This window comes from Sphingomonas jinjuensis, from assembly GCF_014197105.1.
Taxonomy (GTDB): domain Bacteria; phylum Pseudomonadota; class Alphaproteobacteria; order Sphingomonadales; family Sphingomonadaceae; genus Sphingomonas; species Sphingomonas jinjuensis.
In genome coordinates, this window is sequence record NZ_JACIEV010000007.1 from 56,565 (window position 1) to 111,891 (window position 55,327).

The following is a 55,327-nucleotide window of genomic DNA, read 5'->3' on the forward strand; positions in this document are numbered from 1 at the left end:
AGGGGTTCGAGGAAGCGGGCGTGCCCGATCCCACCCGGTACGCGACGCGGCCGTGAGCTACGCGGTCAAGGAAATCTTCCTGACGTTGCAGGGCGAAGGCGCCAATGCCGGCGCCCGCGCGGTGTTCCTGCGCTTTGCCGGCTGCAACCTGTGGTCGGGGCGCGAGCAGGATCGGGCCAGCGCGATCTGCCGCTTCTGCGATACCGATTTCGTCGGCACCGATGGGATCGGCGGCGGCAGATTTGCCGATGCCGATGCGCTGGCGAATGCAGTGGCCGGGCATTGGGGCGAGGGGGCGAGGGACCGGCTGGTCGTCGTCACCGGCGGCGAGCCGATGCTCCAGCTCGACGATGCGCTGGTCGATGCGTTGCACGCCCGGGGCTTTCGCATCGCGATGGAGAGTAACGGCACGCTACCCGCGCATCCCGGTGTCGACTGGCTGTGCGTCAGCCCCAAGGCCGGGAGCGAGGTGGTGCAGCGCACCGGGCACGAGCTGAAGCTGGTCTGGCCGCAGGCGGGGATCGATCTCGACGAGTTGGAGCGCTGGGACTTCGTGCACCGGCTGATCCAGCCGCTCGACGATGCCGCAGGTCAGGCGAACGTCGAGGCGGCGATCGACCTGGTCATGGCGCGGCCGGTGTGGCGGCTGTCGCTGCAGACGCACAAGCTGCTGGGCTTGCGGTAAAGAGTAGGCCCCTCCCTGCGAGGGAGGGGCCATGGACGATCAGCGCGATGCTACCGTCGCGGCGGTGGCGACCGTGGCGTTGGCGGCCGACAGCGGCGCCAGGCGTGGCCAGTTGGGGTCGCCGCACTTCTTGGTGACCCACTCGCCCTTCTTGTTCCAGCAGATCGCATCGAGCCGTGGCGTCGCGATGACCTGGTCGCGCTCGAGATAGCGGGCGAAGCGCTGCTCGCCATATGGGACCAGGCTGTTGCGCAACTCGCGGATGCGATTCATCGCCAGCGCCGAGAAGGTGCCGCGCGGCGCGAACAGCGCCTCGCGGCCGATGCCCGCGGCGGTCTGGCAGAAGTTGTACTGCGCGCCGACCGTCGAGAAATTCGAATAGAGCCGCGTGCCGAACTGGTCGAGCTGCTGCTGACCTTCCTTCTTGGTCTTCGCAGTGCGCGCGAAATATTTTGAGATGGTGTCGAACGAGCCCTTCAGCTCGGCATTGTGATCGCGCAGGATCGCGTTGTAATTGTCGACCGTCAGCAGCGTCGGTTCGAACTGGCACTGCAACGCCGCCACGTTGAGCGCGGCGCGCAGGTTCCACGCCATCGCCGCGCGCAACTCCTCAGGCGTCGCGCCGGGCAATACCTGGCCAAGTCCGGCCTCGTCACCGCGCACCGCCGTGCCGCTGAAGTCCTTGGACTTGAAATAGAATTGCGCGCTTGCGGGCGTCGTCCACGCCACGCAGGCCGCCATCGCAGCGCTCAACCCTAGCGCCGTACGCATCCGGGACATCGTCGTAAGCTCCCCAAAACCCTGTGCGAAGCGGAATCTACAGGATTTTCGACTCGCGCCCAAGGGGCAATGCCGTGGTTAATCGGCCACAACGGCCCGATTGCGTCGAACCGTTGGTCGCGGGCGGAACGACTTGCCCATTATTCCCCATGCACTCCGTCATCCCGGCCTTGCGCCGGGATCCATGCGGCGGCGAGCGGCTGGCCACCCAATCGGGGACAATCGCCCGCGGCACGCCCAATCCCGGCTCAAGGCCGGGATGACGAAGGAGGTCGGGGAGATGCGCCCCCCAAACGCAAAAGGGCCGCCCGGTTGCCCGGACGGCCCCTTCGTCATCAATCCCTTGGCGGGAAAGATTACATGTTGGTCGTGGTCGACATCGACTCGTTCGACATCATCGTGGTGTCGTTCGACATCATGCCGTCGTTGGCCATCATGCCACCGTTCATGCCACCGTCGACGGCGGTCATGTTGTCCGACATGGTGCCCATGTCAGTGGTGTTCATGTCGGTGACCATCGTGTTGTCGGTCGTGGTCTCGGTCTTCGGACCGCAAGCCGAAACGGCCAGCGCGGCGCCGGCGATGAGCGAGCCGGTCAGAACCTTGGAGATGATTGCACGCATGTTGGAAGCTCCCTTGAAAGGCGGATTTGGACGGCTTGACGGCCCTTTGTTAATACCCAAATCGACGTGGACATTAATCGCTATACGCTTGGCCCTCAAGCCTCGTTTTCTCGGCTGAAAGAAAGAGTTTCGAGGAAAGCCGTGGCCGTCAACGCCAGCGCCGCGTCAAAGGTTGCAAGCTCGTCGCCAACCCCCAGCATATCCAGGCTCGTAACCGGGTAATCGGGCAAGCCGCAGGGAACGATGCCGCCGAAGTGGCTGAGATCGGGGGCGACGTTGACCGCGAAGCCGTGCAGCGTGATCCAGCGTTTCACGCGCACGCCGATCGCACCGACCTTTGCCTCCGGGCCGCCCGCCGTCGTCCAGATGCCGACGCGGCCATCGACGCTGTACGCAGGAACGCCCAGTCGCGCGAGCGCGGCGATCACCCAATCCTCGACACCGTGGACGAAGGCCCGGACGTCGCGCCCGCGCTTGTTGAGGTCGAGCACCAGATACACCACCCGCTGGCCCGGCCCGTGATAGGTGTAACGGCCGCCGCGCCCCGCCGGCACCACGGGAAAGCGCGGGTCGATGAGTTCGGCGGGATCGGCGCTGGTCCCCGCGGTATAGACGGGGGGATGCTCCAGCAGCCAGATCAGCTCGCGCGCCTCGCCCCTCGAAACCGCGGCGGCGCGCGACTCCATCTCGGCCAGGGCATCGTCATAGGGGGTAAGCCCGGCGGATACTCGCCATTCGATGTCGGGCAGGTCGGGCAGCGGTGTCGTCACCCGCCGCGCCTACGCCCCTGCGCCCGCCGCTGGCAAGCGGTGGCCAAAGCCGGCGGCGTCGGCTAGCACCCTGGCGAAACAACGGGGCAGGACGGCGTCGCATGGTGAAGATGGGGACGATCTGGGAACGCACGACCGAGGTGCTGAGCGGCCGGGCGGGGATGCTGTTCGGCATCGCCGCGCTGACCCTGGTACTGCCGGCGGTCGTTCGGTTGCTGGTGGCGATGACGCTGCCGACGACGACGCCGCTCGGCGCGATCGTCGGCTTCGTCCTGGCGCTGGCGGTTGGCCTGATCTCGCTGTGGGGCCAGCTGACGATCATCGCCGCGTCGAGCGATCCGTCGATCGATGCCCCCGCCGGCTATCGCCTGGCCGCCGCGCGCCTGCCGACGGCGCTGGGGGTGACGATCCTGCTGTCGATCGCGGCGTTCGTCCTGATGATTCCGCTCATCGTCGCGCTGGTGGCGGCGCATGTCGATGTGACGACGCTGAACAATGCCACGCAGATCAGCAACGTGCCCCCCGGCATCGCCACTTTCGCCAGCCTCTACATCATCGTGCTGCTGATCGTCTTCCTGACCGCGGCGGCGCGGCTGACGGTGCTGAACCCGGTCGTGCTTCACGAGCGGCTGGGGCTCGGGGCGATCAAGCGCAGCTGGCAGCTGACGCGCGGGCTGATGTGGCGCATCCTGGGCGTGCTGGTGCTGTTCATCGTCGTCGCGGCGATCGCGGGCATGGCGCTGCAGCTGGTGGTCGGAACGCTGACGGCGCTCGCCTTCGGGCGCGACGCGGTGGCCACGGTATTGCTGGTGACGAGCATCGCCAGTTCGCTCCTGTCGGCGGTGTTCACCGTGATCGCGCTCGCCTTCACCGCGCAGCTCTACGTCGCGCTGGCGGGACCGCCCCAGCGGCGACCATGAGGATCGACTTCGCCGGCATCGTCCGCGACGCCTGGGCCATCGCGAAGGGCGACGGCGACCTGCTGCTGCGGGTCGCCGCGCCGTTCCTGTTCCTGCCCGCCTTCGCGCTGACGCTGCTGGTGCCGGCGATGCCGTTCCCCGATCCCGACATCGCCGATGCGCAGGCGCGCGCCGATGCGTGGATGACGGCGCTGCGCGGCTGGGTCGACGGCTATGGCATCGGTTTCGTCGCTGCCTATGCCACGGTCTATTTCGGGGTGGCGACGATCGTCGCGCTCTATTGCGATCCGCAGCGGCCGACGGTCGGCGGCGCGCTGGCGCGGGCGGCGCGGCTATATCCGCGCTTCCTGCTGGCGATGACGCTGATCGCGATCCCCGCGGGGGCGGGAATGTGGCTGTTCGTGATCCCCGGCCTGTACGTCGTGGGCCGCACGCTGGTGATCGGCCCGGTGCTACTCGCTGAGGCGCCGATCGGCGCGTGGCGCGGCATCCGCCGGTCGCTGGCGCTGACCCGCGGTAGCGGCGTGACGCTGCTCGGCCTTGCCGCCTTTGCCTATCTCGCCGGTTTCCTGGCCGGCCAGCCGTTCCTGCTCATCGACAGCTGGCTGCGCGCGCAGGAGGGCGGCGCCAATCCGATCGTCCTGGCCCTCGTCGATGCCGCCGCCGCGGTCGTCGCGATGGTGGCGCAGCTGATGCTGGCGCTGTTCAGCGTCGCGGCCTACCGCCGGCTGGCGAGATAGGGCCAGCCGCCGGTCAGGCGGCACCTCGCCGCGAGGCGAGATAGGGAATCTGCGGCGCCGTCTCGATCGGCAGCAACCCCAGCGCGCGCGGATCGGGAAAGGTCTCCACCGTCCGCCGGATCGCCACAAATCCCTGCGCCCGGTAGAAGCCGAGCGCGCGCGGATGATCGAGCGTACAGGTATCGACCACGACCCGCACCACGCCCGGCCGCCACACCCGCGCCATCGCCTCCGCCATCAGCCAGCGGCCATGGCCCTGACCGGCAAGCTCGGGCACCAGCCCGAAATAGGCGATCCGTGCGGTATCGCCGCCGCTCAGGTCGAGCTCGAGCATCCCCACCTCGATCCCGGCACGATCGACGACGGCATAGACCTCGACCCCCGAAAGGCCGATCGTCGCCGCCAGCGTCGCGTCGCTCATCGCCAGGCGCGAATACCACAGCCAGGGGGCGCCGACGCGCCGGAACAGCGCCCGATATCCGTCGACCGCGGGCGCCTGCCACCGCACCAGCCGCAGCGGCGACGTCGGCATCGGCCGGAGCGGCGGCCGCGCCGTCATCTCCAGCGTCGTCACCACCGTCGCCAGCTGGTCGGCGGGGACGGGAGTCAGGCTGCCGCTCTTCACGACCCAGCGCTCACGACCATGTCGCCACCGGCGGCAGGCTCATCAGGATCGCGTCGACGTTACCGCCGGTCTTCAGCCCGAACAGCGTCCCGCGGTCGTAGACCAGGTTGAATTCGGCATAGCGGCCGCGCCACTCGTTGCGCCGAGCGATGTCGGCTTCGGTGAAGGGCGCCTCCATCCGCCGCCGGACGATCGCTGGGTACACGTCGAGGAACGCCTCGCCGACGGCACGGGTGAAGGCGAAGCTCGCGTCGAAATCGCCCTCGACATGATCGTAGAAGATCCCGCCCACGCCGCGGTGGACGCCGCGATGCGGGATGTAGAAATAATCGTCCGCCCATTGCTTGAAGCGGGGATAGTCGCCGACGCCGGGATGGGCGTCGCAGGCGGCGGCGAGCGCGGCGTGGAAGTCGGCGGTGTCCTCGTCGACCGGGATCGGCGGGTTCAGGTCGGCGCCGCCGCCGAACCATTGTTTCGTCGTGCGCAGGAAGCGCGTGTTCATGTGGACCGCGGGCACATGCGGATTGGCCATGTGCGCGACCAGGCTGATCCCGGTGGCGAAGAAGCGCGGGTCCTCGCCGGCGCCGTGGATCGTCTTGCCGAATTCACTCTCGAACGTGCCGCCCACGGTCGAGACGTTGACGCCGACCTTTTCGAACACGCGCCCCTTCATCACCCCGCGCACGCCGCCGCCGCCGGGTTCGCCCGACGGGTCGGTGCGATCCCAGGCGATATAGTCGAAGCCGGCGTCGGAACCCGCCTCGCGCTCGATCGCCTCGAACGCGGCGCAGATGCGGGTGCGCAAGCCCTCGAACCAGGTGCGGGCGGCGGTCTGTTCGGCGTCGAGCGTCAGCATGTGCCGGCCTTAGCGGCAGGGCTGCGGCAAAGTCGAGGCAACTGGCGGCTCGTCTCGCGGGTTGAGAGCGATATCGAGGAGACGGACATGACCAAGCAGTCCAACAAGCCCGGCGGCGACTTTCGCGACGACGGCAAAGTGCGCGACGCCGGCGACGAGCAGGCGGTGAAGAATCAGGGCCAGGTGAAACCGGAGGACTATCCCGATCCCGCCAGCGGCGACCTGGTGACGGGCACGATGAAGGAATAAGATCTCAGCCAACAGCCGTCATGCCGAACTCGTTTCGGCATCTCGTCGTATCGAAGGTCCATCTTACGCGAAGATGCTGAAGCAAGTTCAGCATGACGGTTCGGGGCGGTGTTAGCCCGGCCACCCGCCCGTCTGCCGCAGCGCCTCCGCCGCGACGATTCCGGCCGACACCGACAGGTTCATCGACCGCACGCCCGGTGCCATCGGAATCACCACGCGCGCATCGGCGCGGGCGTGGACCTCCTCCGGCACCCCGGCGCTCTCGCGCCCGAACAGCAATACGTCGTCCGCGCCGAAGGCAAAGTCGTGCAGCGGCGTCGCCCCGCGGGTCGTCAGCAGGACGAGGCGCCCCGCCAGCCGGTCGACGAAGGCATCCCAGTCGCCATGCCGGGTCACCGCGACATGGTCGATATAGTCCATCGCCGCGCGCGCCACACGCTTGTCATCCCACTGGAAACCCATCGGCTCGATCAGGTCGAGGCCGATGCCGAGACATGCCGCGGTGCGCATCACCGCGCCGACATTGCCGGCGATATCGGGTTGGTAGAGCGCTATCCGCATCGCATTGCCTGGTCCTTGGGCAGCTTCGAGCCCAAAATGCTGTTGGCAAAGCGTGTCGCCAATGTCTATCAGGCCCAAGCCCGTACGTGGGGACGGACGGGGATGGTGGGGATGATCCGGCGCTTTGCGAAGCGGCGAACCCGCCAGTCTGAAGGGTTTAAGGGTTCTAGCGAATGGCGACTGTCGACGACATGGTTCCTCCCGGCGAAGATCCGGCGCCCTATCACGAGCATGTCGACGACCCCCGCCGTCGTGATTTCATCAATATCGCCGCGGTCTCGTTCGCCGGGGTCGGCGCGGTCGCGATCGTGCTGCCGCTGATCAACCAGATGAACCCGTCCGCCGACGTGCTCGCGGCGTCGACCACCGAGGTCGACGTGTCGAAGATCGCGTCGGGTCAGGCGATCAAGACCAGCTTCCGCAAGCAGCCGCTGTTCGTGCGCAACCTGACGCCGAAGGAGATCGCCGAGGCGAATGCCGTCGACGTCGGCTCGCTGCGCGACCCGCAGACGCTGGCCGAGCGGACCAAGCCCGGCAAGGAAAACTGGCTGATCACGCTCGGCGTGTGCACCCACCTGGGCTGCGTGCCGCTGGGCGCGGGCGAGGGCGAGAACAAGGGCCCGTTCGGCGGCTATTTCTGCCCGTGCCACGGCTCGGCGTACGACACCGCGGCGCGTATCCGCCAGGGGCCGGCACCGAAGAACCTGGTGGTGCCCGATTATAATTTCACGTCTGACACGACCGTCCTGGTCGGCTGAGGTAGCGACACGATGAGCTTTCCCTGGGCCAAGCACTATGAGCCTAAGCAGCCGCTGATGCGGTGGCTCGACGAGAAGCTGCCGCTGCCGCGCCTCGTCTACAACGCGGTCGGCGCCGGCTATCCGGTGCCGCGCAACCTCAACTATTTCTGGAACTTCGGCGTGCTCGCCGGGCTCGCGCTGGCGGTGCAGATCATCACCGGCGTCACGCTGGCGATGCACTATGCCGCCAACGCCGGGGTCGCGTTCAGCTCGGTCGAGAGCATCATGCGCGACGTCAACGCCGGCTGGTTCCTGCGCTATGCGCACGCCAACGGCGCGTCGATGTTCCTGCTCGTCGTCTATATCCACATCGGCCGTGGCCTCTATTACGGCTCGTACAAGGCGCCGCGCGAGATGGTGTGGCTGCTCGGCGTGGTCATTTTCCTGCTGATGATGGCGACGGCCTTCATGGGCTACGTGCTGCCGTGGGGGCAGATGAGCTTCTGGGGCGCGCAGGTCATCACCGGCTTCTTCTCGGCGATCCCGGTCGTCGGCGAGACGATCCGCGTCTGGCTGCTGGGCGGTTTTGCGCCGGATAACGCCGCGCTGAACCGCTTCTTCTCACTCCACTATCTGCTGCCGTTCGTGATCGCGGGCGTCATCATCCTCCACATCTGGGCGCTCCATATTCCCGGTTCGAACAACCCGACCGGCGTCGACGTGAAGGGTGAGCAGGACACGGTGCCGTTCCACCCCTATTACACCGCCAAGGACGGCGTCGGCGTCGGCGTGTTCATGCTGGTGTTCGCGGCGCTGATCTTCTTCTCGCCGAACCTGCTGGGCCACCCGGACAATTACATCGAGGCGAACCCGCTCTCGACGCCCGCGCACATCGTGCCCGAATGGTATTTCCTGCCGTTCTACGCGATCCTGAAGAGCTTCACCGCCGACTTCATCCTGCCGGCGAAGCTGTGGGGCGTGCTGGCGATGTTCGGCTCGATCCTGCTATTGTTCTTCCTGCCGTGGCTCGACTCGTCGCCGGTGCGCTCGGCCAACTATCGGCCCAAATATCGCCTGTTCCTGGGCGTTCTGCTGCTCGACGTGCTCGTGCTGGGCTATGTCGGCGGTGCGGAAGCGAACGCGCGCAACGTGATCCTGGGGCAGATCGCCTCGGCCTATTACTTCGCGCACTTCCTCATCATTCTGCCGTGGGTGGCCCGCTCCGAGCGACCGCGCCCGCTGCCCAATTCGATCACCGAGGCGGTTCTGGCCAAACATGGCGGCACCAGCCTCGCGCACAGCGCCGTGACGGCCTGACGGGGGACATAGAAGTCATATGGTTCGGGCAATCTCATCCCTCATCGGTGCGGCCTTCGTATTCGTCCTCGCGATCGCGCTGTTCGGCACGGTCAAGACGGCGGTCGAAGAGCCGGCGGCCGAAAGCGCGGAGCACGTCTTCCATCTCGGCCCGCGCGAGGCCGACCTGCCGTCGGCCGGGCTCGCCGGCAAGTTCGACAACCGCCAGGTCCAGCGCGGCTTCCAAGTTTACAAGGAAGTGTGCGCCGCCTGCCACTCGCTGAAGTACGTCCACTTCCGCGATCTCACCAAGATCGGCTATGCCGAGGCCGAGGTGAAGGCGATTGCCAACCAGTGGGTGATCGAGCAGCCGTCGATCAACCCGGAAACGGGCGAGGCGGCGACGCGCAAGAACGCGCCGTCGGATCCGTTCCCGTCGCCGTTCATCAACGAGATCGCGGCGCGTGCCGCCAACAACAATGCGCTGCCGCCTGACCTGTCGCTGATGACCAAGGCGCGTCACGACGGCCCGGATTATGTCTATTCGCTCATCACCGGCTACCAGAACCAGCCCGCCAGGCTGCTGAAGGAGTTCCCGGGCGCCAAGACGCCGGCCGGGCTGCACTACAATCCGTATTTCGCCAATCTCAACATCGCGATGCCGCCGCCGCTGACCGCGGACGGCCAGGTGACCTATGCGGACGGCACCAAGGCGACCAAGGACCAGATGGCGCGCGACGTCGCCGCCTTCCTGACCTGGACCGCGGAGCCGAACCTCGAGGCGCGCCACGCGGCGGGCCTTGCGGCGCTGATCTTCATCGGCATCTTCTGCTTCCTCGCCTGGGGCGCCTATCAGAACGTCTGGCGCGACGTGAAGCATTGAGGTTCGGCCCGACGGCCTGACTGAACAACAAAACGGGCGGGGAGCGATCCCCGCCCGTTTTGTTGTGGGGCTGCCTGCCGCATAAAGGCCGTCATGCTGAACGTGTTTCGCATCTCTTCGTGGCAAGGCCAGTCGCCGCCCCCGAGGAGACCCTGAAACGGGTTCAGGGTGACGGGGGCGGGGTGGGGGCGTGTCTAGCGTGACGTGACCTCGTCATTGCCCTCTCCTGCTCAATTCCCTCGCGGAACCCACTCCCGTCGCCCCACGTTCTCGAAGCGTTCGGCGCGTATCCGCCGTTCTTCCGGTACGGGAGAGAGTATATGTTCATCAGGAAACTAGCGATCGCCGGCCTGCTCGCCGGCTTCGGCCTCGGCACCGCGGGCTGCACCGATGGTTACGGCTACGGCGGCGCCTCGCTCGGCTATGGAAGCGGCTATTATGCCGATCCCTATTACGGTGGCGGACTCGGCTATGGCGGTGTCGGCTACGCGCCATCCTATTTCGGCTGGTACAACGACTTCTATTACCCCGGCACCGGCGTCTATGTATACGATCGCAACCGCCGTCCCTTCCGCTGGAACGACAGCCAGCGGCAGTATTGGGAGGGACGTCGCGGCTATGGCCTCGATCGCGGCGACCGGCGCGAGCTTCGCCAGAACTGGGCCGACTTCGCGCGCGACCGCCGTGGCGACAACCGCGATTTCTATCGCGAGCGGCGCGACGATCGCCAGGCGCTGCGCAACGGCACGATCAATCGCGACCAGTTCCGCGCCGAGCGCCGCGATGCCCGCCAGGACTATCGCCGCGAGTACCGCCAGGATCGTCGCAGCTTCCAGCGCGAAAACCGCCGCGACCTGCGCCGTCGCTGACGCAATGCCCGTCATTCCCGCGAGCGCGGGGATGACGGGATTGGCTATCCGGCGTCGCGCGTGCGGATAAGCCCGTTCGACACCATCGTCATCACCGCGACGTCGTCCTGATTGAACACGGTCAGCCGGCTCTTGAAGATGCCCATCTCCGGCCGGCTTTCGGACCGACGCTTTTCCAGCACCTCGCTTTCGCACCGCAACGTGTCGCCCGGATAGACTGGCTTCAGCCAGCGCAGCTGGTCGATCCCCGGCGAGCCCAGTCCCGCCTGGCGATGGGCCTTCAGATTTTCCACCAGCATCGCCATCGTCATCGCGCAGGTGTGCCAGCCGCTCGCCGACAGCCGCCCGAAATGGGTCGCCGCTGCCGCTTCGTCCGACAGGTGGAAGGGTTGCGGATCATATTTGGCGGCGAACTCGGTCACCTCGTCGCGCGTAACCTCGTACCGCCCGAACGAAGCGGTCGCGCCGACCGCGATATCCTCGAAATATTGAACACCATCGTCGCTCATCGCATCACCTTTCGAAACGGCGCGTCGGTCCCGTCCAGCCCATTGCCCGCCGGCAGGCCCAGCAGGTCGCGCATCAGCGGCGCGACGTCGACATTGTCGAAGACGGGAAGCTGCCGGCCGGGCTGAAAGGCGGGGCCGTTGGCGATGAACAGCGCGCGCATCGCCGGGTCGCTGGGATCGAAGCCATGATCGCCGCCCTCGCGCGGCGCGGGCGGCGGCGTCGGCGTGATCCGCCAGCCGGTGTCGGCAAGGCAGATGTACGGCGCGACGCGCGGATTGCGGCCATAATGGAAGCGCGCCGGTATCGCCTCGCGCCGCCAGCATTGCATGTGATCGTGCTTCTTCAGCAGCGCCGCTGCGACGATCGCGTCTTGCCCGGGCTGCGGATAGATCGCCCCGAGCGCACCGACCTCCGTCGTGCGAAAGGCCGCCTTCGGCATCAGCCCATCGAGCGGGATCGATCGCGACGAGCTGGTGGCGGCCATGCCGTGGTCCGACACGATGACCAGGTTCGCGCGTATTCCCAGGGTCCTCAGACCGTCGACCAGCGTGCCGATCGAGCGATCGATCGCGCCTACCGCCTGCGTTATCCGCGGATCGTTCGGCCCGACATCATGCCCCGCCATGTCGATGCTGTCGAAATAGAGCGTCACGAAGCGCGGCCGCGTCGCCGCCGGTCGGCGCATCCAGTCGAGCACCGTCTCGACACGCTGAGTGGCGGACAGATTGGCGTTGTACTGTTGCCAGTCCTGGGGGCGGATGCCGCCCATCCACAGGCCGTGGTCGCCCTTTTCGACGGTGCCCCAGGGCGCATTGCTGCCCGGCCACAACATCGATGCCGAGCGGATGCCGGCGCGTTCGGCGGTGGCCCACAGCGGCTCCGATTCGCTCCACCAGAACGGATCGTCCGATGCCTTGGCGAAGGGCTGACCGGGCCGGCGCGGGTCTTCGAAGGTGTTGCCGACCATGCCGCTGCGATCGGGACGAAGCCCGGTGACGAGCGTCCAGTGATTGGGGAAGGTCAGCGACGGAAACGACGGGCGCATCGCGGCACTGACGCCGCCGGACTTCAATGCACTCAGCCGCGGGGTGACGCCGCGGTCGAGATAATCGGGGCGGAAGCCATCGATCGACACCAGGATCGTCACCGGGGCATCGCTGGCCATGGTGGTCGTCGTCACGCGGGGATCGAGGTTGGGTCGCGGCGTCGTCGGCACCGGAAGCGCTGCGCCGGTCGCAGCGCCACTCGGCTGCGTGGCGGGCGCGAGCACGGGCGGGGTGAAGGAATAGGCGCAGCCGCTCAGCGATATGAGCAGCAGCGAGGCGAGCGTACGACGCATCAAAAATCCTCTTCCCGTCATGACTGACCTCACCCTTCCGGCGCTTCGCGCCTCCCTCCCTCTCCCGCTGAGAGAGGGAAAAGCCGCCGGGCGCGGCGAAGGGTGAGGTTAGTTCAGCCTTCGCCCTAATCGGCTAAGGCAGGAACCGAAAACATCAAAGTCCGATCCCCAGCTTGGCGAACAACGTCCAGCTGACCGGCGCCATGCCATAGGCGGCATCGAGCGCCTTGGGCTTGGCATAGGCCGCGACCGTCCCGCCCAGCGCGACGCCGAGCGATCCGCTGATCGGCAGGCGATAGGCATAGCCGGCCTCGGCCTTGGTCACGCGAAAGCGGCGGTCGTGGAGCGGATTGTCGTGGTCGGGGAAAAGCTCGTCGTTGACGACATTCTCGACCCGTCCGAACACCGCATGGCGCGGGGTAAGTTCCCACGTCGCCTCGGCCAGCCATGCCGGCAGCCTGTCGCCCGGCGAGCGGTCCTTCAGGCTGTAGGCGATCGTCGTCGTCACGCCGCCACGGGCATATTGGACGCTGGCGGTGGTGCGATGCTCGTTCTCGTCGGGATGCTGCTCCTCGGGCGTCTTCAGGAAGCCGTGGCTGACCTGCGCCGCGACGAAGGGCGATGGCGTCCAGGTCGCCCGCACGCTCCAGCTGTCGAGCCGGGGCGTCTCGATGTTCCAGCGACGCTCGTCCGGCTCGCGCCCGCGGAATGCCGATCCCTCCAGCTGTATCGTCGGCGCGGCATAGCCGGCGGTGACGACGCCGTAGGTGATGTGGGTCGAATCGAACCAGTGGTGGGTGATCGGCGACAGCGGCTGATAGCGCGCCGAGCCGCGATGCATGAAGGCGCTCGGCCCCAGCGCCGGTTCACCGACCGGGCCGCCATAGACGAACAGCGTGGCGTCGTTGCCCAGGCGATAGTCGAGTTTCGCCGCCAGCTCCATGAACAGGTCATGCGGATGCTGGCGGTCGACTAGCGGACGGCCGTTCGCCAGTTCGCCCGTCGCGAACAAGTTGGGATAGCCGCGTGCGCCCATCAGCGGTTCCAGGCTGTTCATCGTGCGCAGTTGGACATGCCAGCGATCGCCGAGATCGCGGTCGGCCATCAGCATCGCCATCGACTGGACGAACGCGCCGCTGTCGCCGCGCGGGCCGCCCTGGTCGGTAACGATGCCCCAGGCATAGCCATGCCCCATCAGCATCCAGTCGCCGACATGCGCCATCGCGCCGCGCATCGGCCCCTCGGCAGCGGGAAGGCGCGCGGTGCCGGAGCCCTGGCTCCACCAGCCGCCGCTGGTGCCCATCGCCATGCCCGCCATCGCGGCGCCGGCCGGTGCCTTGGCAAGCGCGGCGTCGGAAGCGTCGCGATAGGCGGCGGGGGCGGTGAAGCCCATGTCGTGGCTCATCATGCCGTGGTCCATGGCGCTATGGTCCATCGCGGCATGATCCATCGTGCCGGGGCTCATGGTGCCCTGGTCCATCTGTCGGTAATCCATCTGGTGGTGATCCATCGCCTGATGGTCGGCGGCCGGCTTGGTCGGCGTCGGCTTCGGTGTCGCCTTGGGCATCGGCATCGTCATGCCGTGATGCTGGGCTTGCGCGGTCGCCGCGACGGGCGACAGCGCGCCCGCGGCAACCGCCGCGAGCCAGAGAGAGCGGTTCATCATAGACTCCGGGAATGCGGGATAGCGGAGGCGCCATTCAGGGCGCCCGGCGATCACGCCTTCCTGGGCGGGGGCAAGGCGGGCGGTGCGCCGACACCGATCGCCAGCATGCGGACGCGCGGGCTGGGCGGCAGCGCCGCGATGAAGACCGGTCCGGCGACGCGGACGCCGAGCCAGTCGCCCGGCGGTATGCAGCCGATGCAGCCATGCTGGGCGGCCGGCGCCGGCGTGGGCTTGGAATCGTGCATCGGCGCCATCGTCTCGTGGCACGCCGCCACCGCCGGTGCCGCGCTGGCGCCGTGCGGCAGCGCGGTCAGCGCCAGGACCAGCACCATGATGAGGCGAGCGAGCATCGCGCGACCCCTTAGCCGATCAGCCCCGTCAGGTACAGCGCCACGCCCGCTGCAGCGTTGACCGCCAGCGTCGCGATCACGCCGGCGCGCAATTTGAGCACCGCCACCATCGCCCCTGCCGCCAGCAACGCCGCGGCCGGGTCGATGCTTGCCACCACCGGCGCGTGGAAGCGCAGCGGCCCCCAGCCGACCGCGATCGTGTCGCGAAACAGCGTGTGCAGCGCGAACCACAGCGCGAGGTTGAGGACGACGCCGACCACCGCCGCCGTCACCGCCGCCAGCGCTCCCGCGACGGCGACGTTGCCGCGCAGCCGCTCGATGAAGGGCGCGCCCATGAAGATCCACAGGAAGCACGGCACGAACGTTACCCAGGTCGCGAGCAAGCCGCCCAGCGTCCCCGCGAGCAGCGGCGGCAGCACCCCGGCGTCGCGATAGGCGCCCAGGAAGCCGACGAATTGCAACACCATGATCAGCGGCCCCGGCGTCGTTTCCGCCAGCCCAAGCCCGTCGAGCATCTCCTTCGGCCCCAGCCAGCCGTAATTTTCGACCGCCTGCTGCGCGACATAGGCGAGCACGGCATAGGCGCCGCCGAAGGTGACCATCGCCATCGTCGCGAAGAAGGTCGCGATCCGGCTGAACACATCGTCTGGGCCGAGCAACAGGACGAGCGCCGCGATCGGCGCCAGCCACAGCGCCAGCCAGACCGCGGCGGTGCGCAGCGTCTCGCGGCGCGTCGGGCTGGCGTGGGCGGGCAGCTCCTCACCGAGCAGCGTGTCGGCATCGGCGACACCGCCGCCCCTGCCGCCGCCATGGCCGCCCGCACGGAACGCGGTGCTGCCGCGCCGGCTGCTCCACCAACCGATCAGCCCCGCGCCGAGCACGACGAGGGGAAAGGGCGCGGCGAAGAAGAAGATCAGTACGAACGCCGCCGCCGCCAGCACGCGCGCGGGCATGCTGGAGAGCGACCGCCCGCCGATCCGCACCACCGCCTGGACGACCACGGCCAGCACCGCGGCCTTGAGCCCGAAGAACAGCGCCGCGACGATGCCGACACGGCCATAGAGGACGTAGATCCAGCTGAGCGCCATGATCGCGGCGGCCCCGGGTAGGACGAACAGCGTGCCCGCGACGATCCCGCCCTTCGTGCGGTGGAGCAGCCAGCCGATATAGGTCGCCAGCTGCTGCGCCTCCGGCCCCGGCAGCAGCATGCAGAAGTTGAGCGCGTGGAGGAAGCGCTGCTCGCCGATCCAGCGCTTCTCGTCGACGAGAATTCGATGCATCACCGCGATCTGCCCGGCGGGGCCGCCGAACGAGAGCAAGGCGATGCGCAGCCAGACCCAGAAAGCCTCGCGCAGGGTGACGGGGGCTGGGCGTTGCAGGCTGGCGGATGGCATGGCGTTCCCCTTGTCGCGGGGATGGTCGCAGAGCTTGCCGGGGGAGGAAAGCCGCGCCTGACTTGGTGCGGGCAAAGCTCGGCTATGCCGGCCTGCGCGTCAGTTGATCTCCGAGCTGGGATTCATGGTTCCACGCACGAAGGACACGAGGATTTAGCCGGGTCGGCTGCCGAAGGATGGATCCCGGCTCGCGGCCGGGATGACGAGTGGAGTGGGGGTGCCGGTGCGCATCACCCCTCCCATTCGACCCTGATCGGCGCCTCGATGCCGAGCGCCTGATGGACCGGGCAGGCGTTCGCCGCCGCCAGCAGCTTGCGCCGCAGCCGGTCGTCAACTGTGCCGGGGACGCGCACCGTCACCGCCAGCCGTGTGATGCGGCGGGGGGAGTCGGCCATGTCCTTCGTCACGCACGCGGTCGCGCCCGACAGGTCGAGGCCGTCCCTGGCGGTCGCCACCGCCATGATGCTGAGGATGCAGCCGCCGAGCGACACCGCCAGCAGGTCGCTCGGGCTGAAGCCGTCGCCCGACCCGCCCATCTCGACCGGGGCGTCGGCGACGATCACTGCGCCACTGTCGCCATGCACCGCGCGACAGCGCATCGCGCCGTCGTAGGTGACGAGCGTGTCGGCCATCAGACGTTGAAGCGGAACAGCATCACGTCGCCGTCCTGCACGACATATTCCTTGCCCTCCTGGCGCAGCTTGCCGGCGTCGCGGGCGCCCGCCTCGCCGCCGCACGCGACGTAGTCGGCATAGGCGATGGTCTCGGCGCGGATGAAGCCGCGCTCGAAGTCGGTGTGGATCTCGCCCGCCGCATTGGGCGCCTTGGCACCGCGATGGACGGTCCAGGCACGCGCCTCCTTCGGGCCGACGGTGAAGAAGGTGAGCAGGTCGAGCAGCGAATAGCCGGCGCGGATGACGCGGGCGAGGCCGGTTTCCTCCAGCCCCAATTCGGCCAGGAATTCGCCGCGATCCTCCGCCGGCATCGTCGCGATTTCCGCTTCGATCGCCGCCGAGACGACGACCGCCTCGGCGCCCTCCGCCTTGGCCTTCTCAAACACGCGCGCCGACAGCGCGTTGCCGTTCGCGGCGTCGCCCTCGTCGACATTGCAGACGTAGAGGACGGGCTTGGCGGTCAATAGCTGCGCCTGGTCAAATACGCGCTGCTCCTCGGCATCCTTAGGCTCGGTAACGCGCGCCGGCTTGCCCGCGCGCAGGTGCTCGAGTGCCTGGCCAAGCACGGCGGCGCCGATCTTCGCCTCCTTGTCACCCTGCTGGCCCTTCTTGATCAGGTTGGGGACACGCTTTTCCAGGCTCTCCAGATCCGACAGCATCAGCTCGGTCTCGACCGTCTCGGCGTCGGCGATCGGATCGACCTTGCCCTCGACATGGGTGACGTCGCCGTCCTCGAAGCAGCGCAGAACGTGGACGATCGCGTCGACCTCGCGGATGTTGCCGAGGAACTGGTTGCCGAGACCTTCGCCCTTGCTGGCGCCGCGGACGAGGCCGGCGATGTCGACGAAGGCGAGCTGCGTCTCGATGATCTTCGCCGAGCCGGCGATCCGCGCCAGCTCCTGCAACCGGGGGTCGGGAACGCCGACGTTACCGACGTTCGGCTCGATCGTGCAGAAGGGGTAGTTGGCCGCCTGCGCCGCCGCCGTTTGGGTGAGGGCGTTGAAGAGAGTGGACTTGCCGACGTTCGGCAGGCCCACGATGCCGCAGCGGAAACCCATGAATTTTAGTCCCAGAACTGGAGGCGGCGCCGCCGTCGCCGGCCGAGGCCGGGCAAGGGGGCATCGCGGATGATCCCGCTCCCTTAGCGACCCCGCGCGCGCACCTCAACTCGCCGCTCGGCGCACTTACTCCACAGCTTATCGTCCCGCGTCGGGATTAAGGCAGCTTTGTACTCTTTTGTGGCGCAAAACATTCGCTAGCGTCGAATTTCGGTGCGGGAGAGATGCTTCCGTGTCGTTATCTGCTTCGAGGGGGAAGGCGGATGCAGCGGACCGGGGTGGCGATGGCAGCAGTGGGGGCGGCGCTGGGCCTCGGCGCAGCGATGCCAGCATCGGCCCAGTCGATCCTCGACGTGCGCGACACCACAGCGCGCCAGGAGCAATTGCGTTCCACCGCGATCATCGGCGGCACCGTGAAAAGCGAGGCGCGGATTTCGCGCACCTTCCGCCTGCGCGTCGATACGCAGCTGACAACCGTGCCGGGCGCCGACGGACAGAACCGGATCCACCCGCGTCTCGCCCGCTCGATGGTCGATCTGTTTCCGATTCCCGACGAGGGATTTCGCCTGTCCGCGGGCAACCGCTTCGTCGCGCGGCGCGTCGCCGGGGACAGCCGCGGGCTGCTGTACACGCCGCGTGGCCCCGGCAACGGCGTGATGCGCACCGGGCTGCGCCGGTTCAATCCGGCGGTGACGGTTGGCTACCAGGGCGAAGTCGCGCCGAAGGTCAGCCTGGGTGTCGAGGTCGGTGCGCTCAAGGGTCATGCCTGGCAGCGGGTGCGGACCGATGGCGCCATGCCGCGCGGCATGCGCGAGCGTGACCGCAATCCGGTGGCATCGCTGGTCAACGTGGATGCGACGGTGAAGTTCTGATCGGGCGGCCGGTGCGCCGCGCCCGTCCTCACCCTTCCGGCGCTTCGCGCCTCCCTCCCTCTCCCGACGGGAGAGGGAAAATGCTGCCGAAGGCAGCGAAGGGTGAGGCTGACTATCCCTCTCGCTTGCCCTCGCGCCGCAACTCCCCCTACCACCCCTGCCGATGCTGCAACCCGCCGCCCTGCTGCCCGCCTTCGCGCCCTGGCTCGACGTCGCCGGGCTCGCCGTGTTCGCCGTCTCGGGCGCGTTGGCGGCGGCGAAGCGGCGGCAGACGATGGTGACGCTCTGCTTCTTTGCGGTCATCACCGGGGTCGGCGGCGGCACCGTTCGCGACCTCCTCATCGGGGCGCCGGTGTTCTGGGTCCACGACACGCGCGTCGCCGCGGTGTGCCTGGCGATGGCGGTGCTGGTCTGGATCACGCCGGTGCGCTGGTGGCGCGGCACCGCGCTCGACTGGTTCGACGCGGTCGGGCTGGCCGCTTACGCCGTCTATGGCGCGGCGAAGGCGCTCGGCTATGGCATTCCCCCGGTGCCCGCGGCGCTGATGGGGGTGGTGACCGCCTGCGTCGGCGGGATCATCCGCGACGTGCTGGCGGGCGAGCCGTCGATCCTGATGCGCCCCGAACTCTATGTCACTGCGGCGGCGCTCGCGGCGGGGAGCTATGTCGCGCTGACCGAGCTTGACGTGCCGCGCGCCATCGCCGCGGTCGTCGCCGGATTGGCCGGCTTCGCACTGCGGGCGGCGGCGATCCATTTCCGCCTCGCCCTGCCGGCCTATCCGCGCGGCGAATAGCCCGCGGCGTCGATCAGGTGCGCACCACGCCGACGTCGGCGAAGCGGCGCGGCTCGGCGGGCGGATTGTCCGGCTCGGCCAACTCGCACTGCCACAGGCCGACGTCGATCCAGCGCCCGTTCTTCCAGCCAATCTCGCGAAACACGCCGGCGCGGCGGAAACCGACCGCTTCATGCAATGCGATCGAGGGTTCGCTGGGCAGTGCGATACGCCCGATCGCCTGCGCGAAGCCCTGTGCGCGGAGCGTATCGACCAGCGCCTCGTACAGCAGCCGTCCGGCGCCCTGGCGCTGCGCCGCGTCGGCGACGTAGATTGTCGTCTCGACCGCCCAGCGATAGGCGTCGCGCTCGCTGAACCGCGTTGCATAGGCATAGCCGAGCACGCCGCCCGCCGCCTCGCCCTGCGTCGCGACCAGCCAGGGATAGAGCCCCTCGCTCGCCGCCATCCGCGTCCGCATCGTCCGCGCCTCAGGCGGCTGAGTCTCGAACGAGACGGTGCCCATCAGCACATGCGGGGCATAGATCGCCGCGATCGAACCCGCATCATCGGGCGTGGCGGCGCGGATCGCGATCATCTCAGCCCGCGATGCCGAGCTTGGCCAGGACGAGATCGAGCAGCCTGGCGTCGCTCGCCACCGCCCGGCTCGGCCCGATGCCGCCGCATTCCAGGCAGCGCGCCTGGATCGATCCGCCGCGCGCGATCCGCTGCGCATCGCCGAGCGCCTGCGCCAGCAGCGCGCGCTGCCGGGTCCCGACCTGAGCGAACACGTCGCTACCGGCATCGGCAGTGTCGTCGTCGCGATTACCGAAGGACCGCGCGAGCTCGGCGGCGAAGCCCGGCTTCTTCTCCAGATATTCGGCATGCACCTTCGCGGGATCAAGCTTGGCACGCTTTGCCGCATCGGCGATCGCGTCCTCGATGGTGCCGAACCGATCGACCAGGCCCAACTGACGCGCAGTGCCGCCGTCCCACACGCGACCCTGCGCGATCTCGTCGACCCGGCTAGGCGTCATCTTGCGCGCCTGGGCGACGCGGGCGATGAACTGGCGATAGCCTTGCTCGATCCCGGTCTGCAGGATCGCGTCCATCTCGGGCGTGGTGCCGCCGGCGATATCGGGCTGACCCGACAATGGCGTCGTCTTCACGCCATCGCTGGTCACGCCAATCTTGGCGAGAGCCTTTTCGAACGTCGGGATGATGCCGAAGATACCGATCGATCCGGTGATCGTCGTCGGTTCGGCGTAGATAGCGTCGGCACTTGTCGAGACCCAATAGCCGCCCGATGCCGCGACACCGCCCATCGACACGACGACGGGCAGGCCGCGGCGCTTCGCCTCTGCGATTGCGGTGCGGATCCGCTCCGACGCGAACACCGATCCGCCCGGCGAATCGACGCGCACGACAAGCGCCTTCAAGTTCTTCTTGGCCAATCCGTCGAGGATGAAGCGGGCGATCGTGTCCCCGGCGGCGGTCCCCGGCCCGGCGCGGCCATCAACGATATCGCCCGCGACCGTGACGACGCCGATCGCGTCGCCCGCGGTGGGAAGCGGATTGGCATCGACGTAATCGTCATAGTCGATCTGCGCGAAGCTGCCGATCGAGCGCTTCGGATCGGCGCCCGCGATCGCAGCGACGCGGCGCTCGAAGTCGATCCGGGAGCCGAGTTTGTCGACCAGGCCAGTACGCAGCGCAAGCTGGCCGAAGTCGCCGTTCGCCTGAGTCACCATCGCCGCCGAGTTGGCGAGATAGGCCGCGGCCTGCGCCTTGGGGCGGCCCTTGGCGATCGCGAGCTTCCACTGATCAAGCAGCGAGCCGTACAGCGCCGTCATCGCCGCCCTGGCATCCGGCGACTGGTCGGCGCGGGTATAGGGCTCAACGAACGACTTGTAGCGGCCGACGCGATAGACATGGACGTTGACGCCGAGCTTGTCGATCAAGCCCTTGTAGTACAGCGACGATCCGCCGGGACCTGTGAACAGCGCGACGCCGAGCGGGTTCATCCACACCTCGCTGGCATAGGCGGCCAGCCGGTAGTCGCTATCGGTATAGCCGTCGGCATAGGCCAGTACCGGCTTGCCCCCCGCGCGGACGCGGCCCAGCGCCTCGGCAACCTCGTTGACGGTCGCGGGATAGCCGCCGCCGAAATTGGTCAGGTCGAGGACGATCGCCTTGACGCGTGCGTCGCGGCCGGCGGCCTCGATGGTGCGGACGAGGTCGCGAACGCGAAACTGGCGGGGTCCGCTCTGCCCGGACAGGGCAGCGAAGGCGGCCTGCTCCTCGGGCTGCTCGACGATCGAGCCGTTGAGGTCGAGCAGCAGCGCGCCGTTGCCGATCGCCTTGGCGCCGGGCCGCGCGTTAAGCGCCGCGAAGAGCATCGCGAAGAACAACAGCATCGCGATCAGGACGAGCGCGTCCTTGATCCCGATCAACAGCTTCCAGGCGCCTTTGACGAGCTTCACACGAGTCTCCTGCCGCGCCGACGCGCGCGGGGTTCGCGTCGGGCTTAGCCCGCCGTGTCGTGGCGGAGCAATACGGTTCGCGCCGGTTTCTCCGGGCCGAGCCGCCCGCCGCACGATGGATCCCGGGTCGAGCCCGGGATGACGGGGGAAGAGAGGACCAGCCTTGCCCCCGCCTTTCCCCATGCTAGGACCCACGCGCCCATGGAACCCGCCGTCGCCATCCCCGCGCTCGACGCGTCAGCGCCCGCCGATTGGCGCGGCGAGGCGAAGGCGCTCGTGCGGCTGGCGGGGCCGCTGGTCGCGGCGCAACTGCTGCAGATGGCGATCGCCGCGGTCGACGTCATCTTCGTCGCGCGGCTGGGCGCGGTCGATCTTGCCGCGGCGACGCTCGGCGTGTTCGTCTTCAACCTGCTGCTCTATGCGATCATCGGGCTGACCAGCGCCGCCGCCCCGCTGATCGCCGCGGAACTCGGTGCGCGAGCCCATGCGGTGCGGGCGGTACGGCGCAGCTTCCGCATGGCACTTTGGGTCGGCGCGTTCTTCGCGGTGCCGGTCATCGTCATCCTCGCCCATGGCGAGACGCTGTTCCGCCTTGCCGGCCAGGATGCCGAGGTCGCTCGCCGCGCCGGACAGTTCATGGATGTGCTCCTGTTCGCCGTGCCGACCGGCATCGCGGCGGGCGTGATGCGGACCGCAGCGGCGGCGCTGGGGCGACCGGGCTGGGCGTTCCTGGTCACGGCCGTCGCGCTCGGCATCGGTATCCTCGCCAACTGGATGCTGGTGTTCGGGCATCTCGGCGCGCCGGCGATGGGGCTGACCGGATCGGCGCTCGCCACCGTCATCGGCATCGGCAGCATGGCCATTGCCTATGCGGTGATCCTGACGACCGATCGGCGGCTGCGGCGCTATCGCCTGTTCGGGCGCTGGTGGCGGCCCGAATGGCCGGCGTTCCGCGCGATCATCCGGCTCGGCGTGCCGATCGCGCTGACGTGGCTGTTCGAAGGCTCGCTGTTCGGTGGTGCCGCGGTGCTGATGGGCCTGATCGGCGTCGTCGACGTCGCCGCGCATGCGGTCGCGCTCAACATCGCCGCGGTCGCGTTCCAGCTGCCGTTCGGCATCGCGCAGGCGGCGACGATCCGCGTCGGCCTGGCCTATGGCGCCGCCGATCCGCTCTGGATCGCACGGGCGGGCAACGTCGCGCTGGCGATCGGCATCGGCGTGATGACGCTGACCGCGCTCATCATCTGGAGCTTCCCCGACCCGCTGATCGCACTGTACCTGGAACGCGACGGCAGCGACACCGCCGCGGTCGCCGCGCTTGCCGCGCGCTTCCTGGCGGTGGCGGCGGTGTTCCAGCTGGTCGACGGCGCGCAGGCGGTGGCGGCCGGCGTGTTGCGCGGCATCCAGGATACGCGCGTGCCGATGCTGATCGCGCTGTTCGGTTATTGGGTGGTCGGCTTCGGCACCTCGGCCTATCTGGGCTTTTCCACACCGCTGGCAGGGGTCGGCGTGTGGTGGGGGCTCGCCGCCGGCCTAGCGGTCGTCTCGGTCCTGCTGCTGTGGCGCTGGCAGGTGAAGCGTCGGGTGGTCGTGTCCGGTTGACGGCTTGCCGCGGCGACACCCCCGATCGGCAATTTTGTTCCCTGCAGGGTGTTGACGCTGCGCCGCGGCGTCCACATATCCGCCCCGCTGGCACTCGACTCAACCGAGTGCCAAAATAGTGTCACATTCCCACGAAGAGGGCATCAGCAATGAACTTTCGTCCGTTGCACGACCGTGTGCTCGTCCGCCGTGTTGAGGCGGAAGAGAAGACGGCCGGCGGGATCATCATCCCCGACACCGCCAAGGAAAAGCCGCAGGAGGGCGAGGTCGTCGCCGCCGGCACCGGCGCGCGCTCGGAATCCGGTGAGGTCCACCCGCTCGAGGTGAAGGCCGGCGACCGTGTGCTGTTCGGCAAGTGGTCGGGCACCGAGGTCAAGGTCGATGGTGAGGATCTCCTCATCATGAAGGAATCGGACATCCTGGGCATCGTCGGCTGAACCAGCCTTCGACTCTCAACATTCTCAACATTCGCGAATTGAAAGGGTAGCCATCATGGCAGCCAAGGACGTGAAATTCGGCCGCGACGCGCGTGAGCGCATCCTGCGCGGCGTCGACATCCTCGCCGACGCGGTGAAGGTGACGCTGGGCCCGAAGGGCCGCAACGTCGTGATCGACAAGAGCTTCGGCGCACCGCGCATCACCAAGGACGGCGTCACCGTCGCCAAGGAGATCGAGCTCAAGGACAAGTTCGAGAACATGGGCGCGCAGATGGTGCGCGAAGTGGCCTCGAAGACCAACGACGTCGCCGGTGACGGCACCACCACCGCGACCGTTCTCGCCCAGGCGATCGTTCGCGAGGGCATGAAGTCGGTCGCGGCCGGCATGAACCCGATGGACCTGAAGCGCGGCATCGATCTCGCCGTCGCCAAGGTGGTCGAGGACGTGAAGGCTCGTTCCAAGCCCGTCTCGGGTTCGCAGGAAGTCGCCCAGGTCGGCATCATCTCCGCCAACGGCGACCGTGAAGTCGGCGAGAAGATCGCCGAGGCCATGGAGAAGGTCGGCAAGGAAGGCGTCATCACCGTCGAGGAGGCCAAGGGCCTCGAGTTCGAGCTGGACGTCGTCGAGGGCATGCAGTTCGACCGCGGCTATCTGTCGCCGTACTTCATCACCAACCCGGAAAAGATGACGGTCGAGCTCAACGACCCGTACATCCTGATCCACGAGAAGAAGCTTTCGAACCTGCAGGCGATGCTCCCGATCCTGGAAGCCGTCGTCCAGTCGGGCCGTCCGCTGCTGATCATCGCCGAGGATATCGAGGGCGAGGCGCTGGCCACGCTCGTCGTGAACAAGCTGCGCGGCGGCTTGAAGGTCGCAGCGGTCAAGGCGCCGGGCTTCGGCGATCGCCGCAAGGCGATGCTCGAGGACATCGCCGTCCTGACCAAGGGCGAAGTCATCAGCGAGGATCTCGGCATCAAGCTCGAGAGCGTCACGCTCGGCATGCTCGGCACCGCCAAGCGCGTCACCATCGACAAGGACAACACCACCATCGTCGACGGTGCGGGTGATGCGGAGTCGATCAAGGGCCGCACCGAGGCGATCCGCCAGCAGATCGAGAACACCACCAGCGACTATGACCGCGAGAAGCTCCAGGAGCGTCTCGCCAAGCTCGCCGGCGGCGTTGCCGTGATCAAGGTCGGCGGTTCGACCGAGGTCGAGGTGAAGGAGCGCAAGGATCGCGTCGACGACGCGCTGCACGCGACCCGCGCCGCGGTCGAGGAAGGCATCGTCCCGGGCGGCGGCACCGCGCTGCTGTACGCGTCGAAGTCGCTCGACGGCATGACCGGTGCCAACGAGGACCAGACCCGCGGCATCGACATCGTTCGCAAGTCGCTGACCTCGCTGGTTCGCCAGATCGCCGCCAACGCCGGCCACGACGGTGCGGTGGTGTCGGGCAAGCTGCTCGACGGCAACGACACGTCGATGGGCTTCAACGCCGCGACCGACACCTACGAGAACCTGGTCCAGGCCGGCGTGATCGACCCGACCAAGGTCGTCCGCACCGCGCTCCAGAACGCGGCGTCGGTGGCCGGCCTCCTCATCACCACCGAGGCGACCGTCTCGGAAGTGGCCGAGGACAAGCCCGCGATGCCCGCCGGCGGCGGCATGGGCGGCATGGGCGGCATGGACTTCTGATCTCGATCGGGCGCGGCGTGAGCTGCGCCCGACACGAGGCTGGAACGGGTGGCCTCGCGGTTGCCGCCATCACAAGATACCAACGGAAACCCGGCAAGCGGACTCCCGCCGCTTGCCGGGTTTTTGTCGTCGAGTGGCAAGTCACCATTGGCTCCACTCACCTTCGTTGTTTAGGGTAGCGCAACTGGCCTAATATTCGAACGGGAGAGCGAGCGAGGGTCACGAAGACGGGAACGCGCGCCAACGACACGCTGTATGGCGGCGCGGGCGGCGACCAGTTGATCGGCCTGATCGGCGACGATACCTATGGCGTCTACAGTCAGCTCGACACCGTGATCGAACAGGCGAATGAGGGCAACGACCGGGTCCTGACTTTCGCCGGCTATGCGCTGACTGCAGGAGCCTCGGTCGAGACACTGTCGACGGCGATCAATAGCGGAACCGATCCGATCCAGTTGACCGGCAACGAGATCAGCCAGTTCATCATTGGCAACTTCGGCGCGAACACGATCGACGGTCGCGGCGGCGGCGATGCGATGATCGGGCTTGGCGGGAACGACGTCTACTACGTGTCGGGGCGTACGGACTTCGTGATCGAAACTGCGAATGGCGGCAACGACGTCGTCTATGCTCGCGGCGATTTCGTCCTCAATGCCGGCAGCTCGGTAGAGACGATCGCGGTGGCGACATCGGCGCGCAACGTCGCTCTGTCGATCGGCGGTAACGAGCTCGCTCAGTCGATTAGCGGCGGCAACGGCGCGGACACGCTCAACGGCGGCGGTGGCGCAGACACGCTTATCGGTGGTCTCGGCGACGATACCTATCGGCTGTTCGGTGGCGAGACGGTCATCGAGGATTTCGGCGGTGGGTATGATCGGGTGTTCACCGGCGGCAGCTTCGCCCTGCCCGAACAGACCGCTAGGCAGGTGCCCTCGGTCGAGTTCATCTCCACCGCTGTCAACGCCGACACCGAGGCGATCAACCTGGCGGGCAGCCTCGTCGCCCAGACGATGATCGGCAATTATGGCAACAACGTCATCGACGGCCGAGGTGGGCACGACACGCTGATCGGCTTGCGTGGCGACGACGGCTATCGAGTCTATGGCTATGGCGAAGCCGTGATCGAAAACGCGGGCGAGGGCAGCGATACGGTCTTCGCCAGCAGCAACTACACCCTCAACGCCGGAGCCTCAGTGGAGACGCTGTCGCCGGCCAATAATGGTGTGCGTGGCTTCATCAATCTGACGGGTAACGAGTTCGCTCAGACAATCATCGGCGATTTCGGCGATAACGTCCTGGACGGTGGCGGCGGCAACGACACGCTGCTCGGCCTGCAAGGCAACGACGTCTTTCGACTCACCACCGCGCCGGGGACGGGCAACATCATTACGCTGGCCGATTTTGGCAACGGCGCCGATCGCATCCGGCTCGACCTGAACCGCTTCGCCGGCCTGACGTCGGGAGCGCTGGCGTCGACGGCGATCGCGATCGGCGCCGCGGCGGCCGACGCGGATGATCGGATCATCTATAATGCGGCGACAGGCGCGCTGTCGTTCGACAGCGACGGTATCGGCAGCGCCGCGGCGATCCAGTTCGCCATCCTGCCAACGGGCCTGTCAGCGACGCAGATCGTCGTCGATGTCGCCAACATTATCAATCCTACCGGTGTCGTGACGTTAGCCGAGGGCGGTCCGGCCTATTTGGTCGGTGGCGCGACTGGTGCTGGCGTCGATCTGGCGGCAACCTACCCAAGCGCCACGTCTTTCGTCATCGGCACCGGGGGGCTGGGCGCGCCAACCGACGTGGTGTTCGGCCCCAACTCGATCGGCGTGCCCGTCACTTTCTCATCGAGCAGGTCGGTTGGCGCCTTCGACTTTTCGCAGCTGGCGACGGGATTGCGGCTGACCCCAAGCACCGACTTCGCCACGACGGCCGGCCAGACCATCATCGCCTACCCGCCCGTGTCCGGAAGCTCCGGGGCCGTTGGACCGTCTGCCGTTACCGCGACAGCGTTCGACGACTATATCGACGCATCTCGTCGTGCAGCAGAAGGTTCGTCGCCAGGAGACCTTCGTTTCGGCCCAACACTTTACGGCGGGGCGGGCAACGATACGTTGATCGGTGGCTATCGCATGGACGGCGGGGCTGGTGACGACCTGCTTGTGTCGTCGCTGAACGGCATCATGGTCGGGGGTGCGGGCGCCGACACGTTCCGGATCGGCGTCGACACCCGATACCTTGGCCAACAGCGGGCGCCCAACACGCTACTCGACTTTAATCCTGCCGAGGACAGGATCGAGCTGATCAAATCGTCGAGCGCTACGTCGTTGACGACGTTGCTGACCCCCGGCGCCTTGCCGGCCAACCAGTTCACAACCGATGCCACGGCATATTCGCCTGGGATGGAAACGCTCTTCTATGATCGGATGACGGGGGACCTGAGCTTTTACAGCTACCTTGGCAATGGTCCGGCGTTCCGTGTCATCGCCCAACTGCCGACCGATCTCGATCTGACGGCAGCCAACTTCACCGTCGTCGGGCCTTGACGGGGAAAGAAGGAGAAGGGATCACCCCTTCTCCTTCATCGCCTCGATCAGCTTCTTGACCTCTTGGCTGCGGCCGCGGGGGAGGATCAGGACGTCGTTGCCGCTGGCGACGACGATCAGGTCGGACACGCCGACCAGCGACACGCGGATGCCGTCGCTGCGGACGAGGCAGCCGGTGGTGTCGATCGCCAGGACACGGTCGGCGTCATGGGCGTTGCCGGCGGCGTCGCGTTCGCTGATCGCGTGAAGCGCGTCCCAGCTGCCGACGTCGCTCCAGCCCATCGCGACGGGGACGACGGCGACACGGCTCGCCTTTTCCATCACCGCATAGTCGATCGAGTCGGACGGCGAGGCGGCGAAGGCGTCGGCGTCGGGCCAGATACGCGTACCCTCGCGCTTCGCTTTCGCCATCGATTCCCGCGCCGCGGCGACCATCGCGGGCACCTCGCGTTCGAGCACTTCGAGGTAGCGGTCGGCGCGGAACAGGAAGATGCCGCCGTTCCAGGCGTGGCTGCCCTCGTCGAGCATCGCCTGCGCGCGGTCGAGCGGCGGCTTTTCGATGAAACGATTGACGCGGTGGACGCCGGCCGCGATCTCGTCGCCGATTCTGATCCAGCCATAACCCGTCTCGGGTGCGTCGGGGGCGATGCCGAAGGTGACCAGCCAGCCCTCCTCGACCATCGGCAACGCGGCGTCGATCGCGGTGCGGAAGGCGTCGACGTCGGCGATGACATGGTCGGACGGCATCACCAGCAACGGCGCGTCGGGCAAGGGAGCGGCGAGCGCGGCGAGGGCGATCGCGGGCGCGGTGTTGCGGCCCATCGGCTCCAGCACCAATGCCTGCGGCGTCGCTCCGACTGCCGCGAGCTGATCCTCGACCATCTCGGCATGGCGCGCGCTCGCGACGACGATCGGCGCGTCATAGCCCGGCCCATCGGCGCGCTGCGCCGTCAGCTGGAGCATCGTCTCGTCGGCGGTCAGCGGCAGCAATTGCTTGGGCATCTCGGGCCGCGACATCGGCCAGAGGCGCGTGCCGGAACCGCCGGACAGGATGACGGGGACGATGACGGAAGCGGACATGAATCCTCCAAAAGCGACCGCAGGACGCGATCGGGGCGGGAGCGTAACGATCGAACGGCCCTGCGGCTGCATCTATCCGTCGCACTTTGCACATTCGTGTAGCCGTTGTTCAGCCTTTCTTTGCGAAGTTTTGCGACGGTCGGGCGTCGGAATAGCTGACACTTTCGACGCCGGTCTGGAAGGGGGCAGGTCATGGCTCGCCGGAGCACGCATCGATGAGCGCGTCGGCGACGCTGATCCTGTGGGGCCATGCGCTCGCGGCGCTGGTGTTCGGCGGGCTGACGATCGATCGCGCGCGGCGTCACGTCGCGGGGTGGCCGCGCCGCGGGCTGATCGTCGCGCTGGCGCTGACGGCGCTGTGGGCGCTGGCGGTGGCGGGCATCGAACCGCGCGACTTCACGACAAGGCTGGCGGAAAGCGCGCGCAACATAGCCTGGCTGGCGGTGCTGCTCACATGGATTGGCCGCGAGCGGGTCGGCGGCTGGACCGTGACGGCGCTGGGGGCCGTGGCGATCGCGGTGGCGATATCGTCGGCGATCCTGGCGGCGGTGGCGGCGGTGCCGATCCCGGCGGCCGACGTCGCGGCGGTGTTGCAGGCACGGCTGCTCTGCCGGATGCTGGGGACGGTCGCGTCGCTGATCCTGGTCCATCACCTGTGTATCGCCGCGCCGCGGGCGCAGCCGCTCGGCATCGCACTGGTGATGATCTGGGGTGTCGATCTCGCCAGCTACGCAACCGGCTATGCGATGGGCGGCTGGCCCGTGCAGCTGGTGGCGGTGCGCGGTTTCTCGGCGGCGGCGGCGGCGGCGTTGCTGGCAGTGGCGCTGAAGCGCGGCGACCGGGAGTTCACGCTGTCGCGTGGGGGAGCGCTGCGGATCGTGGCGGTCGCGGCGCTGGCGGCGTATCTCGGCGCGACGATCCTGGTGGCGGACGCTGCGTCACACTGGGCCGGGGCATATGGCCGGGCCGCGCAGACCGCGATCGTGCTTGGTGCGGCGACGGCGCTGATCACGCTGCTGTCGACGCCGTGGCTGCGGGCGTGGGGGCGGGTGATGATCGCCAAGCACCTGTTCACCTATCGCTACGACTATCGCACCGAGTGGCAGCGAGTGACGACCGCGCTCGGCGGCAGCGGCGGCGACGGCGCGCCGATCGGGTGCCGGGCGATCCGCGCGATGGCCGATATGATCGATTCGCCCGGCGGCGTGCTGCTGTTGCGCGAGGGCGATACGCTCGATGTCGCGGCGAGCTGGAACTGGGCGGACGGCGAGGGCGCGGGAAGCGCGTTAGTAGGGCATCTCGCGACGACGACGCGGATCGTGTCGCTCGATGCCGTAAGGGCGGGCACAGCGACCCCGGGCGACATCGCCGCGGCGCAGGGCTGGCCGGCCGAGCGGGAGGACGCGTGGGCGATCGTGCCGCTGTTCCATGGCGCGATGCTGGTCGGCGCGATCGTGCTCGCCCGCCCGCCCGTCGAGCGCCCGCTCGATTGGGAGGATTTCGACCTGCTTCGTGTCGCTGGTCGGCAGGCGGCGAGCTATCTGGCCGAGGATCGGGCGCGCCATGCGCTGGCCGAGGCCGAGCGGTTCGACGAGTTCAACCGCCGCTTCGCCTTCATCCTCCACGACCTCAAGAATCTGGTCAGCGGCCTGACGTTGGTCGCGCGCAACGCCGAACGCCATGCCGACAACCCCGCCTTTCGCGCCGACATGGTCGCGACGCTTCAGGATTCCGCCGCCCGCATGAACGCGCTGCTCGCCCGGCTCGCCTCGCATCATCACAGCGCCGACGAGCCGGCGTCGGTCGTCGACGTTGGCACGCTGGCGACGCGGATCGCGGAGCGGCGCCGCGCCCAGCACGCGATCGTGGTGAGCGGCACCGCGTTGGCGCTGGCGCAGCCGCGTGCGTTGGAGCAGCTGCTCGAGCATCTGTGCCAGAACGCGATCGAGGCCACCGGGGGAAGCGCGCCCGTTGCCATCGAGGTGGCGATGGACAGCGAAGGTGTCGGGATCGACGTGGTCGACCGCGGTTGCGGCATGACCGCCAGCTTCGTGCGCGAGCAGCTGTTCCGCCCCTTCGCCTCGTCGAAGCCCGGCGGTTTCGGGATCGGCGCCTATGAGGCGCGCCAGCTGGCCGAGGCGATGGGCGGGCGGGTCGAGGTGACGAGCCGCGTCGGCGAGGGCACGCGCTTTCGCGTCGTGCTGCCCGCGGCGCCGGCGATGGAGGCAGCGGCATGAGCGAACGGCCCGTCCTGCTGGTGGTCGAGGACGACCTGGCGCTCCAGCGCCAGTTGCGCTGGGCCTATGACGGCTATGAGGTCGTCAGCGCGGCGACGCGGGCGGAGGCGATCGACGCGCTGCGGCTGCACGAGCCTGCGGTGGTCACGCTCGACCTGGGGCTGCCGCCCGATCCCGACGGCACGACCGAAGGCTTTGCGGTGCTCGCCGACATATTGGCGCTGAAGCCCGACACCAAGGTGATCGTCGCATCGGGTCACGACGCGCCCGAGAGCGCGCTGAAGGCGATCGCGCAGGGGGCGTGGGATTTTTACCGCAAGCCGATCGACATCGACGCGCTGGGCCTGATCGTCGCTCGCGCCTTTCACGTCCGCTCGCTCGAGGTGGAGAACCGCCGCCTCGCGCAGCGCGGCGGCGATGGCGGCTTCGGTGGGCTGATCTATGCCTCGCCCGAAATGGCGAAGGCGGTGCGGCTGGTCGAGCGGGTCGCGCCCGCCGACGTGTCGGTGATGCTGCTGGGGGCGAGCGGCACCGGCAAGGAACTGCTCGCCCGCGGCCTGCACGAGGCGAGTCCGCGGCGGCGTGGTGCGTTCGTTGCGATCAACTGCGCGGCGATCCCCGACACGCTGCTCGAAAGCGAGCTGTTCGGGCATGAGAAGGGCGCCTTCACCGGCGCGATCAAGACCACCGAAGGCAAGATCGAGCTGGCGCACGGCGGCACGCTGTTCCTCGACGAAATCGGTGACGTGCCGCTGGCGCTTCAGGTGAAGCTGCTGCGCTTCCTGCAGGAACGGGTGATCGAGCGGCTCGGCGGGCGGCGGCCGATCGCGGTCGATACGCGGATCGTGGCGGCGACGCATCGCGACCTGCCGGGCATGATCACGGCGGGCAGCTTTCGCGAGGATCTCTATTACCGCCTCGCCGAAATTGAGGTGCCGATTCCGCCACTGTCGGAGCGGCCCGGCGATGCCGCGCTGATCGCCCGGCAGCTGGTGCGCAAGCATGCCGCGGCGATGCGGCTGCCGGTTACCGGGCTGACGCCCGACGCGATCGAGGCGATCGAGCGATGGCCATGGCCGGGCAACGTCCGCGAGCTCGAGAACCGGGTGAAGCGCGCGGTCATCATGGCCGACGGCAAGCTGGTCACCGCCGCCGACCTCGATTTGTCGGCAGCGGGTGACGGCGAGGCGGAGCTGCCGCTCAACCTGCGGGCGGCGCGCGAGGCGATCGATCGGCGCGTCATCGCGATGGCGCTGGCGCGCGCCGAGGGCAACATCGCCGGCGCCTCGCGACTGCTGGGGATCAGCCGCCCGACGCTGTACGACCTGCTCAAGAGCTATGGGTTGCATGGCAGCGACGCCAAGGGGGGCTGACGCGCCGGTGATTACGCCTTAGAAACGAGGCCGATGACCGACGCTCTGGAGCGTATCGCCGCCGCGCTGGAGCGGCTGTCCCCGCCGCCCACGCCGGCGGGCGACCCGACGTCCCATCCGGCCTATGTCTGGCGCGGCGCCACTCTGACCGCGGCCCGTCAGTTCGCGCCGCTGCCGCTCGACCTGCTGATCGGCGTCGAGCGCCAGAAGCAGGCGCTGACCGAAAACCTGCGTCGTCATGCGCGCCGGGCCGCGGCGCACGACGTGCTGCTGTGGGGCGCACGGGGGACCGGCAAGTCGGCGCTGGTCAAGAGCAGCATCGCCGCAGTGCAGGCAGAGGGCGGCGACATCGCGCTTGTCGAGGTCGCGGCACCGACGACGCTGCCGGCGCTGTTCGCGGTGCTTGGCCAGGTCGACCGCGCCTTCGCGCTGTTTCTCGACGATCTCGGCTTCGACGATCCGGGCGACGCTCGTACGCTGCGCTCGCTGCTCGAGGGAGTGGCCGAGGCGCGACCCGACAACGTCCGGCTGGTCGTCACCGCCAACCGCCGCCACCTGGTGCCGCGCGATATCGCGGAGCAAGATAGCGCGATCAATGTCCGTGACAGCGTCGACGATCACCTCGCGCTGGCCGACCGTTTCGGGTTGAGCCTGGGCTTCCACGTCCTCGACCAGGACGGCTACGTCGCGATCGTCGAGGCTTATGGCCGGCGCTTTGGGCTGGCGGTCGATCCCGCCGATGCGATCGGCTGGGCGACGAAGCGGGGTAGCCGATCGGGCCGCGTCGCCTGGCAATATATCGTCGAGATTGCCGGTCGCGAAGGACGTGTCCTCGCGTGACGCCAATCCGGCGCTTCCGCTCGCGCATCGCGCGGCTCGGAGAGCTGGATGTCGTGGCGCGGTTGACGCCGATCATGCCGTACTGGATGGCCGAGCTGTCGGTGGCGCTGCTCGCGATCGGCGCGTCGATGCTGGCGCGGTTGCTGCTCGACCTGGTCGCGCCGGGCGGGGCGCCGTTCGTGCTGGTCTATCCCGCCGCGATGCTTGCCGCGCTGCTTGCCGGCTGGCGGGCGGGATTGCTGACGGCGTTGGTGCTGATCGGCTACATCAAATACTATAGCTATCCGGTGATCGGCTCGTTCGCGCCCGCGGACAGCGCCGGCGCCTTCACGTTGGTCGCGATCCTGATCGGTGCGATGCTGATCGTCGCGATCGCCGCGATCTTCCGCGCCGCCGTAGCGCGGGCCACCGGCGAGCGCGACCGCGAGATCGCGGATCGCGACCTGCTGCTCGCCGAATTCGACCATCGCATGAAGAACAATTTCGCGATCGTCGCCTCGATCCTCGACATCCAGCGCCGCCGCAGCGACGGCGCCGCCGCGGAGGCGCTGGGCGCGGCGTTCCACCGGGTCGAGAGCATCGCCCGCGCGCATCGCCAGCTCTACCGCGGCGACGGGCAGGGCGGCACCGTCGAGATGCGCGACTATCTGACCGGGCTGTGCGAGGCGCTGGCCGACGCGCTGTTCCTGCGCGGCGGGGTGAGCCTGCGCGTCGAGTGCGCGCCGGTGGCGATCGACCGCGACCGCGCGGTGTCGATCGGGCTGGTCGTCAACGAGCTGGTGACGAACGCCGCCAAGCATGCCTTCGTCGATCGTGACGCCGGCACGATCCGAGTCACCTTCGGGCCGGACGGCGCGGGATGGAAGCTGGTGGTCGCCGACGACGGCGTCGGCATGCCCGCCAAGTCGAGTGAAACGCCGAAGTCCGACAGCGGGCTCGGCTCGCGACTGATTCCCGCCTTCGCGCGGCAGGCCGGGGGGACGCTGGTGACCGAGAGCGATGCCAGCGGCACGCGGGTGACGTTGCTGCTCACCGCCTGATCGCGCTGGCCGGCGGGGCGAATGTTGAGACTCTTCACACTCGAATGGGGTGCAGACCGGCGCGACGCACCGCTGCATTCGCGACGCGGCTGAACGATGGATAACGGCCGCATTCAGGATCGGCTCAATACCGGACGCCCATAGCACGTCATCGGCCGCTTCCCGGTCGACGCGTTCAAGTGATGGGAGCAGGAAGATGCTGAAGAAGTTTTCGATCGGTGCCGGGGCACTCGCGATGGGACTGGCTTCGCTGACCCCGGTTGCCGCCAGCGCTCAGCAATACGGCGGCCGTGGCTATTACGACTATGGTCGCGGCTACGACGACGATGGCTATCGCGATCATGACCGCGCCTATCGCCGCGCCGCCCGCGACGGCTGGAACCAGCAGCCGCGTTATGACCAGGGCGATCGCTATTACCGCGATGGCCGTGCCTATAGCTACAACCAGCGCCGCTGCCAGGACGGCACGATCGGCACCGTCGTCGGCGCGCTGGCCGGCGGCCTGCTCGGCCGCACGATCGACAGCCGCGGTGACCGGACGCTAGGCACCGTGCTGGGCGCCGGCGCCGGCGCGCTGGCCGGCAACGCGGTCGGGCGCTCGGGCAACCCGGGCTATTGCCGCCGTTGACTAAGGCGGGCGGTCTAGCGCCGCCCGACGCTCTTCACAGGACGCCGCTGGTCGCAAGGCCGGCGGCGTTCGGTCGTTCCAAGATCGATCAGGCGTTTGCGGCAAAATCACTTCATCCTGTCCCGTTCGCGCTGAGCGTAGTCGAAGCACATGCCACGAACGCCTCCGCCTGCGGCCTGTCCTTCGACTACGCTCAGGACGAACGGTGGGTTAACCCGATGTCATATCGTTCATCGCCTCGACCTGCTCAGCAAGTTCCAGCCACCGCATTTCGGCTGCGTCCTTGTCTTGGCGGGCTTTGTCGACGGCGGCGCTAAGTCGCTGAAATTCAGAGAAATTGCGAGTGTAAAGGTTGGAATCGGCGAGCGCCGCCTCGTCGCGGGCAATGGCGGCGTCCAGTTCCTCGATCCGCGCGGGGAGCTGATCGTAGTCGCGCTGGTCCTTGTAGCTCAGCTTAGCGCGCGACGGCGGTGGGGGAGGGGGCGTCGCGGCGGGCTTGGCGGCGGTGGCTTTGCGCGGTTCGGGGCGGCGCTGGCGCTTGCGTTCCCAATCCTCATAGCCGCCGGCGACGACGTCGACGCTGCCCGATCCGTCGAGGCCGAGCGTCACGGTGACGGTTCGATCGAGGAAGTCGCGATCGTGGCTGACGATCAGCACCGTGCCCTCGTAATCGGCGATGACTTCCTGAAGCAGGTCGAGCGTTTCGAGATCGAGGTCGTTGGTCGGCTCGTCGAGAACCAGCAGGTTCGACCGCCGCGCGAATTCGCGCGCGAGCAGCAGGCGCGAGCGCTCGCCGCCCGACAGCGAGCCGATCTTGGCCTCCGCCAGGCTGGGATCGAACAGGAATTCCTTGAGATAGCCGTGGATGTGTTTGCGGGTGCCGAGCACGTCGATCCAGTCGCCGCCGTCGGCCAGCACGTCGCGGACGCGCTTGTCGGGCGCCATCAGGCTGCGCTGCTGGTCGATGACGACACCATCGAGCGTCTTGGCGAGCCGGACTTCGCCTTCGTCGGGCTGGATCTCGCCGGTCAACAACTTCAATAGCGTCGTCTTGCCCGCGCCATTGGCGCCGACGATGCCGATGCGGTCCTTGCGCGTCACCCGCAGCGACAGGTCGCGGATGATGGTGCGGTCGCCGAAGCCCTTGGTGACGTGCTTGGCATCGATCACGACCTTGGTCTTGCTGTCGTCCGCGCCGGTCTGGAGCGCGGCGGCGCCCTGCGGCCCGATCATCGCCGCGCGTTCGGCGCGCATCTCCTTAAGCTTCGACAGCCGGCCCATGTTGCGGCGGCGGCGCCCGGTAACGCCGCGCTGGAGCCAGTGCTCCTCGATCTTGAGCTTGGCGTCGAGCTTCTCGGCGGCGCGCTGTTCCTCGGCATAGACCTGGTCGGTCCATGCCTCAAACCCGCCAAAGCCGATCTCGGCGCGGCGGACGGTACCGCGGTCGAGCCATAGCGTCTGCTTCGTCAGGCGCGTCAGGAAGGTGCGGTCGTGGCTGATCGCGATGAACGCGCCGCGGAAGCGCGACAGCCAATCCTCCAGCCAGTCGATCGCGGCGATGTCGAGGTGGTTGGTCGGCTCGTCGAGCAGCAAGATGTCGGGATTCTGCGCCAGCGCGCGGACGATCGCGGCGCGGCGACGCTCGCCCCCGCTGGCGGACGTGGCGTCGCGCGACAGATCGATACCGAGCTGGTCGGCGATCGCGTCCGCCTCATGCGGTTGCGGCGCGTCGTCGCCGGCGAGGACGTAATCGGCGAGCGTCGCGTGGCGGGCGACGTCGGGTTCCTGCTCGAGCAGGACGACGCGGGTGCCGGGCACGATGCTGCGCTTGCCCTCGTCGCTGTCGATGACGCCGGCGATCAGCTTGAGCAGCGTCGTCTTGCCGGCGCCGTTGCGGCCGATCAGCGCAAGGCGATCGCGCGGGCCGACCTGGACGTCGAGGTGGCGGAACAGCCAGCCGGCTCCCTGAATGAGGCCCAGGTCTTCGAAGGATAGGATCGGCGCTGCCATCGGCGCGACCTAGGGGTATTACGGAACCTCATCAATCCTCCCCCGCCAGGGGGAGGTGGCGGCGGAGCCGTCGGAGGGGGAGGTGGCGATACGCTGTCGATAGGGCATGGCTTCCTCCCCCTCCGTCAGGCTGCGCCTGCCACCTCCCCCTGGCGGGGGAGGATCGATTGGGGAACCCGTTGCCCCCACGCAGGTTGCGCGCGACTGACGCGGCCATTCACAGCGTGTTCAATGCCCCTTATCTACACCGCCCGACGATGAAGACCCCCGCCCTCCTTCTCGCGCTCGTCGCGGTGCCGCTGACGGCGCAGGCGCCGATGCAACGGCGCAACGATCAGATGCGCGCCTATGATGCGCGGCGGGAGGGCACGCTGCTGTCGCTGCGCGAGATCGAGCAGCGCGTCGTGCCGACGATGAAGGGGGCCGAATACATCGGCTTCGACTTCGACTATGCGAGCAAGGTTTACACACTGAAGTTCCTGCGCGATGGGGCAGTGATCTGGGTCGATGTCGATGGCCGTTCGGGTCAGATCCTGGGACGTACGGGTCGCTGAGGCCAGTTCCTGCGTTAACGACGATAATGATGACAGGGAGACAGCGATGCGTGTGCTGATCGTTGAGGACGAGCCCAATCTCGGCCAACAGCTGAAGAACACGCTGGAGGGCGCGGGCTATGCCATCGATCTCGCCACCGACGGCGAGGAAGGGCATTTTCTCGGCTCCACCGAGAATTACGACGCGATCGTGCTCGATCTCGGCCTGCCAGAGGTCGACGGGCTGACGGTGCTCGACCGCTGGCGCAAGGAGGGCAAGACGATGCCCGTGCTGGTGCTGACGGCGCGCGACAGCTGGTCGGACAAGGTGGCGGGGCTCGATGCGGGCGCCGACGACTATGTCGCCAAGCCGTTCCAGACCGAGGAATTGATCGCCCGGCTGCGCGCGCTGATCCGCCGGGCGAGCGGCAACGCCTCGTCCGAGCTGACCGCGGGCGACGTTCGCCTCGACACGCGATCGGGCAAGGTGACGCGTGCGGGCGAGGCGGTGAAGCTGACCGCGCAGGAGTATAAGCTGCTGAGCTATCTGCTTCATCACAAGGGCAAGGTGGTCAGCCGCACCGAGTTGATCGAGCATATCTACGATCAGGATTTCGATCGCGATTCCAACACCATCGAGGTGTTCGTGACGCGCATCCGCAAGAAGCTGGGCCAGGACGTCATCACCACCATCCGCGGGCTCGGCTATAGCCTCGAGGATCCGGACGCCTGAGCGAAGAGGCGACGAGCGACGGGGTAGCGGCCAAGCCGGCGCGGCATCGTCCGCGTGCGTCGGGGTCGCTGTCGCGGCGCATGATCCTGATCGCGGCGGCGTGGATCGCGCTGCTGCTGGTCGGTGGCGGTTTTGCGCTCGACCGGGTGCTGGTCGCGGCGGTAACGCGCAACTTCGACGACCAGCTGGAATATGTCCTGACCGCGATGATCGTGTCGGGCGAGATCGACACCAGCGGCGAGGTGACGTTCAACCGCGAACCCGCCGATCAGCGCTTCCTGGAGCCAGGATCGGGCCTTTATTATCAGGTCAGCGGCAAGGGGTTCGAACCCTATCCGTCGCGATCGCTGTGGGACCGGCGGCTGGCCTGGGGCGGCAACCATACCGACCGGCGCATCCACAGCTATGACAGCAACCAGTTTCCCGGCGAGAAGCTGCGCATTGTCGAGCGTGACGTGACGCTGCCGGGATCGAGCACGCGCTGGCGGTTCCAGGTCGCGCAGAGTCGCGACGGGCTCGACGGGCAGATCGCGGTGCTGCGGCGGACGCTGGTGCGCAGCTTCGCGCTGCTGGCGATCGGGCTGATCGTGATGGCGGCGTTGCAGACCTTCTATGGTCTCTGGCCGCTGCGGCAGGTGCGCGAGGAGATCGCGCGGATGCGCGCCGGTCTGTCGAACCGGGTATCGAGCTCGATGCCGATCGAGCTGGCGCCGATGGTCGAGGAGCTGAACGCGCTGGTCGCACATAATGAGATGCAGGCGGAAGAAGCGCGGCGCCATGCCGGCAACCTGGCGCATGCGCTGAAAACGCCGCTGACGGTCATCATGAACGCGGCGACCGCTGGCGCCGACGACCTTGCCGAGACGGTGGTGCGCGAGGCGCGGACGATGCGGCGGCAGGTCGACCATCACCTGGCGCGGGCGCGGGCGGTCGGTCGGCGCGGGTCGGCGCATAGCCGGGCTGAGGTGTGGCCGAGCCTGGAGTCGGTCGAGCGCGCCGTCGCGCGGCTTTATCGCCATGTGCGGATCGACGTGACGGGGCCGAAGAACCTGCAGGTCCACGTCGAGCGCCAGGATCTCGACGAGATGCTAGGCAACCTGATCGAGAATGCCGCCAAATATGGTGGCGGCAGCGTGTTCGTGACGGTCGGCGCGCAGGCGGGGTTCGTCGAGTTCCTGATCGAGGACGACGGGACGGGCATTCCCGAGGAGCAGCGGGTGCGGATCTTCGATCGCGGCGTGCGGCTGGACACCGGGAAGCCGGGAACGGGCCTCGGCATGGCGATCGTCCGCGATGTCGCGGAAATCTATGGCGGCACGGTCGCGCTCGAGGAGAGCGAGGATCTGGGCGGGCTGCTGGTGCGGTTGCGGTTGCCGGCGGCGACGTAGGGGCCTGTTCGTCATTCCCGCGCAGGCGGGAATCCATGGGGCAGCGAGCGACTGTCCATCAACTTGGGCGACGTCGCCTGCGGCAAGCTGGATCCCGGCTCAAGGCCGGGATGACGGGGGGGAAGACTTACGCGTCCTCGCCGGCGGCGATGCGGCGCATGCGTTCGGTGAAGCGGCGTTCCGAGGCGCGGAGGCGACGACGCAGGCCGTAGCCGGCGGCGCCGAAGCCGAGCACCATCATAACCCAGGTGGCGGGTTCGGGCAGGCGGCTCATCGTCGTCGGTGCGGTGTCGCCGGTCGCCGGTGTGTCGCCGCTGGCGAGCGAGCGGACGCCCGAAACGGGGGCGAGGTCGGCGAACACCTGGTCGTCGACGCTGCCGCCGACGGTCAGCGGGCGCAGGCTGGCCGCATGGCCGGGCGTGGCGGCGCGATCGACCGCGGCGGTGAAGGCGTCGGCGGTATCTGCCCTGGTCGCGACCCAGGCGGCATCGCTATGGACGGCGGCATCCGCAACCATCGGCGCCGCGCCGAGCGCGACAACGGATAGCGACAGAAGCGTGCGGCGTAACATTCCAAGGTCCCCCGCCGACCGATGGGCCGACGGCGGTTTCCTTGCCATAAGATGAACGCGGCTTCAATCATCCCGCAGCGCCGTCGTCCCGGTGCGGGACTCAGGCGGCGGCGCGGGGCGCCTCCGCCAGCGAGCGCATCGCCGTCGCGGCGATGGCGATGCTGCGCTTGCGGGCGGCGTGGTCGTAGATCGCGCTGGTCACCATGACCTCGTCGACGCCGGTGCGCGCGACGAAATCGGCGAGGCCGCGCTCGATCGTCGCCGGATCGCCGACCGCCGAGCAGGACAGGACGTGATCGAGGATCGCGCGCCCCTGGGCGCCGAGCGAGTCCTTGTAGCCTTCGACGGGCGGGGGCAGCTGGCGCGGATTGCCGGTTCGCAGCGCGACGAAGGCCTGTTGCTGCGAGCTGGCGAGGAGCTCTGCCTCTTCGGTCGTGTCCGCGGCAAAGACGTTGAAGCCGGCCATCGCATAGGGCCGGTCCAGCGTCGCCGAGGGGCGGAAATCGCGGCGGTAGATCGCCAGCGCGGCATCGAGCGCATCGGGCGCGAAGTGCGAGGCGAAGGCATAGGGCAGGCCGAGCGCGGCAGCGAGCTGCGCGCCGAAGGTGCTGGAGCCGAGGATCCACATCTGCGGCCGCGCGCCGGCACCGGGGGTGGCGCGGATGCCGGTCTGGCCGTCATCGGCAAAATAGCTCTGCAGCTCGAGCACGTCCTGCGGGAAGGCGTTGGGGTCGCTATCGAGCGTTCGGCGCAGCGCGCGGGCGACGCGCTGGTCGGAACCGGGCGCGCGGCCGAGGCCGAGATCGATGCGGCCCGGGAAGAGCGCATCGAGCGTGCCGAACTGCTCGGCGATCTGAAGCGGCGCGGAGTTGGGCAGCATGATGCCGCCCGCGCCGACGCGGATCGCCTTCGTCGCGGCGGCGACATGCGCGATCACGACGGCGGTCGCCGCGCTGGCAATGCCCTCCATGCCGTGATGCTCGGCCACCCAATAGCGGCCGAAGCCCTGAGCTTCGGCATGGACGGCGAGATCGGCGGCGTTGGCCAGCGCCTGGGCGACGGTGCCGCCTTCGACGACGGGGACGAGATCGAGGAGGGAATAACGTGTCATGAGGGGAAGATGGGGATCGCGGGGATGAGTGGCAATCAGAAACCGACCGACCAGCGCAACGCCGCGCCGTAATCGGGGGGCAGGACGGCGATATTGCCGGGATCGCGGCGCCAGAACAGGTTGGTTTCGACCAGCCCGATCGCGAGCGGGGCGGCGTAGCGCATCTCGACGTCGAGCTCGCGGCCGGTGGGGGCGAGGTTGAGGCGCTGGCGTTCCCAGGCGGTAACGGCGCCGCTAGCATAGTCCCAATAGACCGGCATCGACAGCGCCACCCCGCCGCGCTCGACGCGCAACGGCTGGGCGAGGCGAAGACCGATGCTGTCGCCGCTGGCGAGCAGGTCGTCCTTGCCGAGATCGGCGGCGAAGGCGCGGGTCGCGAGCAGGCCGCGGCCGTCGCCGACGCCAGCAATGCGGGCGCGGGTCCAGCCCTGACGCCACGCGCCGCCGACCGACCAGCCGGCGCCGAGGTCGGCACGGGCGCGCGCGTCGAGGAAGGCGGAGGCGGCGCTGGCGGCGCCGAAGCCAAGGTCGAAGCGGGCGCCGAGGATGGTGTCGCGCTCGTTCAGCAGCGAGCCGGTCAGGCCGAGCGACAGCATGCCCATGCGGCGGTCGAGCGCGAGCAGCACGCGGTCGTAGCGCGACCGTCGCCAGCCGCTCATCCCGGCAAGCGCCGGATCGCGCTGCCACAGGACATCGCCGGTCTCGGCGGCGCCGGTCAGGCCGATGCCGCCGATCAGGTGGCGGACGGCACCCGACGAACGGGGCCGAAGCTCGACCCCCGCGGTGCCGTCGCCGGCGACGAGGAAAGCGGGCTGGGCCGCCCCGGCGAGACTGGCGGCGAGGGTGCCGGCGCCCTGCGAAAAGCCGATCGCGTAGCTGGTCCGGCTGCCGAGGCGCTGGCTGACGATGCCGGCGATGGCGCGGGCGCTCGTCGCCTGACGGTCGCTGAGCATCGTGCGGGCGAGGACGGCATCGCCGTTGGGGCGGGCGGACAGGGTGAAGGCGGCGGTCAGCTCGCCGCGCGCGACGCTCATGACCTGCCGCCCGGTCTGCAGCGCGCCGAGCAGGAGCGGGGTCGTGCCGGCACGGCGGATGGTGGGGGCGAGATCGATCGCGAAGGCGCGGTGATAGTCGTCGAGGATCACGGCGCCGAGCGTGCCGACGCTGGCGTCACCCATCGCGGGGGACAGGGTCGCGTTGCTCACGGTCGATATCGCCGCGGTCGAGCCGGCGAGCGACATGACGCCGACCGGCTGGAAGGCGCGGGTCAGGTCGATGACGCCGTTGCCGTACACCGCGTCGACGCCGGGCGATCCCGCGTCGCGTGCGGTGCGGAACAGGATATCGACGATCTGCGCGCCGGTGAGGTTGGGAAAGGCCTGCGCCAGCAGCGCGACGGCGCCCGAAATCTGCGGCGCGGCGAAGGAGGTGCCCGACCAGAGATAGGGAGTGTTGGTATTGTCCGGTGCGCGCACGCGCTCGCCGACTGCGGCCAGGAAATAGGCGGCGCCGTTGCCCGCCTTGTCGCTGAAGGACGAGATGACGTCGCTGGTTCCGACCGATCCGGCGATGATGACCTGGTTGCGCGCCGTCGCCGTGTCGCTGGCGACATTGGCGAAGGGATCGGGGTTGTCGGTCGAATCATTGCCCGCGGCGATCACGACGACGATCCCCGCCGCGGTGGCGCGGCCGATCGCGGCGACCAGCGTCTGCGGCATCGCCGCGCCGCCGAGCGACATGTTGATGACGCGCGCGCCGGCATTGCGGGCGGCATCGACGCCGCGGGCGATGGCGTCGGTCGAGAATTTGCAGCTCTCGTCGCTGTCGCTGCCCGCCGAGCTGGCGCAGGTGCCGGGGCGGTCGGCGCGCAGGATAGTGAGCGTCGCGTCGAAGGCGACGCCGTGCGTGCCGGCATCGTTGCGCCGCCCGGCGGCGGTAAAGGCGACGGCGGTGCCATGGCCGCTCTGGTCGGCGATCGAGCTGTTCCCCGCGACGTCCTGCGAGGCGGACGAAATCCGGTTGCCGAATTCGGCGCTGGTCGTGTCGATGCCGCTGTCGATGATCGCGAGATTGACGCCGGCCCCGGTCGCGCCCTTCTGATAAGCGGCGAGCGCGTTCATCGATACGGCGCCGACGGTCGCGCGATATTCGCTCGTGTCGTAGCTCGCGGTGGCGGTCGGCGTGGGGCTAGGCGCCGGGGCGGGTGCGGGCGTCGGGCTGGGCGACGGGGTGGGGATGGTGACGACCGGTGCCGGGGTGGTGCTGACGCCGCCACCGCCGCCACCGCCGCAGCCCGCCAGCAGGGCGAGCGGGGCGATGCCCCACCAGCGCGGCGCCGATCTGCCGTAGCCTTTCATGACGCTTTTACCCCTTCGACTCAGGTCGTTGGCGAAGCTTAGGGGCGAAAGATGTCCAAAACATCCCGTCTTGCGGCCGGTACGGAAGCAGGCAGGATGATGCGCGAGGGTCGGGGAACGGCTTGCCGCACTGGCCCGCGCACCATAGAGGCTCGCGGCGATGCTGCCGCGGCTTGCCACGATCGACACCTGGATCTTCGATCTGGACAATACGCTGTATCCGGCGAGCGCGAACCTGTTCCAGCGGATCGACGCGCGGATGACCGCCTATGTCGCACGGACGCTGGGGCTCGACCGCGAGACGGCGTTCCGGGTGCAGAAGGACTATTTCCTGGCGCATGGCACGACGCTGGCCGGGCTGATGGCCGACCATGGCGTCGACCCGCACGAGTTCCTGGCCGACGTCCACGACATCGAGATGGACGTGCTGGAGGCCGATGCCCCGCTGGCCGCGGCGATCGCGAAGCTGCCGGGCAGGAAACTGGTCTTCACCAACGGCGACAAGCCCTATGCGCTGAAGGTGCTCGACCGGCTGGGGCTGGGCGATGCGTTCGAGGCGATTTACGACGTGCATGCGATGAACCTGGTGCCCAAGCCGGCGCCATCGGCCTATGCGGGGCTGTGCGCGGCATTCGGGCTCGATCCCGTGCGGTGCGTCTTCGTCGAAGACATGGCGCGCAACCTGGCGCCGGCAAAGGCGATCGGGATGACGACCGTGTGGATCGACAACGGTTCCGAACAGGGGCCGGACGAGGACCGCAGCTTCATCGACTTTACCGTCCCGGCGCTGGCGCCGTGGCTCAACAACATTCTGGAGGAAGCATGAGCGAGGATCTCGCCCGCACGATCGACGCCGCGTGGGAGGACCGCGCGGCGCTGGGCCTGACGACCACCGGTGAGGTCCGCGATGCCGTCGAGCAGGCGCTGGCCCAGCTCGACGCGGGCACGTCGCGGGTCGCCGAGCCCGATGGCAACGGCGGCTGGCGAGTCAACCAGTGGCTGAAGAAGGCGGTGCTGCTGAGCTTCAAGCTCAACGACAATGCGCTGATCGACAATGGGCCGGGCGCGGGCCACTGGTTCGACAAGGTGCCGTCGAAATTCTCGGGTTGGAGCGAGGCGCAGTTCCGCAGTGCCGGCTTCCGCGCGGTGCCGGGCAGCGTCGTGCGTCGCGGCGCCTATGTCGCGCCGGGCGCGATCCTGATGCCGAGCTTCGTCAACATCGGCGCCTATGTCGGCGAGGGGACGATGGTCGACACCTGGGCGACCGTGGGCAGCTGCGCGCAGATCGGGCGGAACGTCCATCTGTCGGGCGGCGCCGGGATCGGCGGGGTGCTGGAGCCGTTGCAGGCCGACCCCGTCATCATCGGCGACGGCGCGTTCATCGGCGCGCGGTCGGAAGTCGCCGAGGGCGTCCGCGTCGGCGAAGGCGCGGTGCTGTCGATGGGCGTATACCTGGGCCAGTCGACCAAGATCATCGATCGCCAGACCGGCGAAGTCTTCCGCGGCGAGGTGCCGCCCTATGCGGTGGTGGTGCCGGGATCGACCGGCGGCGAGCTGGGTCTTTATTGCGCGGTGATCGTCAAGCGGGTCGATGCACAGACGCGCAGCAAGACCAGCATCAACGAACTGCTCCGCGATTGAGGTAGGTGACGGTACGGCAGCGCCGCGAAGTCGCCTCGACACGCGGGCTCAAGCTGCTATCGCCCGGGCAAATATTTAGGGGAAGACGATGACGACGCCGAGCAAGGTTCTGGATCGCGTTCTGGTGCTTGAGATGGTCCGCGTGACCGAGGCGGCAGCGATCGGGGCGTCGACGCTGATCGGCCGGGGCGACGAGAAGGCCGCCGACGCCGCCGCGGTCGAGGCAATGCGCGCCGCGCTCAACGAGCTCGACATGGACGGCACGGTCGTGATCGGCGAGGGCGAGCGCGACGAGGCGCCGATGCTGTTCATCGGCGAGAAGGTGGGCACCGGCAACGGCCCGGCGATCGACATCGCGCTCGACCCGCTCGAAGGCACGACGATCTGCGCCAAGGCGGGGCCGAATAGCCTCGCGGTGCTGGCGATCGCCGAGAAGGGCGGTCTGCTCAACGCGCCCGACGTCTATATGGACAAGATCGCGGTCGGGCCCGGCTATCCCGACAACATCATCGACCTGGACAAGTCGCCGAGCGAGAACGTCCGCGCGCTGGCGGCGGCGAAGGGGGTCGAGCCGAACGAGATCATCGCCTGCGTCCTCGACCGCCCGCGCCACGAGAAGCTGATCGCCGAACTGCGCAGCATCGGGTGCGGCGTGGTGCTGATCGGCGACGGCGACGTCGCCGGGGTGATCGCGACGAGCAATCCCGAGACGACGATCGACATCTACATGGGATCGGGCGGCGCGCCCGAGGGCGTGCTGGCCTGCGCGGCGCTGCGCTGCGTCGGCGGTCAGTTCAAGGGCCGGCTACTGTTCCGCAACGACGACGAGCGCGCGCGCGCGGCTAAGTGGGGCGTGACCGACCTCGACAAGCAATACGACCTGACCGAGCTGGCGCGCGGCGACTGCATCTTTGCGGCGACCGGCGTGACGAGCGGATCGCTGCTCGACGGCGTCAAGCGGCAGGGTGGCAAGATGACGACCGAAAGCGTCGTGATGCGCGCCTCGTCGGGCACGGTGCGCTGGGTGAAGGGCGAGCACCGGATCGGGTGATTCCAGCATCGGTTACCCCGGCCTCGAGCCGGGGGTCCCGCTGTCTCCCGCCGCTTGAAGAAGCGTCACCCCGGCTCGAGGCCGGGGTGACTGAGGGGTGAGCTGGGTCCTGCTCCTGTTGCTCGCCGCATGGCTTGTCGGCCGGCGGTGGTGGCAGCGGCGGTTTGGGCAGCCAGTGTCGGAGCGCGGCTCGGCGGCGCATTTCCTTCGCTGGTCGGCGCGGATCGCGATCACTTATGGACTGCCGGCGGTCGTCGGCGCGACGCTGCTCGGTATCGATCTCAACCAGCCCGAGCCCAAGTTCCTGCCGCTCGCCCAGCAGCTCGGCTATGGCGAGACGTTTCCGACCGGCTTACTGCTGATCGGCATCGCTGGCGGGACGGTGATCGGCGCGGTGATCGCCTGGTGGCGGGGGCCGGGACGGCGGTGGTTCGGGCCGCCGCTCGGCGTGCCGCGGACGATCGGCGCGGTGGCGGTGGCGTTGCTCCTGGCGGCGACGGCCGGGGTGGCGGAGGAGCTGTTCTTCCGCTGGCTGGTTCCGCTGTTGCTGGTACGCGTCGGCCTCGACGTGGCTGTCGCCTTTGCCGCATCGGCGCTGATGTTCGGCTGGCTTCACCGCTATCAGGGCACGGCAGGCGTGGTCGCGACCACCCTGGGCGGCGCGATGTTCGGCTGGCTGTATCTGGTCAGCGGATCATTGCCGCTGGCGATGCTGGTCCATGTGCTGGTCGACGTCAGCGCGCTCGTCGTCCGGCCGTGGGCGGCGAGCCTCAGGACTTGAGGCGCCAGCCGGTGCGGAAAATCGTCGTGATCGCCGCGAGACACAGCAGCAGGAACACGGCGGTCACCGAGACGCTGGCGACGACGCCGACGTCGCTGACGCCGAAGAAGGTCCAGCGGAAGCCGTTGATGAGATACGCGACCGGGTTGAACAGCGTGATCGTGCGCCACGGTTCGGGCAGGATCGCGATCGAGTAGAAGGCGCCGCCGAGGAAGGTCAGCGGGGTGACGACGAGTAGCGGGATGACCTGCAACTGCTCGAACCCGTTGGCGAGGATGCCGAGCACGAAGCCGAACAGGCAGAAGGTCACCGCCACCAGCAGCAGGTAGAGGAACGCCAGCACCGGGTGCGCGAGCGGCAGGTCGACGAACAGGTGGGCGGTGGCGAAGATGACGATGCCGATCAGCATCGACTTGGTCGCGGCGGCGCCGACATAGCCGAGCACGGTTTCGAGCGGCGACAGCGGCGCCGACAGCAGCTCGTAGATCGTGCCGGTAAACTTGGGCATGTAGATGCCGAGCGAGGCGTTGAAGATGCTTTCGGAAAAGATCGCAAGCAGCATCAGCCCCGGCACGATGAAGGCGCCATAGGGCACGCTGCCGAGGTCGCCCATCCGGCTGCCGATCGCGGAGCCGAAGACAACGAAATAGAGCGAGGTCGTGATGACCGGGGTGAGCAGGCTGGTCCAGATGGTGCGGCCGAAGCGCGCCATTTCGAAGCGGTAGATGGCGAGGATGCCGTGGAGGTTCATGGCTTCGGTTTCCACGCAGAGAGACGGTCGTCATGCTGAGCTCGGTTCAGCCTCTCGGGCGGCAGGCGATACGTCGAGAGATGCTGAAATAAGTTCAGCATGACGGTGATCGGGTGGTGGGGCCGGCTCACTTCTTCTCTCTCACCAGGTCGACGAAGATGTCTTCGAGGCTCGATTTGCGGGTTTCGAGGTCGGTGAAGGCGATCCCGGCCCCGCTCAGCGCCGTCAGGAGTGCGGGAATGCCGGTCTCTTCCGCCTCGGCGTCGAAGACGTAGCGCAGGCGGCGGCCGTCGTCCGCGATCGTCAGGTTCCAGCGCGACAGCGCGTCCGGCACCGCGGCCATCGGTTCGGCAAGCTTCAGGTCGACTTCGCGCTTGCCGAGCTTCTTCATCAGCGCGTCCTTGCGATCGACGAGCAGCAGCTTGCCCCCGGTGATGACGCCGACGCGGTCGGCCATTTCCTGCGCTTCCTCGATATAGTGCGTCGTCAGGATGATCGTGACGCCGCGCGCGCGCAGCTTGTGGACCAGCTTCCACATGTCGCGGCGAAGCGCGACGTCGACGCCGGCGGTGGGTTCGTCGAGGAACAGGATGTCGGGTTCGTGGGAGAGCGCCTTGGCGATGAGCACGCGACGCTTCATGCCGCCCGACAGGCCCATGATCTTGGTGTCACGCTTGTCCCACAGCGACAGGTCGCGCAGCAGCTCCTCGATATAGGCGCTGTGGCCCGATCGGCCGAACAGGCGGCGCGAGAAGGTGACGGTGGCGAGGACGGTCTCGAACTGGTCGGTCGACAGCTCCTGCGGCACGAGGCCGATGCGGCTGCGCGCGGCCTTGTAGTCGGTGAGCGCGTCATGGCCGTCGACGCTGATCGTGCCGGTCGAGGGCGTGACGATGCCGCAGACGATGCTGATGAGCGTCGTCTTGCCGGCGCCGTTGGGGCCGAGCAGCGCGAAGATCTCGCCGCGGTCGATGTCGAGATCGACCGAATGAAGCGCGGTGGTGCCGCTCTTGTAGGTCTTGGAAACGCCGGCGATGCGCAGGATCGGGTCGGTCATGTGGCGTCGCCCTAACCCATTCGTCACCCCGGCGGAAGCCGGGGTCCATGTTGCGGCAAGCGACTCATTCCGCCATGATCCGAGCCGCTTGCGGAGAAATGGATCCCGGCTTTCGCCGGGATGACGGCGGGGGTTAGCTGGCTCGCGCTTCCGCGATGGCGGCTTGCAGCTGGTCGAGCGGCTGCGCGCCCGACAGGACGCGGTTGCCGATCACCCAGGCGGGCGTGCCCGTCAGGCCGAGCTTGCCGGCCAGCGCATAGTTGCGGCCGATCTCGGCATCCGCGGCGCGTTCGTCGAGGTTGGCGAGGGTGACGCCCGCCTTCTTCGCCGCCGTCGCGATGGTGGCGTCGGTGACTGGGCCTTGCGCGTACAGGCTGTCGTGGAAGGCGGTGAACTTGCCCTGGCGGGCGGCGGCCATGCTGGCGCGGGCGGCGGTGCGGCTGCTTTCGGCGAGGATCGGCAGCTCGCGGAAGACGACGCGGACCTTGGGGTCGCTCGCTATCAGCCTGGCGATCGTCGGCAGGCTGGCGCGGCAATAGGTGCAGTTATAGTCGAAGAACTCGACCACCGTCACATCGCCCCTGGGATTGCCGGCGATGGCGCTGGCATAGGGCTTCTCGAGCATGGGACGCAGCGCGGCGACGGCTTGTCCGGACTCGCGCAGGCGCAGCTGGTCCATCGCCTCGGTAATGACCTCGGGATGGGCGAGCAGATAGGTGCGGACCATCTCGCCGCTCGATCGGGTGCCGAGCGCGTAGACGGTGCCGCCGCCGACCAGCGAACCGGCCAGCGCGGCGAAGGGCATCAGCCATCGGGTCATCGGCGTTTCTTCTTCCTCTCGGCGGCGGCGGCGTCGCCGCTGGTCATGGCGATGTCCTGGGCGCGAAGCCAGTCGGACGTGCCCGCGGGGATGTTGGCGAGCGCATATTTGGCGGACTGGACCGCGGTGCGCTGATCGCCCGTCATTTGGGCGCGCTCGGCAGTGGCGAGCGCGGCGCGCGCGGTGTCGCCGGTCATTTCGTAGGCGGTGCCGAGCTGCATCCACGCCCAGGGATTGTCGTCGTCGCGCTGGGTGGCGACGCGCAGGACGCCGATCGCCTCTGGCAGGTTCTTCTTGTCCTCGGTCGCGATCAGCGCGTGGCCGAGCGTCGTCGCGATCAGCGGGTTGTTGCGCGATCCCTCGGTCGCATTGCGCAGCGGCGTCAGCGCTTCCTTCGGCTTGCCCGCCTCGAGCAGGATCTGGCCCTGGATCTCCTCGAAATAGGGATCTTCGGGCTTGGCGAGGACGAGCGCCGCCGCCTCCGCATCGGCGCGATCGGGAAAGCCGCCCTTATGATAGGCATAGGCGCGGGCGTAATGCGCGTAGATCGACTGATCCGACAGCGGATAGCGCTTCAACGTGTCCTCGGGGTCGAGGACGTAGCCGGCAAGCTTCGCCTTCACCCGCTTGAACCGCTCCTCGAGCGGGGCATCGAGCGGCTTGTTCCACGCGGGTGCGGTCTGCATCGTCTGGGTCAGGTTGGCGATCCGCTCCGACGATACCGGGTGGTCGAGCATGTAGCCGACCTTGCGATTGATGCCGTAGCGATATTCGAGCTGCTGCATCTTCTTGAAGAAGCTGAGGTATCCGCGCCCGGTGACGTTCGCGCCGTTGAGATAGGTAGCGCCGGCGGCATCCGCGCTTGCCTCCTGCGCGCGGCTGAAGGCGAGATACTTGCCCATCGCCGCCTGCTGCCCCGCGGCGAGGATGCCCGCGCCCGCCTCGCCGCCACCGGCCGCCATCGCGGCGAGGCCGATGACCATCGACAGCAGCGAGATGCCCATCGGCTCCTTGCCCATCCGGTCGGCGAGCGCGACGTGGCCGCCGGTGATGTGGCCGATCTCGTGCGCGATGACGCCCTGCACCTCGTTGGCGCTGTCGGCGGCGAGGATGGTGCCCGAATTGACGTAGACGGTCTGGCCGCCGGCGACGAAGGCGTTGATGCTCTGGTCGTTGACGAGGACGATCTTCACGTCGCGCGGGGACAGGCCCGCCGCGGTAATGAGCGGGGCCGACATCTCCGCCAGCATCGCCTCGGTCTCCGCATCGCGCAGCACCGATTGCGCGGACGCGGGCGTGGCGGCGGCGACCACGACCAGCGCACAGGCGGCAGCGAGGGATCGGGCGAGCGGATGCATCGATGGAGCCAAGCAGATTTGCGGGATCGGGAAAAGGGTGATGGTGGCGGAAGCGGGGTTAACTTGGGATGAAGCGCGTCTCTATCCTCCCCCGCCAGGGGGAGGTGGCGCGCCGGAGGCGTGACGGAGGGGGAGGGTTCCCGACGTCGTTCGTTGTCCACCGCCCCCTCCGTCAGCGCTGGCACGCTGCCACCTCCCCCTGGCGGGGGAGGATAAGGGTGGTGACGGCGGGGAAATCACTCGCTACGCCCCCCCTCGTGGACACGATCGAAGCCACCGCCGCGCTGCTCGTCATCGTCAACGTTGCGCTGGTGGCGCGGCGTAGCGTTTGGAACTATCCCTTCGCGATCGTCGCGGTCGCGATCTATGCCGTCATCTTCTTCCGCGCGCGGCTGTACAGCGACATGATCCTGCAGGGCTTCTTCGTCGCGGTTAACCTGTACGGCTGGGTCCACTGGTCGCGGGTCAAGGCCGAGGTCGGCGAGGTCGCGGTCGAGACGATGGCGCCGCCGGCCCGCGCCGGCTGGCTGGCCGGTTGCCTGGCGGCGACGCTGGCCTGGGGCGCGCTGATGCATCGCTTCACGGACGCGACGCACCCGTGGTGGGACGCCGGCATCGCCATTACCAGCATCGCCGCGCAGACGCTTCAGGCGCGGCGACTGATCGAAAGCTGGTGGCTGTGGATCCTGGTCGATGTCGCCTCGATCCCGCTCTATGCGATCAAGGGGCTGTGGTTCACCTGCGCGCTCTATGGCGTGCTGCTGCTGATCTCGGCGGCGGGGCTGCTCGACTGGCGGCGAGCGATGGGACGGGCGACACGGATGGTGCCGGCATGATCCCGCGCAGCGTCTGCCTCCACGGACCGGAAAGCACCGGCAAGTCGACGATCGGCCCGCAGCTGGCCCAGCATTTCGACAGCCCCTATGTCGCGGAATTCGGCCGCACCTATTGCGAGCGCTTCGGCACCGAACTGTCGATGGCCGATCTGGTCGCCATCGCGCGCGGCCATGACGCGAAGACGCAGGCGGCGCTGGCGGAGCGGTCGTATCCCGTCATCCTCGACACCGATCCGCTGATGACCGCGGTGTGGGCCGACATGCTGTTCGGCCGCCGCGACCCGTGGTTCGACGCCTGGACGGGGACCGCCGAGCTGTACCTGCTGTTCGACATCGACCTGCCCTGGGTCGAGGACGGCACGCGGATGTTCGGCAGCGATGCCGACCGGCGCCGGTTCTTCGAGCTGTCGAAGGCGGAGCTGGTGCGGCGCAAGCTGCCTTGGGTGCTGATCGGCGGAACCGGCAGCCGACGGTATCTCAACGCGCTGGACGCCATCCGCAGCTTCGGTTGATACTTGGGATCGTGCGCAGACACTGCTAGCGGGCTGGCATGACTCCGCTCGACCGTATCCGTAACTTCTCGATCATCGCCCATATCGACCATGGCAAGTCGACGCTCGCCGATCGCCTGATCCAGGCCACCGGCGGCCTTTCCGACCGCGAGATGAGCGAGCAGGTGCTCGACAACATGGAGATCGAGAAGGAACGCGGCATCACCATCAAGGCGCAGACGGTGCGCCTGGCGTACAAGGCGAAGGACGGCGTCGAGTACACGCTGAACCTGATGGACACGCCGGGCCACGTCGATTTCGCCTATGAAGTCAGCCGCAGCCTGGCGGCATGCGAGGGCGCGTTGCTGGTCGTCGACGCGGCGCAGGGCGTCGAGGCGCAGACGCTGGCCAACGTCTATCAGTCGATCGAGCACAACCACGAGATCGTGCCGGTCATCAACAAGATCGACCTCCCCGCCGCCGAGCCCGAGCAGGTGCGCAAGGAGATCGAGGACGTCATCGGCCTCGACGCGTCGGAAGCGGTGCTGGCGAGCGCCAAGTCGGGGATCGGCATCGCCGATATCCTGGAAGCGATCGTCACCAAGATCCCGAGCCCCAAGGGCGATGCCGACGCGCCGCTGAAGGCGATGCTGGTCGACAGCTGGTACGATCCGTACCTCGGCGTCGTGATCCTGATTCGGGTGATGGATGGCTCGCTGAAGAAGGGCCAGCAGATCAAGTTCATGCAGGCGGGCACGACGCATCTCGTCGACCGCGTCGGCTGTTTCCGGCCCAAGATCGAACAGCTTAGCGACCTGGGGCCGGGCGAAATCGGCTTCATCACCGCGCAGATCAAGGACGTGGCGCAGGCACGCGTCGGCGACACGCTGACCGATGCGAAGCGACCTGCCGCCGAACCGCTGGAGGGGTTCAAGGAAGTCCAGCCGGTGGTGTTCTGCGGGCTGTTCCCACTCGACGCCAACGACTTCGAAAAGCTGCGCGAATCGATCAGCAAGCTGCGGCTCAACGATGCGTCGTTCAGCTTCGAGATGGAGACGTCGGCGGCGCTGGGCTTCGGCTTCCGCTGCGGCTTCCTGGGGCTGCTTCACCTGGAGATCATCCAGGAGCGGCTGATGCGCGAGTACGACCTCGACCTGATCACCACCGCACCGTCGGTTGTGTACGACATCGAGCTGACCCACGGCGCCGGCCATATCGAACTGCACAATCCCGCCGACATGCCCGACACGAACAAGATCGCCGAGATCAGCGAGCCGTGGATCGAGGCGACGATCTATGTCCCCGACGAGTATCTCGGCAGCATCCTGAAGCTGTGCCAGGATCGTCGCGGCATCCAGAAGAACCTGACCTATGTCGGCGGGCGCGCGCAGGCGACGTACGAGCTGCCGCTCAACGAGGTGGTGTTCGACTTTTACGACCGGCTGAAGTCGCTGTCGAAGGGCTATGCCAGCTTCGACTATCATCAGATCGGCTACCGTCCGGGCGACCTCGTCAAGATGAGCATTCTCGTCAACGAGGAGCCGGTCGACGCGCTGTCGATGATCGTCCACCGCGGCACCGCAGAGACGCGCGGGCGCGGCATGTGCGAGCGGCTGAAGGAGCTGATCCCGCGCCACCTGTTCAAGATCCCGATCCAGGCGGCGATCGGCGGCAAGGTGGTGGCGCGCGAGACGATCAGCGCGATGCGCAAGGACGTGACCGCCAAATGCTATGGCGGCGATGCTACCCGCAAGCGCAAGCTGCTGGACAAGCAGAAGAAGGGCAAGGCGAAGATGCGCGAATACGGCAGCGTCCAGATCCCTCAGGAAGCGTTCATCGCCGCCCTGCGAATGGGTGACGAGGGCTGAGTCGCGCGGCCCTTTGCATGCGAAGGAACCGGGGCGTTAACGCGATATTTTCTGCCGCGAACGCATGGCGTTGGGTCAATGGCCGGGTCGGCCGCATCATTCGCCGGGAACGGTAAGGGAGTATCGAACGGGCGATGGGTAGGCTTCGGATGATCGCCGCAATGCTGGCGACCGTATCGATCTTGGTGGCAGGGCTGTTGGTGACGGTGCCGCAGAGTGGGCTGCCGGTGATATTGGTGTTCGCGATCGGTTCGCTGATCCTGGGTGGGATCACGCCGTTCGAGGCGGCCGATCCGTCGTCGCGGATGCGGGTCGTGCTGGCCTGTGCCGCCTATACGCTGTGCGCGATCGCGGCGGGTGTCCTGGCGGTGGTATCAGGCGCGCCGCGGCTGGTGCCGGCGATCATGCTGGCGTCGACGCTGCCGGGAATGGTGCTGACGATCTGGGCGTTCCGCACGCGCAAGCGCTACAAGCGCCGCGGCTGGCAGAATTACTTCGACAATTGAGGCGATGGTCGGCGGAGCGTCCATAGCCACGCTGCCGCCAGCACGAGCGCGACGAGATCCAGTGCCCAGATCGGCGGTTGGGTCGGACGCAGCAGGACGAGGTGGCCGAGGGCGGTCGCGACGATCGACCCGCCGAGCAACAGCGGCAGGCGCAGCCTCGCGATCCATGCCGGCTTGATCGCGGCGATCGCCAGGCCGGCGCCGATGATGCCCCAGAACGGCCAGACGAGCGGCGCATCGGGACCGGCAACCGCACGCAGCCAGAGCGCCGCG

56 protein-coding genes (2 of these 56 only partly in view) are annotated in these 55,327 nt (G+C 68.1%); 31 read left to right on the forward strand and 25 right to left on the reverse strand.

Features of this window, described 5'->3' with window-relative positions:
• Together queC and queE are read left to right on the forward strand one after the other, a co-directional pair.
• Positions 1-56, forward strand: partial view of a 7-cyano-7-deazaguanine synthase QueC gene (gene queC / locus GGQ80_RS12350; RefSeq protein ID WP_183985252.1) — the 3' end only. It extends 643 nt beyond the left edge of the window; the window shows 56 of its 699 coding nt (coding positions 644-699); the start codon falls outside the window, past its left edge; its stop codon occupies positions 54-56.
• Positions 53-685 (forward strand): 7-carboxy-7-deazaguanine synthase, encoded by a 633-nt coding sequence (gene queE, locus GGQ80_RS12355; RefSeq protein ID WP_183985254.1) that lies wholly within the window; start codon positions 53-55, stop codon positions 683-685. The genes queC and queE overlap by 4 nt, the downstream gene beginning before the upstream one ends.
• Positions 686-724: 39 nt before the next feature.
• Here the strand turns inward: queE and GGQ80_RS12360 are convergent, their stop codons facing one another.
• The 3 genes from GGQ80_RS12360 to lipB form a co-directional block, all read right to left on the reverse strand.
• The gene (locus GGQ80_RS12360) at positions 725-1,465 is read right to left on the reverse strand and encodes a hypothetical protein (RefSeq protein WP_425506051.1); all 741 of its coding nucleotides are present in this window, start codon (positions 1,463-1,465) and stop codon (positions 725-727) included.
• Positions 1,466-1,821: 356 nt separating this feature from the next.
• Positions 1,822-2,088: a hypothetical protein gene (locus tag GGQ80_RS12365; RefSeq protein ID WP_183985256.1), complete on the reverse strand. Its 267-nt coding sequence runs from the start codon at positions 2,086-2,088 to the stop codon at positions 1,822-1,824.
• A 95-nt stretch (positions 2,089-2,183) separates the two neighbouring features.
• A complete protein-coding gene (gene lipB, locus GGQ80_RS12370; RefSeq protein WP_343051044.1) occupies positions 2,184-2,858 on the reverse strand; it encodes a lipoyl(octanoyl) transferase LipB in 675 nt (224 codons plus the stop codon).
• Between the two features lie 101 nt (positions 2,859-2,959).
• Between lipB and GGQ80_RS12375 the strand changes: the two genes are divergently transcribed.
• Together GGQ80_RS12375 and GGQ80_RS12380 are read left to right on the forward strand one after the other, a co-directional pair.
• On the forward strand, positions 2,960-3,778 hold the full coding sequence (locus GGQ80_RS12375; protein ID WP_183985258.1) for a DUF7847 domain-containing protein: 819 nt from the start codon (positions 2,960-2,962) through the stop codon (positions 3,776-3,778).
• A complete protein-coding gene (locus GGQ80_RS12380; RefSeq protein ID WP_183985260.1) occupies positions 3,775-4,518 on the forward strand; it encodes a YciC family protein in 744 nt (247 codons plus the stop codon). Before GGQ80_RS12375 ends, GGQ80_RS12380 begins: the two co-directional genes overlap by 4 nt.
• Before the next feature lie 13 nt (positions 4,519-4,531).
• Here GGQ80_RS12380 and GGQ80_RS12385 read toward each other — a convergent pair whose 3' ends face one another.
• Together GGQ80_RS12385 and hemF are read right to left on the reverse strand one after the other, a co-directional pair.
• A complete protein-coding gene (locus GGQ80_RS12385) occupies positions 4,532-5,077 on the reverse strand; it encodes a GNAT family N-acetyltransferase (protein ID WP_183985590.1) in 546 nt (181 codons plus the stop codon).
• Between the two features lie 76 nt (positions 5,078-5,153).
• Positions 5,154-5,999, reverse strand: a complete 846-nt coding sequence (gene hemF / locus GGQ80_RS12390) for an oxygen-dependent coproporphyrinogen oxidase (protein ID WP_183985262.1) — start codon at positions 5,997-5,999, stop codon at positions 5,154-5,156.
• Positions 6,000-6,086: 87 nt separating this feature from the next.
• Between hemF and GGQ80_RS12395 the strand changes: the two genes are divergently transcribed.
• Entirely contained in the window at positions 6,087-6,248 is a 162-nt protein-coding gene (locus GGQ80_RS12395) for a hypothetical protein (protein ID WP_183985264.1), read from the forward strand.
• 111 nt (positions 6,249-6,359) lie between these two features.
• On the opposite strand, the gene GGQ80_RS12400 is transcribed toward GGQ80_RS12395, so the two are convergent.
• A complete protein-coding gene (locus GGQ80_RS12400; protein ID WP_183985266.1) occupies positions 6,360-6,809 on the reverse strand; it encodes a tRNA (cytidine(34)-2'-O)-methyltransferase in 450 nt (149 codons plus the stop codon).
• Positions 6,810-7,000: 191 nt separating this feature from the next.
• Between GGQ80_RS12400 and petA the strand changes: the two genes are divergently transcribed.
• From petA to GGQ80_RS12420, 4 genes are all read left to right on the forward strand, one after another.
• Entirely contained in the window at positions 7,001-7,567 is a 567-nt protein-coding gene (petA, locus tag GGQ80_RS12405; protein WP_246347064.1) for a ubiquinol-cytochrome c reductase iron-sulfur subunit, read from the forward strand.
• Positions 7,568-7,579: 12 nt separating this feature from the next.
• The gene (locus tag GGQ80_RS12410; protein ID WP_183985270.1) at positions 7,580-8,866 is read left to right on the forward strand and encodes a cytochrome b; all 1,287 of its coding nucleotides are present in this window, start codon (positions 7,580-7,582) and stop codon (positions 8,864-8,866) included.
• A gap of 19 nt (positions 8,867-8,885) precedes the next feature.
• Positions 8,886-9,728 (forward strand): cytochrome c1, encoded by an 843-nt coding sequence (locus GGQ80_RS12415; protein WP_183985272.1) that lies wholly within the window; start codon positions 8,886-8,888, stop codon positions 9,726-9,728.
• A 320-nt stretch (positions 9,729-10,048) separates the two neighbouring features.
• Entirely contained in the window at positions 10,049-10,597 is a 549-nt protein-coding gene (locus tag GGQ80_RS12420; protein ID WP_183985274.1) for a hypothetical protein, read from the forward strand.
• A gap of 44 nt (positions 10,598-10,641) precedes the next feature.
• Here GGQ80_RS12420 and GGQ80_RS12425 read toward each other — a convergent pair whose 3' ends face one another.
• The 7 genes from GGQ80_RS12425 to ychF all read right to left on the reverse strand — a co-directional run bounded on the left by GGQ80_RS12425 (position 10,642) and on the right by ychF (position 17,588).
• Complete coding sequence (locus GGQ80_RS12425; RefSeq protein WP_183985276.1) at positions 10,642-11,106, reverse strand: MaoC family dehydratase; 465 nt, start codon at positions 11,104-11,106, stop codon at positions 10,642-10,644.
• Positions 11,103-12,446, reverse strand: a complete 1,344-nt coding sequence (locus GGQ80_RS12430) for an alkaline phosphatase family protein (RefSeq protein WP_183985278.1) — start codon at positions 12,444-12,446, stop codon at positions 11,103-11,105. The genes GGQ80_RS12425 and GGQ80_RS12430 overlap by 4 nt, the downstream gene beginning before the upstream one ends.
• Before the next feature lie 154 nt (positions 12,447-12,600).
• Positions 12,601-14,109: a hypothetical protein gene (locus tag GGQ80_RS12435; RefSeq protein WP_183985280.1), complete on the reverse strand. Its 1,509-nt coding sequence runs from the start codon at positions 14,107-14,109 to the stop codon at positions 12,601-12,603.
• Positions 14,110-14,162: 53 nt separating this feature from the next.
• Complete coding sequence (locus GGQ80_RS12440) at positions 14,163-14,462, reverse strand: hypothetical protein (protein WP_183985282.1); 300 nt, start codon at positions 14,460-14,462, stop codon at positions 14,163-14,165.
• Between the two features lie 11 nt (positions 14,463-14,473).
• Positions 14,474-15,856 (reverse strand): chromate efflux transporter, encoded by a 1,383-nt coding sequence (gene chrA, locus GGQ80_RS12445; protein WP_183985284.1) that lies wholly within the window; start codon positions 15,854-15,856, stop codon positions 14,474-14,476.
• Between the two features lie 230 nt (positions 15,857-16,086).
• The gene (locus GGQ80_RS12450; protein WP_183985286.1) at positions 16,087-16,488 is read right to left on the reverse strand and encodes an OsmC family protein; all 402 of its coding nucleotides are present in this window, start codon (positions 16,486-16,488) and stop codon (positions 16,087-16,089) included.
• Positions 16,488-17,588: a redox-regulated ATPase YchF gene (ychF, locus tag GGQ80_RS12455; protein WP_183985288.1), complete on the reverse strand. Its 1,101-nt coding sequence runs from the start codon at positions 17,586-17,588 to the stop codon at positions 16,488-16,490. Before ychF ends, GGQ80_RS12450 begins: the two co-directional genes overlap by 1 nt.
• 293 nt (positions 17,589-17,881) lie before the next feature.
• Between ychF and GGQ80_RS12460 the strand changes: the two genes are divergently transcribed.
• Positions 17,882-18,460, forward strand: coding sequence for a hypothetical protein (locus GGQ80_RS12460; RefSeq protein WP_183985290.1), 579 nt, complete (start codon positions 17,882-17,884; stop codon positions 18,458-18,460).
• A 163-nt stretch (positions 18,461-18,623) separates the two neighbouring features.
• Positions 18,624-19,253 (forward strand): trimeric intracellular cation channel family protein, encoded by a 630-nt coding sequence (locus GGQ80_RS12465; RefSeq protein ID WP_183985292.1) that lies wholly within the window; start codon positions 18,624-18,626, stop codon positions 19,251-19,253.
• A 13-nt stretch (positions 19,254-19,266) separates the two neighbouring features.
• Here GGQ80_RS12465 and GGQ80_RS12470 read toward each other — a convergent pair whose 3' ends face one another.
• Together GGQ80_RS12470 and sppA are read right to left on the reverse strand one after the other, a co-directional pair.
• A complete protein-coding gene (locus tag GGQ80_RS12470; protein WP_183985294.1) occupies positions 19,267-19,827 on the reverse strand; it encodes a GNAT family N-acetyltransferase in 561 nt (186 codons plus the stop codon).
• A gap of 1 nt (position 19,828) precedes the next feature.
• Complete coding sequence (gene sppA, locus GGQ80_RS12475; RefSeq protein ID WP_183985296.1) at positions 19,829-21,712, reverse strand: signal peptide peptidase SppA; 1,884 nt, start codon at positions 21,710-21,712, stop codon at positions 19,829-19,831.
• Between the two features lie 201 nt (positions 21,713-21,913).
• Here sppA and GGQ80_RS12480 point away from each other — a divergent pair, with 201 nt between their 5' ends.
• The 4 genes from GGQ80_RS12480 (at position 21,914) to GGQ80_RS12500 (ending at position 27,993) form a co-directional block, all read left to right on the forward strand.
• Positions 21,914-23,314 (forward strand): MATE family efflux transporter, encoded by a 1,401-nt coding sequence (locus tag GGQ80_RS12480; RefSeq protein WP_183985298.1) that lies wholly within the window; start codon positions 21,914-21,916, stop codon positions 23,312-23,314.
• A gap of 149 nt (positions 23,315-23,463) precedes the next feature.
• Positions 23,464-23,751, forward strand: a complete 288-nt coding sequence (groES, locus tag GGQ80_RS12485; RefSeq protein WP_056531718.1) for a co-chaperone GroES — start codon at positions 23,464-23,466, stop codon at positions 23,749-23,751.
• A gap of 55 nt (positions 23,752-23,806) precedes the next feature.
• The gene (gene groL / locus GGQ80_RS12490; RefSeq protein ID WP_183985300.1) at positions 23,807-25,447 is read left to right on the forward strand and encodes a chaperonin GroEL; all 1,641 of its coding nucleotides are present in this window, start codon (positions 23,807-23,809) and stop codon (positions 25,445-25,447) included.
• Between the two features lie 194 nt (positions 25,448-25,641).
• Positions 25,642-27,993: a calcium-binding protein gene (locus GGQ80_RS12500; protein ID WP_343051052.1), complete on the forward strand. Its 2,352-nt coding sequence runs from the start codon at positions 25,642-25,644 to the stop codon at positions 27,991-27,993.
• Between the two features lie 21 nt (positions 27,994-28,014).
• Here GGQ80_RS12500 and GGQ80_RS12505 read toward each other — a convergent pair whose 3' ends face one another.
• On the reverse strand, positions 28,015-29,073 hold the full coding sequence (locus GGQ80_RS12505) for a mannose-1-phosphate guanylyltransferase/mannose-6-phosphate isomerase (protein ID WP_183985304.1): 1,059 nt from the start codon (positions 29,071-29,073) through the stop codon (positions 28,015-28,017).
• 215 nt (positions 29,074-29,288) lie between these two features.
• Between GGQ80_RS12505 and prsK the strand changes: the two genes are divergently transcribed.
• The 5 genes from prsK to GGQ80_RS12530 all read left to right on the forward strand — a co-directional run bounded on the left by prsK (position 29,289) and on the right by GGQ80_RS12530 (position 35,191).
• Positions 29,289-31,310, forward strand: a complete 2,022-nt coding sequence (prsK, locus tag GGQ80_RS12510; protein ID WP_183985305.1) for an XrtA/PEP-CTERM system histidine kinase PrsK — start codon at positions 29,289-29,291, stop codon at positions 31,308-31,310.
• Positions 31,307-32,683: a PEP-CTERM-box response regulator transcription factor gene (gene prsR, locus GGQ80_RS12515; RefSeq protein WP_183985307.1), complete on the forward strand. Its 1,377-nt coding sequence runs from the start codon at positions 31,307-31,309 to the stop codon at positions 32,681-32,683. The genes prsK and prsR overlap by 4 nt, the downstream gene beginning before the upstream one ends.
• 33 nt (positions 32,684-32,716) lie before the next feature.
• Positions 32,717-33,523, forward strand: a complete 807-nt coding sequence (locus GGQ80_RS12520) for a DUF815 domain-containing protein (RefSeq protein WP_183985309.1) — start codon at positions 32,717-32,719, stop codon at positions 33,521-33,523.
• Positions 33,520-34,563, forward strand: a complete 1,044-nt coding sequence (locus tag GGQ80_RS18485) for a histidine kinase dimerization/phosphoacceptor domain -containing protein (protein WP_183985311.1) — start codon at positions 33,520-33,522, stop codon at positions 34,561-34,563. The genes GGQ80_RS12520 and GGQ80_RS18485 overlap by 4 nt, the downstream gene beginning before the upstream one ends.
• Positions 34,564-34,759: 196 nt before the next feature.
• On the forward strand, positions 34,760-35,191 hold the full coding sequence (locus GGQ80_RS12530; protein ID WP_183985313.1) for a glycine zipper 2TM domain-containing protein: 432 nt from the start codon (positions 34,760-34,762) through the stop codon (positions 35,189-35,191).
• Positions 35,192-35,401: 210 nt separating this feature from the next.
• On the opposite strand, the gene GGQ80_RS12535 is transcribed toward GGQ80_RS12530, so the two are convergent.
• The gene (locus GGQ80_RS12535; RefSeq protein ID WP_183985315.1) at positions 35,402-37,201 is read right to left on the reverse strand and encodes an ABC-F family ATP-binding cassette domain-containing protein; all 1,800 of its coding nucleotides are present in this window, start codon (positions 37,199-37,201) and stop codon (positions 35,402-35,404) included.
• Between the two features lie 257 nt (positions 37,202-37,458).
• On the opposite strand from GGQ80_RS12535, the gene GGQ80_RS12540 reads away from it, so the two are divergent.
• From GGQ80_RS12540 to GGQ80_RS12550, 3 genes are all read left to right on the forward strand, one after another.
• Positions 37,459-37,755, forward strand: a complete 297-nt coding sequence (locus GGQ80_RS12540; RefSeq protein ID WP_183985317.1) for a hypothetical protein — start codon at positions 37,459-37,461, stop codon at positions 37,753-37,755.
• Positions 37,756-37,801: 46 nt separating this feature from the next.
• A complete protein-coding gene (locus GGQ80_RS12545; RefSeq protein ID WP_183985319.1) occupies positions 37,802-38,467 on the forward strand; it encodes a response regulator transcription factor in 666 nt (221 codons plus the stop codon).
• Between the two features lie 80 nt (positions 38,468-38,547).
• Positions 38,548-39,855 carry a sensor histidine kinase gene (locus GGQ80_RS12550; protein WP_183985321.1) on the forward strand — a complete coding sequence of 436 codons (1,308 nt, stop codon included), beginning with the start codon at positions 38,548-38,550 and terminating at the stop codon, positions 39,853-39,855.
• 127 nt (positions 39,856-39,982) lie between these two features.
• On the opposite strand, the gene GGQ80_RS12555 is transcribed toward GGQ80_RS12550, so the two are convergent.
• The 3 genes from GGQ80_RS12555 to GGQ80_RS12565 form a co-directional block, all read right to left on the reverse strand.
• Complete coding sequence (locus GGQ80_RS12555; RefSeq protein ID WP_183985323.1) at positions 39,983-40,426, reverse strand: PEPxxWA-CTERM sorting domain-containing protein; 444 nt, start codon at positions 40,424-40,426, stop codon at positions 39,983-39,985.
• Between the two features lie 100 nt (positions 40,427-40,526).
• Positions 40,527-41,537 carry an LLM class flavin-dependent oxidoreductase gene (locus tag GGQ80_RS12560; RefSeq protein WP_183985325.1) on the reverse strand — a complete coding sequence of 337 codons (1,011 nt, stop codon included), beginning with the start codon at positions 41,535-41,537 and terminating at the stop codon, positions 40,527-40,529.
• Between the two features lie 35 nt (positions 41,538-41,572).
• Entirely contained in the window at positions 41,573-43,894 is a 2,322-nt protein-coding gene (locus GGQ80_RS12565) for a S8 family peptidase (RefSeq protein ID WP_183985327.1), read from the reverse strand.
• A 160-nt stretch (positions 43,895-44,054) separates the two neighbouring features.
• Here GGQ80_RS12565 and GGQ80_RS12570 point away from each other — a divergent pair, with 160 nt between their 5' ends.
• The 4 genes from GGQ80_RS12570 to GGQ80_RS18765 all read left to right on the forward strand — a co-directional run bounded on the left by GGQ80_RS12570 (position 44,055) and on the right by GGQ80_RS18765 (position 47,367).
• Complete coding sequence (locus GGQ80_RS12570; RefSeq protein WP_183985329.1) at positions 44,055-44,720, forward strand: pyrimidine 5'-nucleotidase; 666 nt, start codon at positions 44,055-44,057, stop codon at positions 44,718-44,720.
• Entirely contained in the window at positions 44,717-45,535 is an 819-nt protein-coding gene (gene dapD / locus GGQ80_RS12575; RefSeq protein WP_183985331.1) for a 2,3,4,5-tetrahydropyridine-2,6-dicarboxylate N-succinyltransferase, read from the forward strand. Before GGQ80_RS12570 ends, dapD begins: the two co-directional genes overlap by 4 nt.
• Before the next feature lie 88 nt (positions 45,536-45,623).
• Positions 45,624-46,586, forward strand: coding sequence for a class II fructose-bisphosphatase (gene glpX, locus GGQ80_RS12580; RefSeq protein ID WP_183985333.1), 963 nt, complete (start codon positions 45,624-45,626; stop codon positions 46,584-46,586).
• A gap of 97 nt (positions 46,587-46,683) precedes the next feature.
• Positions 46,684-47,367 (forward strand): CPBP family glutamic-type intramembrane protease, encoded by a 684-nt coding sequence (locus tag GGQ80_RS18765; RefSeq protein WP_183985335.1) that lies wholly within the window; start codon positions 46,684-46,686, stop codon positions 47,365-47,367.
• Here the strand turns inward: GGQ80_RS18765 and GGQ80_RS12590 are convergent.
• The 4 genes from GGQ80_RS12590 to GGQ80_RS12605 form a co-directional block, all read right to left on the reverse strand.
• Positions 47,357-48,118 carry an ABC transporter permease gene (locus GGQ80_RS12590; protein WP_183985337.1) on the reverse strand — a complete coding sequence of 254 codons (762 nt, stop codon included), beginning with the start codon at positions 48,116-48,118 and terminating at the stop codon, positions 47,357-47,359. The two genes, GGQ80_RS18765 and GGQ80_RS12590, sit on opposite strands and share 11 nt — an antisense overlap.
• A gap of 127 nt (positions 48,119-48,245) precedes the next feature.
• Positions 48,246-49,175 carry an ABC transporter ATP-binding protein gene (locus tag GGQ80_RS12595; protein ID WP_183985339.1) on the reverse strand — a complete coding sequence of 310 codons (930 nt, stop codon included), beginning with the start codon at positions 49,173-49,175 and terminating at the stop codon, positions 48,246-48,248.
• Positions 49,176-49,308: 133 nt separating this feature from the next.
• Positions 49,309-49,995 (reverse strand): DsbA family protein, encoded by a 687-nt coding sequence (locus GGQ80_RS12600; protein WP_183985341.1) that lies wholly within the window; start codon positions 49,993-49,995, stop codon positions 49,309-49,311.
• Positions 49,992-51,353 (reverse strand): M48 family metalloprotease, encoded by a 1,362-nt coding sequence (locus GGQ80_RS12605; RefSeq protein WP_183985343.1) that lies wholly within the window; start codon positions 51,351-51,353, stop codon positions 49,992-49,994. The genes GGQ80_RS12600 and GGQ80_RS12605 overlap by 4 nt, the downstream gene beginning before the upstream one ends.
• A 257-nt stretch (positions 51,354-51,610) precedes the next feature.
• Between GGQ80_RS12605 and pnuC the strand changes: the two genes are divergently transcribed.
• The 4 genes from pnuC (at position 51,611) to GGQ80_RS12625 (ending at position 55,054) form a co-directional block, all read left to right on the forward strand.
• Positions 51,611-52,189: a nicotinamide riboside transporter PnuC gene (gene pnuC / locus GGQ80_RS12610; RefSeq protein WP_183985345.1), complete on the forward strand. Its 579-nt coding sequence runs from the start codon at positions 51,611-51,613 to the stop codon at positions 52,187-52,189.
• A complete protein-coding gene (locus tag GGQ80_RS12615) occupies positions 52,186-52,701 on the forward strand; it encodes an AAA family ATPase (protein WP_183985347.1) in 516 nt (171 codons plus the stop codon). Before pnuC ends, GGQ80_RS12615 begins: the two co-directional genes overlap by 4 nt.
• A gap of 38 nt (positions 52,702-52,739) precedes the next feature.
• Entirely contained in the window at positions 52,740-54,548 is a 1,809-nt protein-coding gene (lepA, locus tag GGQ80_RS12620; RefSeq protein ID WP_183985349.1) for a translation elongation factor 4, read from the forward strand.
• A gap of 134 nt (positions 54,549-54,682) precedes the next feature.
• Positions 54,683-55,054, forward strand: coding sequence for a hypothetical protein (locus GGQ80_RS12625; protein WP_183985351.1), 372 nt, complete (start codon positions 54,683-54,685; stop codon positions 55,052-55,054).
• On the opposite strand, the gene GGQ80_RS12630 is transcribed toward GGQ80_RS12625, so the two are convergent.
• Positions 55,039-55,327 carry the final stretch of a PepSY-associated TM helix domain-containing protein gene (locus tag GGQ80_RS12630; RefSeq protein ID WP_183985353.1) on the reverse strand. Its footprint extends 1,184 nt past the window's final position, so 289 of the gene's 1,473 nt are visible here — the last part of the coding sequence; the start codon falls outside the window, past its right edge; it ends in the stop codon at positions 55,039-55,041. The two genes, GGQ80_RS12625 and GGQ80_RS12630, sit on opposite strands and share 16 nt — an antisense overlap.

Coding starts and splice junctions, on each gene's coding strand:
- GGQ80_RS12360 (WP_425506051.1), bottom strand. CDS start 1,465: ATGTCCCGGATGCGTACGGCGCTAGGGTTGAGCGCTGCGATGGCGGCC.
- GGQ80_RS12365 (WP_183985256.1), bottom strand. CDS start 2,088: ATGCGTGCAATCATCTCCAAGGTTCTGACCGGCTCGCTCATCGCCGGC.
- GGQ80_RS12375 (WP_183985258.1), top strand. CDS start 2,960: ATGGTGAAGATGGGGACGATCTGGGAACGCACGACCGAGGTGCTGAGC.
- GGQ80_RS12380 (WP_183985260.1), top strand. CDS start 3,775: ATGAGGATCGACTTCGCCGGCATCGTCCGCGACGCCTGGGCCATCGCG.
- GGQ80_RS12385 (WP_183985590.1), bottom strand. CDS start 5,077: ATGACGGCGCGGCCGCCGCTCCGGCCGATGCCGACGTCGCCGCTGCGG.
- hemF (WP_183985262.1), bottom strand. CDS start 5,999: ATGCTGACGCTCGACGCCGAACAGACCGCCGCCCGCACCTGGTTCGAG.
- GGQ80_RS12395 (WP_183985264.1), top strand. CDS start 6,087: ATGACCAAGCAGTCCAACAAGCCCGGCGGCGACTTTCGCGACGACGGC.
- GGQ80_RS12400 (WP_183985266.1), bottom strand. CDS start 6,809: ATGCGGATAGCGCTCTACCAACCCGATATCGCCGGCAATGTCGGCGCG.
- petA (WP_246347064.1), top strand. CDS start 7,001: ATGGTTCCTCCCGGCGAAGATCCGGCGCCCTATCACGAGCATGTCGAC.
- GGQ80_RS12410 (WP_183985270.1), top strand. CDS start 7,580: ATGAGCTTTCCCTGGGCCAAGCACTATGAGCCTAAGCAGCCGCTGATG.
- GGQ80_RS12415 (WP_183985272.1), top strand. CDS start 8,886: ATGGTTCGGGCAATCTCATCCCTCATCGGTGCGGCCTTCGTATTCGTC.
- GGQ80_RS12420 (WP_183985274.1), top strand. CDS start 10,049: ATGTTCATCAGGAAACTAGCGATCGCCGGCCTGCTCGCCGGCTTCGGC.
- GGQ80_RS12425 (WP_183985276.1), bottom strand. CDS start 11,106: ATGAGCGACGATGGTGTTCAATATTTCGAGGATATCGCGGTCGGCGCG.
- GGQ80_RS12430 (WP_183985278.1), bottom strand. CDS start 12,446: ATGCGTCGTACGCTCGCCTCGCTGCTGCTCATATCGCTGAGCGGCTGC.
- GGQ80_RS12435 (WP_183985280.1), bottom strand. CDS start 14,109: ATGAACCGCTCTCTCTGGCTCGCGGCGGTTGCCGCGGGCGCGCTGTCG.
- GGQ80_RS12440 (WP_183985282.1), bottom strand. CDS start 14,462: ATGCTCGCTCGCCTCATCATGGTGCTGGTCCTGGCGCTGACCGCGCTG.
- chrA (WP_183985284.1), bottom strand. CDS start 15,856: ATGCCATCCGCCAGCCTGCAACGCCCAGCCCCCGTCACCCTGCGCGAG.
- GGQ80_RS12450 (WP_183985286.1), bottom strand. CDS start 16,488: ATGGCCGACACGCTCGTCACCTACGACGGCGCGATGCGCTGTCGCGCG.
- ychF (WP_183985288.1), bottom strand. CDS start 17,588: ATGGGTTTCCGCTGCGGCATCGTGGGCCTGCCGAACGTCGGCAAGTCC.
- GGQ80_RS12465 (WP_183985292.1), top strand. CDS start 18,624: ATGCTGCAACCCGCCGCCCTGCTGCCCGCCTTCGCGCCCTGGCTCGAC.
- GGQ80_RS12470 (WP_183985294.1), bottom strand. CDS start 19,827: ATGATCGCGATCCGCGCCGCCACGCCCGATGATGCGGGTTCGATCGCG.
- GGQ80_RS12480 (WP_183985298.1), top strand. CDS start 21,914: ATGGAACCCGCCGTCGCCATCCCCGCGCTCGACGCGTCAGCGCCCGCC.
- groES (WP_056531718.1), top strand. CDS start 23,464: ATGAACTTTCGTCCGTTGCACGACCGTGTGCTCGTCCGCCGTGTTGAG.
- groL (WP_183985300.1), top strand. CDS start 23,807: ATGGCAGCCAAGGACGTGAAATTCGGCCGCGACGCGCGTGAGCGCATC.
- GGQ80_RS12505 (WP_183985304.1), bottom strand. CDS start 29,073: ATGTCCGCTTCCGTCATCGTCCCCGTCATCCTGTCCGGCGGTTCCGGC.
- prsK (WP_183985305.1), top strand. CDS start 29,289: ATGAGCGCGTCGGCGACGCTGATCCTGTGGGGCCATGCGCTCGCGGCG.
- prsR (WP_183985307.1), top strand. CDS start 31,307: ATGAGCGAACGGCCCGTCCTGCTGGTGGTCGAGGACGACCTGGCGCTC.
- GGQ80_RS12520 (WP_183985309.1), top strand. CDS start 32,717: ATGACCGACGCTCTGGAGCGTATCGCCGCCGCGCTGGAGCGGCTGTCC.
- GGQ80_RS12530 (WP_183985313.1), top strand. CDS start 34,760: ATGCTGAAGAAGTTTTCGATCGGTGCCGGGGCACTCGCGATGGGACTG.
- GGQ80_RS12535 (WP_183985315.1), bottom strand. CDS start 37,201: ATGGCAGCGCCGATCCTATCCTTCGAAGACCTGGGCCTCATTCAGGGA.
- GGQ80_RS12540 (WP_183985317.1), top strand. CDS start 37,459: ATGAAGACCCCCGCCCTCCTTCTCGCGCTCGTCGCGGTGCCGCTGACG.
- GGQ80_RS12545 (WP_183985319.1), top strand. CDS start 37,802: ATGCGTGTGCTGATCGTTGAGGACGAGCCCAATCTCGGCCAACAGCTG.
- GGQ80_RS12550 (WP_183985321.1), top strand. CDS start 38,548: ATGATCCTGATCGCGGCGGCGTGGATCGCGCTGCTGCTGGTCGGTGGC.
- GGQ80_RS12555 (WP_183985323.1), bottom strand. CDS start 40,426: ATGTTACGCCGCACGCTTCTGTCGCTATCCGTTGTCGCGCTCGGCGCG.
- GGQ80_RS12560 (WP_183985325.1), bottom strand. CDS start 41,537: ATGACACGTTATTCCCTCCTCGATCTCGTCCCCGTCGTCGAAGGCGGC.
- GGQ80_RS12565 (WP_183985327.1), bottom strand. CDS start 43,894: ATGAAAGGCTACGGCAGATCGGCGCCGCGCTGGTGGGGCATCGCCCCG.
- GGQ80_RS12570 (WP_183985329.1), top strand. CDS start 44,055: ATGCTGCCGCGGCTTGCCACGATCGACACCTGGATCTTCGATCTGGAC.
- dapD (WP_183985331.1), top strand. CDS start 44,717: ATGAGCGAGGATCTCGCCCGCACGATCGACGCCGCGTGGGAGGACCGC.
- glpX (WP_183985333.1), top strand. CDS start 45,624: ATGACGACGCCGAGCAAGGTTCTGGATCGCGTTCTGGTGCTTGAGATG.
- GGQ80_RS12590 (WP_183985337.1), bottom strand. CDS start 48,118: ATGAACCTCCACGGCATCCTCGCCATCTACCGCTTCGAAATGGCGCGC.
- GGQ80_RS12595 (WP_183985339.1), bottom strand. CDS start 49,175: ATGACCGACCCGATCCTGCGCATCGCCGGCGTTTCCAAGACCTACAAG.
- GGQ80_RS12600 (WP_183985341.1), bottom strand. CDS start 49,995: ATGACCCGATGGCTGATGCCCTTCGCCGCGCTGGCCGGTTCGCTGGTC.
- GGQ80_RS12605 (WP_183985343.1), bottom strand. CDS start 51,353: ATGCATCCGCTCGCCCGATCCCTCGCTGCCGCCTGTGCGCTGGTCGTG.
- GGQ80_RS12615 (WP_183985347.1), top strand. CDS start 52,186: ATGATCCCGCGCAGCGTCTGCCTCCACGGACCGGAAAGCACCGGCAAG.
- lepA (WP_183985349.1), top strand. CDS start 52,740: ATGACTCCGCTCGACCGTATCCGTAACTTCTCGATCATCGCCCATATC.
- GGQ80_RS12625 (WP_183985351.1), top strand. CDS start 54,683: ATGGGTAGGCTTCGGATGATCGCCGCAATGCTGGCGACCGTATCGATC.